This is a genomic window from Bacteroides sp. 41_26 (genome assembly GCF_949740115.1).
In the GTDB taxonomy this organism is placed as follows: domain Bacteria; phylum Bacteroidota; class Bacteroidia; order Bacteroidales; family Bacteroidaceae; genus Bacteroides; species Bacteroides nordii.
Genome location: NZ_CATJGZ010000045.1, coordinates 1 through 57,671 on the forward strand (window position 1 = coordinate 1; position 57,671 = coordinate 57,671).

The window sequence follows — 57,671 nt, forward strand, 5'->3', positions numbered from 1 at the left end:
AGTTCTGATAGAACTTAGCATATGTATTAGAGGTAATAAAAAGTTGAGATCTTTAAATAAGAAATCTTGTCTGATAAAAAGAAGCCTTAAAGATGATATTTGTTAGACATTTTCCTTCTTGTAATTCTTGTTTGAAGACCCCAGTTTTATAACTAATTAAATCGTAGTCTTTTATAGAGTATAAAAGCATATATGATAAGGTAATGGGGTATCTGTTTCTGTAATCAGAAAAGAATGCTTTTTTTACTGATTTAAGTGAAAATTTATTCTAATGTTCAAATCCATATGCTTGCGTTGGATAGAGCTAAATAAAATTATTAATAGATTATATTATGAAAAAACAGTTATTAGTTCTACTCTTTTTCTTCTCTGCTGTGGCTGCATATTCACAGCATACGATTACTGGAGTGGTGACTTCCTCTGAAGATGGAATGCCGGTCATTGGGGCATCTGTTGTTGTTAAAGGGAATGCCAGTCTGGGTACAATTACTGATATTGATGGAAATTATTCAATTAAGGCACCTGACAATTCGACTTTGGTGTTTTCTTATGTTGGAATGGAAACACATGAAGTGAAGGCAGGTAAACAGTCTGTGATAAATGTTGTCATGAAACCTTCTTCAATAATGGTTGATGAAGTAGTCGTGACGGCAATGGGAGTAAAGGCGGAAAAAAAGAAATTAAATTTTGCGGTACAAAGCTTGGGTTCAGATGAAATTGTTGCTGGTCAATCTGCAAATTTTGTGAACTCATTACAAGGTAAAATAGCCGGTATCCAGACCAGTAGCACGGGAGGTTCTCCTAATGCAAGCTCTCCTATGATAATACGTGCCATATCTTCTATTAATCCGGGACAGAGTAATGAACCTTTATTTATAGTAGATGGAATGCCTGTTAGTGGTGGTGGTACGGCAGCCGGTGATATTAATCCGAATGATATTGAAAGTATGACTGTTTTAAAAGGAGCGGCTGCGGCTGCTCTATATGGTCAGGAAGCCTCTAATGGGGCTATCATGATTACAACAAAGAGTGGTAAAAGTGGAAAAATAACCGTGAATGCTAATGCCAGTGTACAAATTGATAATGCGGTGCGGGCTCCTGAAATACAATCATTGTATGGACCTGGTGCACAAGGGTTTTATAAAGATAATACTGTTACTGGTGGTTGGGGACCTTTGTTAAGCCCAGGGCAAAAAGTTTATGATAATGTGGGCTCTTTCCTTGGCACGGGATTCTATCAGAAATACGATGTGAGTGCGTCAGGGGGAACAGATAAGTTTTCTGCTTATGCTTCTGCCAATTACTCTAAGAGTGATGGAGTTGTACATGATGATTATAAGGATCGGATGGGATTTCTCATCAAGGCAAATTATGATGTATCTAAATGGGTTAAAATGTCGTTGTCGGCAAATATAATGGAGAGCAAGTCCAGAGGTTTTGGTAATTCTATGCTCTCTGTATACCGTTGGCCTATTAATGATCAAATGAGTTACTATAAAGATGCTAATGGTATACGTTGGCTTTTAGATAAATCTACATTAACTGATGATGAATTGAAAGATTTGGTCTTGAATCCAAATTGGAGTAGATACGAAGATTATGGAGTGACTGAGTCTACACGAAATATTCTTATGGGATCGATAGAATGGACTCCTGTGAAGGATTTGATGTTTTCGGGAAAAATTAGTTATGATAAGAAACATACCATGACTGATTCATATACGACCCCGCGCTTTGATAAATCAGATTTTACCAATCCGGATAAAATAGAACTGACAAATTTTGGGCAATATACTTTTTCTCCTAATAGAAATCAATTATTAACGGTGCAATTATTAGGTACTTATAAATTGACGGTTGCAAAGGATTATGATATTGATCTTTTGGCTGGATTTGAATATAAGGATACAAAAGGTATTGAAGCTCAGTTAGGAGGAGCAGATTTTGTGTTACCTGGTGAATTTTATAGTATGCAAAATGTAGGTACACTTACTACTGATGCTTCATTTGACTATAATACAAATTTGTATCATTATCGACAGAATAAGTTTGGTTACTTTGGAGAAGTTCGTTTGGGATACAAGGGACTTGTGCAGTTAAGTGCTACTGTTAGGCGTGATATGTCATCAACACTAACAACTAAATCCTACATTTATCCTTCAGTTACAGCTGGTATTGTATTTTCTGAATTACTGAATTTGTCTAGTTCAGTTTTCTCTTTTGGTAAAATCCGTGGTAATTGGGCTAAGGTTGGAAAGGATGGCCCTCGATATAAATTTGATAGAAATTTTAAGCAATGGAGTAGTTTTCCGGACGGAGGTTTTGGCCTGGATTCAACTGTTGGAGCAAGTAATGAACTACTCCCGGAAATGACTAAATCCTGGGAGATCGGTGCAGACCTTCGTTTCTTTGATAGTAGAACAAGACTGGATATAGCCTATTATTCAACTACGGTTGATAATCAGATTGTAACAGTACGTGTATCTCCGGCTTCAGGTATGATTCTACAAACCCGAAATGAAGGTGCTGTAAAAAATTATGGTGTGGAAGTACAATTTTCTCAAGACATATTGTCGAATAGGGATTTTAAATGGACTGCTGGGTTGAACTTCTCATTAAATAGAGGGAAAGTTACTAATCTGCCAGAAGGGATGACTGAATTGCAAGGAACTCAATTTGGAGATATTTTTCCAACTGCTTATCTGAATCATTCTACTACTTCCATTACCGGTAAAGATTATAAAAGAAATCCGGAAGGAAAGATTATCTGCAAAGAAGATGGTACACCAATTATTGATTCAGCTAAAGGAGTTTTGATAGGGGATCGTGCACCAGACTTTTTATTGGGCTTAGTAAGTTCTTTTAGCTGGAAAAACTTTTCAATGTCTTTTTTGCTCGATGGGCGTAAAGGAGGCGATGTTGTAAATGTAACAGGAAGAGGATTATTTTCAAATGGACAGCATAAATCATATGAAAAGTATCGCAATCGTGAAATAGTTGTTGATGGTGTAATTGAACAACCGGATGGAACTTATATACCAAATACGAAACCGATTATTTTTAATCAGACAAATATGAATACTTATTTTTATGGAGTTAGTTCTAACTTCATTGAAGATGGTTCTTATATACGGTTGAGTTATTTATCATTTGCATATAATTTTACTCCTTTCCTTAAAAAATCCCTTATTAAAGGGCTTAAATTAACTGTCACAGGTAATAACCTGTTCTTGTTAACTAAATATTCAGGGTCGGATCCACAAATCAGTGGGAATTCGTCTGCATCAGGAACAGGGTCTTTCGGAATTGATAATTATGCAGTTCCGAGTACGCGTAGTTTTAATTTTACCCTTAATGCAACATTCTAAAATTTGATGATTATTATGAAAATTGTAAAATATATAATAGGAACCTTATTGTTATGTGGCAGTCTTACTGGTTGTGAAGATATGCTTGACGATAATATAAATCCGGACAAATCGAATAAAGTAACTCCAGAACAAGCTTTGCCAGTAGTAATGTTCTACGCTTCTCAGGCGAATTATGATCATGCTGAATATGGGGCTTATCTCTCAATGGCGTTGACTACTGGAGGAAAAAGCCAGACTAATACATATGCTTATAAAGGTGGTTGGGAGTTTCTGACAATGAACCGGCATCCACAATGGCGTCGTCATTTTTATGATATTGGTGCAAATGTAAATGAGTTGATAAAAGCAGCAGAACGAATTAAATCTTTAAATTTTGTTTTAATAGCACGAACGATACGCTTAATGTCAACTCAGTTGACTACTGATATGTTTGGGGATATGCCACGTTCGGAAGCTTATCTGTCGAATTCTCCAAAATATGATTCACAAGAGAGTATTTATCAATGGATGTTACAAGAAGCTGATGAACTAATTGCACTATATGATAATCCCGAATGGACTCAAGCTCCTGGTAATATTAAAATTACCCAAAAAATGGATCGTGTTTTTGGGGGAGATTTGGGAAAATGGAGACAGTTTACTTGTGCATTGAAAGCGCGTATTTTATTGCGTAAGTTACCTAACTGGGATAATAATAGTAATAGTTGTGAGCAGATAATAAGTGCAGTTGATGCTGCCTTGGATAATTGGGAAGAACCACGTTATCAATATGATGGTGGGACAGGAGTCGCAAGTTCGCCTTGGGGACCTTCTCAGCCAATTATCAATGGATGGGAAAGCCGTGGTAATTTATTGGATAAAGCTATTGTTTCAAAATATTTCTGTGTAGATATTATGGGAGTTTTTGAAAAACCAACTTTAGTATCTGGTAAGGCAGAAGATCCTCGTTTGGAAAAAATGATGACTGCTCGCTCTGGGCCGGAAGGAGATACCGGAATTAAATTCCGATATCTGGAAAACAATATTGGTATGGGAGTCTCATATAAAGAGAGAAATTATCCGGATTTATTTGCTGGTATTTATACAAAGGATGACGGATATATTCCATTGTTTACTAAAGAAGAGTTATTACTGATAAAAGCTGAAGCATCTTACTGGAAAGGGGATAAAGCTGTAGCCCGAACATTAACGGTTGCTGCTGCTGATTATAATATGGATAGATATGGAGTTCCTAAAACAAGTTTACCAAGAAAGAACTATTTTGAAGGAACCTATAAAGAAAAGTACTTCCCGGAAGGTAATGCGTTTACTCTCCATCATTTGATGTTACAAAAATATGTTTGTATGTATTTACAGCCTGAGCAATGGACTGATATGAGAAGATACAATTATAGTAATAATGTAAATAAAAAGGTATATGATGGAATAACTGTATATCCTACTCTTAAACGTCCTTATAATCTGTATGAACCTTATTGGCTGAGTGATAAAAAACCTGATGGTACAGTCAAAGAAGTTTGGCTTCAAAGAATTAATTATGATCCGGAAACTGAAGAGAAATATAATAGGGCAGAATTAGAGCGCCTTGGAGCTTATAAAAATGCAGATTGGTTGAAAGTTCCAATGATTTGGGCTGTATATAAATAATAATCATTAACTGAGTATGAAAATGAAAAATATAACTAAGACTACATTACTTCTAATGAGTATAGCTGGTTTGGTATCCTGTGAAATTAATGATCCTGTGGATGATTGGGCAAGAATTGGTCAAGAGGTTCCACATACTGTCTGGGAGTTATCCAGTACTAAAGTAAAAGCAGGTGAGAATCTGGCTTTTAAAGCGCAATATTATACAAAAGGAGAAAAAATAGACAGGCTTGAGGTTTGGTATGATTTAACTGAAAATAAAGCAATGGAAGCTAAATGTCCATTTGTTAGTTTTAATTATTCATTATCAGTGAATGTTTCTTCTTCGGCTCGTGAGGAACAGTCTATTAGTCAATATGTCCATTCAGAAGAGAATTGGGATGTCGATAAGAGAGCTTATATTATAAATGAAACTTTTCCGGTGAGTAATACTTTACGTCCGGTGGAATGGAAAGATGTGGTGGATTTTGATCCTGAAAAATTTTCAACTTTGTTTCCTGATACTTTTGCTACTGCATTTAAAAAAGGATTATATGAGAAACTTGAACAGAGTACTTATTTGACAGACTATCGGGCTGTTTTGGTTACAACAGGCGAAATTACTGTAGAAGACTTTAATGCCTGTCTTGATTCTACCTTTAATGAAAACCGTCAGGACTATGATAAGTTTGTAAAGGAAGAGAGAAAAGCTGAACTCAAGGATAAGTATAATAACATTCCTTTTGAAGAACTGATCTATAAATCATCTGAGTCTAAGTTTCAGATTTCTTATTTGAAATCTTATAGTATCGGTGCAACTTTCCGGGTATATGATGAAAAAAAGAATCAGGGAGTTTCTGAGAAATTTACAATTGAAATAATCTAACATCGTGGAACTATGAATCTATTAAGAAGTATATTAAGTAGTACAATATTTATCCTTTTGTTGGTAGGATGTATAGAAAATGATCCTGTTTACGAAAATTTTCCAGGTGATAAGATTGCTTTTTCGTATGCGGTGGATGGCGAATATGCGATTGATTATTTAGTTGGATCAAAAATTCAATTCAAAAATAATTCAGTAGCAGAAGGAGAGTGCATATGGGATTTTGGTGATGGCTCGGAGAAGGTTAGAGAGTCAGAACCGATTCATAAATATGAAGTAGCCGGAACATATGATGTTGTTTTGGAAATTATGGGCATAGGAAAACTGAAAAAGAAAATTCTTATTAGTGATATTTTTCCAACAGTTAGTATAGAGCCGATTGAAGGAGGAGTTTGCGAAGTAGACAAAACGACAATTGAACTTTCTGTATACTTACCTAATCCGGAAGCACTTGAAGTTGAATATACTTGGATATTCCCGCAAGGTACAATGGACCAGAATGGAAATGAAGTTTTAGAATATAAAGGAGAAAATCCTGGATTGTTGAAGTTTAAAAATATAGGTTCTCAGAAGATCGTGCTGAAAACCAAGCTGGGAGGTCGTTCTTTGGAAGAAGGCGTACTTAATGTACCAGTTGCTTATAATAAACCGGCTAAAACCCTTTATTACGCAGTAAAGGGGGGCAATTTGATGGCATTGAAATTAATTACAGATTTACCAGAGGGTATGAATAATAATCCATTTGATTTGGGTATAAAATCTGGGCAGCATCCAATGAATTTGGTGTTTAATGATTCTTGTCTGTATATATTTGATCCAGGGAAGCAGTTTACTTATATATCGGATGAAGATGGTGTTCTCGGAGATGGATCTATCTCTGCAGTTGCTTATGACGGTAGTAAGGTGGAAACTGTATTGACAAATACTAATGCTGCATTTGATGATCCATTCTATGGATTTATAGAGGGAGATAACCTTTATTTCTCTGATAGAAATAAAGGAATCACAAAAGTTAATAAAACGTCTAGAAACATGGCTCTGGATCGTAATGATTCTCGTTTTGGCTATTTTGTTCAAAATGAACGATTACTCTATTATAATGCGGGATATCAATATGGGGCGATGAATGCTTGTATGACGAAATTGAGTGATGGTACCTGGTGGTGGTCTAAAACCTATAACGGACTTGGCATCTTCCGTTTCAAAGAATCAGATATCCTACCGTCTACTATAAGTATTGGTGAAGCCGGTAAACCTTATCCTGTTTTAGCGAATGGCTTCTTTATTAAATCGTTTGTTGTTGACGAAGTTCGCAAAATGGTATATTATGCAATCCGAGATAAAGGCGTCTATAAAGCTACTTTATCCGATTTTACAGATCCGACAAAAATTACAGCTTCTAATCCCGGAACATTGATTCAAGCTCTTATTTCTGATAGTGAGGGAGCTTCAGGTGAATATGTAGACATTTGCCAGATGGCTCTTGATCCGGATGATGGTTCAGTTTATTTTGGCTATAGAAAAGATCCGGCTTCGACCGTTGTATCAGGATTGAAAAGGTATAATCCAGCTGGTAATGGAGGTGAAGGTGCGATAGAATCGGTAATAGATAATGTGGAAATTTATGGGGTAGCAATAAATCATACTAAAGCTAAATTATTCTAATATGATTTCTCTAAACAAGAATATGAAGAAAAAAAGTCTTACTATCCTGATCTGCATGTTTGCATTCTCTTTATGGGCCCAGTCGCCCAAAAGAGAGATGCGGGCTAGCTGGCTTGCTACTGTATATCAGTTGGATTGGCCCAAATCTGTAGTGTCTCAAACAGGTAATGAGGTTGAGATAAATACACAGAAAAGATTGATGACCAGAATTCTTGATTCATTGGTGTCTGCGAACATGAATGCTGTTTGTTTTCAGGTTCGTAGCAGATGTGATGCTATGTATCGTTCCAGCTATGAACCGTGGGCTTCTGATTTGGTAAAAAAACGTGGGTTAGATCCTGGATATGATCCGCTTGCTTTTGTTGTGGAAGAAGGGCATAAACGTGGCTTGGAAGTACATGCCTGGGTAAATCCTTACCGTTATGAATCTTCTGTTTCAGATGCAACCTGGAATGAATTACCCAATGATTATAGAGTTTCTAATCCTGAATGGATTTTGCAAGTTGGCAATGCAAGTATCTTAGATCCTGGTTTACCTGCTGTAAAACAGCGTATTACAGATGTTATTCAGGAGGTTGTAGAAAACTATGATATTGATGGAGTTTTGTTTGATGACTATTTCTATTTGCAAGGAATTTCAACTCAAGATGCAAAAACTTATGCAGAGAATAATCCAAACGGATTGGAGTTGGCGGATTGGAGAAGAAGAAATGTGAACGATTTGATTGCCAATGTATATAATATGATCCAAGAGAAGAAGCCTTATGTAAAGTTTGGTGTTTCTCCGGCAGGTGTATGGGATGTTTCGGCAGATGTGGCTGCTTCTTACGGTATAACACTTTCTAATATAACGGCTGGTTATGCTTATAATGGAATATATTGTGATCCGGTAGCGTGGTTGTATGAGGGTACGGTAGACTATATTTCTCCTCAGATCTATTGGACTATAGGATCCTCTAATGATTATAGTGTTTTGGCTCCTTGGTGGGCAAAAACAGCTTTACATTTTGGTAAAAATTTCTATTCAAGTCATTCTATAAGTGGTTTGAGTGCTGCGTTGAAAGCCACACGAACAACAGAGGCTACTTCTCAAGGTTTGTCATCATTAGAACAAGCTATTACAGCAGAGAATAATGCGGTTTCAACCAGGGCATTCGGAGCTTCGGAAGTAGCAGCACAAATTCAAATAAACAGAGATGCAGATAAAAGTGGAGCTCCGGGGAGTATTTTTTATGCGACAACTAAGATATATTCAACAAAGGGCTTTATTGATTATTTGAAATCAGAGAAGTATGCGAACAAGGCACTTACTCCAGCTATCCATTGGAAGAACAGTTCTGATCCGGGAGTTGTAAATAATATTGATTTGATTGATAATACACTAAGATGGAACTCTGCCGGAGAGAATATGCGTTATGCGATATATGCTTTACCAAAATCGGAAATATTAAATTCTGCAGATATTATTACTTTACTTAATACCTCTAAATATTATTTAGGCTTATCATATGTTTCTACATTTACATTGCCCAAAAACGTAGATTTGTCTTCTTCTGTTTTTGCGGTGGCTATAGTTGACCGTTATGGTAATGAGTATGCTCCTGTAGTCATGGGACAGGAATCATTACCTGGAACTTCTCCTCAATTGGTATATCCGGATAATGGAATAGATGTTTTAGCACCGTTCTCATTTAAGTGGAAAGCTGTAGAAAATGCTATCTCATATATAATTGAAATTTCTTTAACTCAGGATTTTACATCAGTGATTTGTGCAAGAGAAGTGACTGAGAACTTGTTCTCAACGCATAATCTACCTCCACTTGTTAAAGAACAAAACTATTATTGGAGAGTTAAAACGAAGACAATTGGAAATATAAGTGAACCCTCTGAAATAAGGAACTTTACCTGTTCTCCATTTGCAATAATCACACCTGAGAATAAGAGTACTGATGTTTCTTTATCTCCTACTATTGTATGGAGTGATGCCGGACGGGAGGCTACTTATTTATTAGAAGTATCATCTAATCTGAATTTTTCTTCCAGTCAAATTGTTTTTTCTCAAACGTACAATACAAATACTTGTCAATTGACGAATGTACTGGTAGGAGGAAAAACTTACTACTTGCGTGTGAAAGCTCAGATAGAAGGAGAAGAAACTATCACAGATATTAGTAGCTTTACGACAATAGAACAAATTCCGGAAATACCGGTTGTGATTTCTCCTGTTAATAATTCTCATGTTTCCAGTGAACAAATACTTGTAAAATGGAGTGAGGAGCCCAGAGCTAAAAGCTTTAGAGTTGAACTTAGTTCTCAAGATAATTTTCCTCCAAGACAAGTTAAGGTGAAACAAATAGAGCCTTATACTTATGAAACTTTTTTTGAAGATATATCTGCCGGTACTTATTATTTACGAATGCGCAGTGAATATTTTTCAGAGTCTGCAATTCTATATACAGATTGGTGTCCTACTGTGACTTTCTATTATTCAGGGGCCACGGGTATAAAAGAAAATATGGATGGGAAAGATATTGCTTTTATTCGTACCGAGAACGATCAAAAACAATTGGTTCTGAAACTTGATGGAATGTCTTGGGTTAATGCTGATCTTTTGTCTGTATCAGGTATGGTAATATCACATATTTATGACGGAGAAGTTAATGGAGAAGCCAATGTTGATATTCCTGTAGATAACTTATCCCAAGGAATCTATTTGATTAAGATAGATACAGGGCGTAGAATCATGTTGTTGAAATTTGCAAAATAGAATGTATTGCTTTTCAATATAGAAATAACTTTTAATGTTTAATTAAAAAAACAAGTATTATGAAAAAAGTCTTACTTACTGCTGCAGCTCTTATCTTTAGTATGGCTGCAATGAATGCTCAAACGGAGGTTAAAGATCCTGTTGTTTATGAGCCTGTAGATGGTTATGTTTTGAAAAATCTTTGGATAAAATCAGTTAAAACACTAAATGATCCATCAGCTGCCTTAGGTGAAGCTCGTGGTATGGCGGCTTTAAATGGTGAACTTTTGTTTTGTAGACGGGATGGAGATCCTTCCGTATCAAGTATTGATGTATATGATGGTATGACAGGTACATTTAAAAAAAATGTGGCTTTAGCTTCAGATATATTTATGGGGGCGGGAATTCCGTGTAATGATATTCAGGTAGATGATGCTGGAAATGTTTTAGTTGCCAATTTGGCTACTGATGTTGTTAAAGGAGGTTTCCAGGTTTGGAAGATTGATATAGCAACCGGAATTGGTACTAAAATTATTCAATGTAATTTACCATTATTGGAGAATGGAGAAGCTACTCCAGTAATCCGTATTGATGCATTCGGTGTATATGGTGATGTGAATGGTGATGGGTATGTGATGGCTGCAGTTGCAGGTGCTGAAGCTGGTATTGGTGATCAGATTCTTCGTTGGGATATTAAAGGAGGGAAAGTTGTGGTTTCGTTAACAGGTGGACCGGAAACAGCTGAGAATCCAGCAGATTATCCAGAGATGATTACTATTCAGGAATATTACCCATCTACTACTCCTTCAAATGGGACTGCACCTCGTGTATGTCCTATCGATAATGATCTTTTCTATCTGGATGGATTTAATACTGCAGCAGCCATTTATGATATGAGTGGTATTTTAATTGATAGTTTTGAAAAAGCTCCGGACTTGGCTCCTAAACAGGTTGGTAACAATGGTGTTGATGAATTTTCTTTGGATGGCCGGAATTTCATTATCTATAGTTATACTAACACTGTTGATGGTACCTGTCCTCAGGCATGGGCATTATGTGATGTTGGCGAAAATATGACTTTCGAAGGTATGAAAAAGCAAGCTATATTCCCTGGCAATGGTTTGGGTAATGTGTCTAATCCGGTTCGTACAGCATTGCCTCGTATTGATGTGAAGCAAGATGCAAAAGTTGCAGTTATTTATGTCTATGCATATAAGAGTGGTTTTGGTGCTTATGTGTTCGGTGAAGAAAGTGCTGTTGATAAATTTATTAATCTTAAACCAGATGGTATATCTGATATTAATACTGCTAATTTGAAAATATCTGCAACAGAAAATGGAGTAACTATCAGTGAAGCTGCTGAAGTAACAGTCTATGATTTTACAGGTCAGCAGATTACTGCTCAATCAAATGCTACTCATGTAACATTATTGCCAGGTAATTACATTGTTAAAGCTGTGTCTATAGACGGTAAGACTGTCGCTACTTCTAAAGTTCTTATTAAATGATAATTCATTTTATAAGAGATGAATATTTAGATAATTTGCATTGACATTTTGAGTGAAAAGGGTGTACTTGATAAGTCACCCTTTTCTTGCAAGTGAGTGAGTACTTTTGATTTATTGCTTTCTTTTTTTCCCAATGACATTTATGAAGAAGATATACATATTATTTTTATTATCAGTTTTTGTTGTAATTTTTTCATATGCACAAAATGATAATGAGGTCTTGATTGGAGGAGTTACATACAAAGTTGATACTCTTTCTACCATGAAAGTAGGACCTGGATCTTTTTATACAGCTTTGAAATACTCTAATGGTTCCAAACATATTCGTGCTTTTCTACTGGAAATAGATGCTCAGAATCAGTATATAAAATTTGAATCAGTTTTAGGAAAAGATTCTCTTGTGACTTGTGAGTTGACTTCCGGGATGGCAAAACGGAAAAGTCGGGAAGGAGCTGTTTATTTTGCCGGAACAAATGCCGATTTCTTTGCAACAACCGGTAGTGTAGGATATCCTATTCATGGATGCGTTATGGAAAATCAGATAGGACGTACTCCTGCCAATTCACCTCATATGGCTTTTTCGGGTAACATTCCTGTGTTGGATAATCTTGTTTTTGAAGGTAGTACATGTAAAATAGGTGAAAACGTGTTGAATATTAACGATATGAACACAGCAAGAGGTGAAAACCAATTGATCTTGTACAATACACTGAATGGAAATTATACTCATACTAATAATAGTGGTACTGAAGTTCTGATAGAGTTGTCAGAAGATACAGACTGGAATGTAAACACTACATTGAAAGCAAAAGTCATAGCTAAAATTCAAAATAAGGGAAATATACATATGTCTCCGGGACAAGCTGTTTTATCTGGTCATGGTTCTGCTGCTGAATTCTTGAACAAAGCAAATGAGAATGAAGAAATTGAACTTTATTTAGGTATTCGATTTATTTCGTTAGATAAAAAAATTAAAGTAGATGCTGCTGTAGGTGGAGATCGAATGATCTTACATAATGGAGTGATTACTGATAATGATTGGGCTGAACTCCATCCAAGAACAGCTATAGGATATTCTGAAGATGGTAATAAAGTTTATTTCTGTGTAGTAGATGGTCGTTCTTCTGTATCAGCTGGGGTACGAACCAAGGAATTAGGAGATATTATAAAAAGTGCGGGAGCTTTCCAGGCTATGAATCTTGATGGCGGAGGTTCGAGTGCTATGTATATTAAAGAGTTAGGAATAATGAACAGGCCAAGTGATGGAAATGAGCGTGCTGTTTGTAATGGTATTTATGCTGTAAATACTGCTCCGGAAGATGACCAAATTACAGAAATTAGAAGTACTAATTATTCTATTAACTTGCCTCGATATGGAATGTATACTCCGGTATTTTATGGTTATAATCAATATGGGACATTAATTAACACTGATTTGAAAGGAGTGAAACTGTCTTGTGAGAAAGAGATGGGGACTATTGAGGGTAACACATTTATTGCTTCAGGGACAGCAGGAGGAAAGTTAACAGCAGAATATAATGGAGCAAAGACTACAATGAAAGTAAATCTTACATCCGATATAACTCCGGTTCTGAAGCAAGAAAATGTACTGACAGATAATAATCCGTATCTAATAGAAGTTCAGGCTATGGCAGGTGAAACATTGGTACCTTTATTACCGGATGCTCTTGATTGGACGGTGGATGATTCTGCTATTTGCTCTATTAATAAAGGTGTTTTGACGGGACTTACCAATGGAGTAACCAATGTACATGGGAAATTTGGAGAGATCGGAGTAACTTTAAAGGTAACTGTGGAAATTCCTTCTGAAAAGACAATGACGATAGATAAATTAATTGATTTTTCTAATTGGGAAATAAAGAGTTCATCTAATATAAGTAATATTTCTCTTAGTTCTGCTAAGTTGCCCTTGGATATTAACTATACCTATAGTAGTGGACGTGCTCCTTATATTCAATTGTTAAAAGAGTGCCCTTTGTATAGCTTACCAACTTCATTAAAAATAATATTAAATACAGGAAATGCTGTAGTGTCGAGTGCGATTGCTGGGATAAAAGCCAATAATACCATGACATATACTCCATGGCAATATGTGAATATTCCAGTTGGAGAAGATTATGTGATTGATTTGAAAATGGGGGAAATATTAGCTGATGCATCTGATCGGGCTTCCTATCCTGTTTATATAAATGGATTAAAATTGATGTTGGATAATTCAAAGCATCCTACTGGAAATACCAAAGTTACAATTAAAGAATTTTCTATGAATTATGGGAATCTTGTAGTTGGTATTAATCAGTTGGAACTGATATCTCGTATTCATGTTTATCCGAATCCTGTTAAAAATGGAGAAGCTTATCTCTCTTTGGATTGTGATGCTACTCATTCTTTACGTATGGAACTTTATACCATGTTTGGTACCCTTGTTCGTGTATCTGATTTGGGTAACCAGTCAGGACAGGTGAAACTACCACTTGAAGGATTGCAGCCCGCAATTTATTTTATGAAAATACTGGATGGAAATAAACAGTATTCTGCTAAAATAATTATAAAATAAGTAAGTATGAAAAAATATTTGATTCAAGTAATAAAAACATTTATCCCTGTGATGGTATTGGTGATGTGTTTTGTTATTGATGCCTCAGGAAATGAAAATCAAATTGATACACTCGTCCATAGGCAAGTGGCTCCTGGAATAACATATACTAAAACGTATTTTCCAATGTATCCGTTGAATGTCTATATGTTGACTGTTGATTTGAATAATGAATACAATACGGTTGAAACTTTTCAAGCTGGTAATCAAGCTGGTAAAACAGAAGCTATGACAGATGCTTTTAAGCGTTTAACAACAGCTTCTCATATTCCTATCGGGAGTGTAAATGGAAATTTTTGGATCGTATCAGGACAAGGATGCCCTAATGAATTATTAGGAGTACCTCATAGTGGAAGTATTCGTAATGGTGAAATAGTAACAGAACCTAATGATTGGAATCGTGGTCACGGAAATATTGGGTTTGCCGCTTTAGATAAGAATAAAAAGCTCTGGATCGATGATATGAACTTCGATGGAAAAGTGATTGTGGAGGGTCAGGATAATTATTCAATATCTCAAGTGAATCGTGTACGTGGAGCCGACGAACTTGTCTTTTTTAATAATTATGTTGGTAAAACTCGTACGGATGATAGCGGAACTGAAGTTTTTATCAAACCTGTTGAAGGACAAATATGGGGAATAAATGAGGATGTGAGTTGTGAAGTAATACGGATTATCAAAGGAAAAGGTAGTAATGATATTTTGCCCGGAGAATCTGTACTCTCCGGTAGTGGGATAGCTCAGACTTTCTTGGATAAATTACAGGTTGGGCAGTTGCTGAAAGTGAATATGGGAGTTTGTACACTTGTAGATAACTTTAAACCGATGGTTCAGCAAATGGTAACGGGAAATGCATTGGTTATGAAGAATGGTGAATTGACAGACAGGAATACGAATGAAAGTTACAATTCGCAGCTATATCCTCGTACTGGAATTGGTATGTCTGAAGATGGAAAGAAACTTTTTCTGGTTGTAATTGATAAACAGAGTGGTTCTATCGGAGCCACTACAGCTACAATGTGTGAAATTTTGAAATCTGTCGGAGCCTATAATGTTGCTTCTATGGATGGTGGAGGTTCTGCCCAAATGATGTTACAGGGCTCTATTGTGAATAAACCGGCTGATGGAAAAGAACGTCCTGTAGCAAATGGTTGGATGCTTTTCTCTACTGCTCCTCTTGATGAAAGTATTTCTACCATAGATTTTTCAGACTACACTGTTGTTATACCAGCAAACGCTTCTTATAAGCCGGATTTTTTGGGATATAATAAATATGGAATGTTGGTTACTGAACATTTGGAGGGAGTTACACTAACATGTGATTCAGAGTTGGGAAGAATCGTGGATGGAAATCTTTTTGTGGCTTCTTCTGTGCCGCAGCGAGGAGAATTGATAGCACATTATAATGGAAAAGTATTACATAAGAAAGTAGTAATAGAGAAGTCTGATATTTCTTTTAGGTTGGATTCTGTGATCTTGGATAATAAGATGAAATATCCGATTGAGATAGAGGCACAATCTAATAAAACAATCTTCCCGATTGAACCAAGTCTTCTGAACTGGCAAGTAGAAGATAAAAATATATGTAAAATAGAAAACGGAGTTTTGGAAGGATTAAAGAATGGGGTTACGTGGATAACAGGTACTTATGGTGATTTTATAGGACGTATGAAAGTTATTGTTGAGATTCCGGAGAATACAACTTATTCATTTGGCAACTTTGCAGCTCCAGATTGGAAGATAACAACCAATATCTCAAATGCTAATCAACTGATGACAGGTACTGAAGAAGATGCAAAAATAGAATTTACTTATCAATCAGCTCGTTCTCCTTATATTCTGATGGCAAAAGACATACGTCTCTATAGTCTGCCGAAAGCGATTAAGTTTACTATTGATCCTCATAATACTACTATAAAAAGTATGATACTTGGATTGAAAGTAAATGGAGAGTTAAAGAGTAGAAGTATTGAATTGGGAGGACTTGAAAAGAATACAGACAATGAAGTTATCCTTCCGGTTTCTTCATTATTAGATAATGTGAATGACTTAGCATATTATCCTCTGATTTTTAATTCATTAAAATTTATGCTGGAAGTAAAGGATATGATGGCAAATGAAAAATATACTATAGAGCTTAAAGAGTTTCAGATACAATATGGAAATAGTGTTGGGCTTGTAGGTTCTAATAGGTCTTCTGAAGTCATTGTATACCCAAATCCTATTGTAGATGGGAAATTGTATTTATCAATGATTCTTGATAAGGAGGAAAAGCTTTATGCTGATGTTTATTCTATTTCCGGGCAATGTATAAAAAAGATTACTCCTGTTGTTTGCCAATCAGGTATAAATGAGTTAGATATGAGTGGGTTATCTACAGGTGAATATATACTTCGTATAGTATATGGAAATAATACAAGTGTTCATAAAATAATAGTGCGTTAATCATACAAAAATAATTTATGAGAATATTAGTAATTTTATTGTTGAATTTGTTTGTCGCATCAGTCGGTGGACAGATTGTGAATGTGAAAAAACATTATCAACTTAAAGAGGTTGAAGGCAAAAATGTTTTTCATCCGATATTTGACCCTCAAGGGAGCCAACTATTAGTTACTTCTGAAAATTATGTAGGATTAGATTTGTTGAATATTCATACAGGCGATATGGTTTCGATAACAAAAGAGGAAGGCGCAGGATTTAATCCGGTATTTAGTGGGGATGGGCAAACAATTCTCTATCAAGCAGCTATTTCGAAAGAGAAACGTCAGTACCGGACATTAATGAACTTTGATTTAAGTACAAAGAAAGCAATTCGCTTAAGCGAAATGACGCGTTCACAGAATGATTTGAATAAAATTCAGAGTACATTAGTACAAAAAGAGAAAAGGTCATTCGGTGGTATATCAGTGATAACTGAAGACCTTAAAATCGTTCTTTATCAGAATGGTAATAGAAAAGAGCTGATGCCTGTAGGAACAGTACCTGGTTATATTTGGGTGTCTTTATCTCCTAATGGCGAAATGATTTTATTTACGGCTGTTTCAAAAGGGACTTTTGTCTGTGATTTATCAGGTAAAGTAATATCTTTTTTGGGAAATCTGAATGCTCCGGTATGGTATGGAAACGATTATGTTGTTGGTATGAAAGATAAAGATGATGGTAATGTTATTACTTCATCTCAGGTGATAATAGCTACTATAGATGGGAAAACGTGTCAGGAATTAACACCGAAAGAAAGAATCGCATTATACCCAGCTACATCTTCAGTCTCTAAACAAATAGCTTATTGTACGGATAAGGGAGAACTGTTTATAATGGAAATAGATAAATAACCCTAAATTTGATTGAATATGAAATACATATATGTAATTTGTTGCTTATTTCTAATCACGATAAAAGTGAGCGCTCAGGATTTATCAGGAGTTACTATATTAGTAAATCCAGGGCATGGGGGATTTGATAGTGATGATAGGAACATAACTATTGCTCCTTTTGCATCTGGCGATCCTAAAGGTTTTTGGGAATCTCAAAGTAATTTCGATAAAGGTATCCAATTGCGTGATTTACTTGAAAGAGCAGGGGCGAAAGTAGTGATGTCACGTTTATCCAATAATCCTACAACTTATCAACTTGATGAAAATGGACAAATAGTAAAAGATAAGGATGGAGATCCGATTATTACCTATACAGATGATACTCCATTGACTCAAATAGTACGGATGGCTAATGAAGCAAATGCTGATTATATGCTTTCAATTCACAGCAATGCGGGGGTTACTAATTATATACTTCAACTTTATGCCGGAGTTGATTTAGATGATACTTATACATATCCTACTCCAACACCTTGTTCTGACGAAAGTAGGGAAATTAGTACAATTATTGCTAAGAATCTTTATACTAATCAGGTGAATACCTGGGCTTCAGGAACTACAGTTCGTGGTGATAAAACCTTTGGTAGAACGGCTATGAAATGGTCAGATGGTTATGGGGTATTACGAGGGTTGAAAGTTCCGGGATGTATTTCAGAGGGTTCAATGCATGATTATATTCCTGAAACATACCGACTGATGAATATGGAGTATAAATGGTTGGAAGCATGGCATTTTTATAAATCTTTCTGTGAATATTTTAAAGCTGGAGAAATCACAAGTGGAAATATAGCTGGGACTGTACATGACAGTCGTAATTTGAATCCGGGAAATTATCTGAAGATTAAAAACAGTAAAGATGAATTATTACCTTTACATAAAGCTAAAATTACAGTTAATCCCGGAGGATTGGTATATACTACAGATGAGTTGTATAACGGAGTTTTTGTTTTTAAGGAACTAACTCCTGGAATTTATACTGTAACAGCTGAGGCTGAAGGTTATACATCTCATACGGAAACATTGGAAGTGAAAAAGAATGAAACTACTTATTTTAACTTCATGTTGAATATGATACGAAATACCCCTCCGGAGGTTATTAATTATTCTCCGGTTGCAGAGTTAACAGAGCCTGTAAAGTGTGCTACTCCCATTGTGTTTGAATTTAATTGGGATGTCGATGTTGAGTCGGCTAAAAAAGCGTTTTCTATTCTTCCTGAAACAGAAGGAACAATTTCATTTGAAGATAGTCAACATCGGATGATTTTTACCCCCGATCAACCTTATCAGGTTTCTACAGTATATACAGTAAAATTGGATAAAAGTTTGCAACATCCGGCTGGGTTGAGTATGCTTAATGATTTCTCATTTCAGTTTATGACTGATAATCGTAATCTGTTGAAACTTTTGGCATGTTATCCTACTCCAGGTGTAGAGTATGTTAATTATGGTAAGAATGCTCCTTTTGAATTTAGATTTGATAATAGATTAAATTCGGCTATGGCGAGAGATGCTGTTAAAATATATAATTCAAAAGGTGAAGAGTTATCTAAAGTTCCTCGTTCTATAAAAGTAAATTCTGTCAGTGCACCTTATGGTTCTTTGGCGTTTACTCTTTCCGAAGGATTAACAGAAAATGAAACGTATCGTGTTGTTGTTGACAGAAATATGATTGATGTTGATGGTATTGATATTGTTGAACCGATAGACTATACTTTTAAAGCTGTAGATGTGAAAGTAACAGACAGAACGGTTGGCTTGGATATGGAAACTGCCGGAACATTTACTTATTTCGCAGATGGCAGTACAGGCATTACGTCGGCCAGTACTTCCCGGAATACCTCTAAAGTATTGTTTGGCTCTTCTTCTGGTGCGTTTACATATAATTTTGCAGTAGATGCAGCAGACGGTATAGCATGTTATCAAACAACTTCAGGATTTCAGGTTGATGCTACTAAAGCAATTGGTATGCATGTTTTGGGTGATCTGACCGGTAATGAGGTTTGGTTACAACTGTCTTCTTCCGATGGAGATGTTCAGGAGATCAAGCTTGCCGATCTTACATTCTGTGATTGGGCATTTGTAGAAGTTTCTTTGGGAACCCTTCCTGCAAAGAAAACTTATGAACTTACCGGACTGAAAATAAAGCAGAAAGCACAACCTCTGACAAAAACAGGAACAATTTATGTGGATAATGTTTTAGTATATGATAATACTTTGACATCTATAGAGGCTGAAATCGTTTCAGGATTCTCTTTCCGCTATATTGCCGGAACTAATGAAATTGTGGCAAACAGTGACAAGGTTGTATCTATGGAGCTTTATTCATTGTCGGGAGAACTATTATCGAAAGTGGCTTCATCCCGGATGGATGTTGGTGGATTGACCAAAGGTATTTATGTGATAAAGGCTAATTTGGAATCAGGAAGTAGCGTTTCGCAGAAAATAGTTTTGAGAGATTGATACTGATTTTTTAATAACGGCTGGCAAATAGGCCGGCCGTTACTTAATTTGATAAAAAATCATTAAGTATGAAGAGAAAGATTCTTTTATATATACTACTATTGGCATTCTGTAATACCTTGGAAGCACAAGAACCGGTATGGGGAACTCCGGATACACTGGAGCATTATAGCTTGGGAGCGGGAGTGCAATATACCAAAATAGCCTATCGGGATAAACCTATACTAATGTGGGTCACAACCATAGATCTGACGAATCCTTATACGAAGATTGAGCAGGTACAATCGAACAATAAGGTTCCGGATGTACCCAGAGAGACTGTTATGAGTATGTCTAAAGCCCACACTTATCCTGGACATCGCGTTTGTGCTGCATTCAACCATGATTTCTTCGTTTATGAAGCAGGTGTATGTATCGGAGTTAATGTTAGTAATGGTGAGATACCTTATGGAGCAGGCTGGGGACGCTCTATCTTTGCTGTTTCGGAAGATAAAACAGCGGCAGTATTTTACCCGTCTCTGAACTCAAATGTTATTTTGAAAGATGGCAGTATTGTGAAAATTGATTATTATAACTCTGCTGCTACATTTATTTCAGGAAACTGTGTGTTACTTAATCACTTGAATAGTAGAACGCTGACAGAACCTGGAAAATATATCAAGGTCAAACCATTGGGTGGGTGGACGGTAAATGGTGATGATATAAAGTGTGAAGTCTTAGAAGTATCAGATGCTCCATTGCAAACGTCACAAACGGAATGTGTGATTTATGCACGGAACGAAAGTATTCAGAGCTTCGAGGGAAAAGTCACTCCGGGTGATATAATCTTTATTTCACAGAAATTTGTGAAAGGTAAGTTTGGCGAACCAATAAAAAATATTGTAGCTGGTTTTCATGGTTATCCCAGTATTGCTTATGAAGGAAAATTACATGAAGGTGAATATAATGATTTCGAAAACGGGCGCGAATATGAGGTCTCTGCCCGGGTGATGGCCGGAATGTCAAAAGACGGCAAAACAGTTTATGTTGTAACGGTTGAAGGAGGAACTTCTGCCAGTCCGGGAGTAAATTGTATTGATATTGCTAACTGGATGTTGGCCCATGGTTCGTGGAATGTAGTAAACTTCGATAGTGGAGGTTCTGCAACGATAGCTGTTGATCATGAAATGCTGAATTATCCGATGCGTGGTAGCATTCGTCCGGTATCCGATGCTTTGCTGGTTGTATCAACTGCACCTGAGGAAGAGGTTGTTGCTTCTTATGCGTTCATAACCCCCAGTCTTTATACTACGGCAGTCTCGTTGAATCCACTTACACTTCTGTCTTTTAATGAACATGATAAAATGTTGGAAAAGAGAGTTCAAGGATTTACTTATCAATGTGTACCTGAGGACTTGGGATATGTAGACGCAGATGATGTATTCCATGCGAGCCTGAATGCGACAAAAGGTCAGATTATAGCCACCAAGGATGGTAAAAAAGCGGTTTTGAATGTTTTTGTATCTCCAGTCTCGGATGTTCAGGCCTATCCGCAGAATATTTTGATAGATGGGATACGTGAATTCCCTATCAGGATTGATGCAAAATCAGGGAAACAGGTTTATCAATTAGATCCGGGAGCATTTACCTGGAGTTCCTCTAATCCTGATTGCTGTCTGGTACAGGATGGAGTGATAAAGGGTATAGCTAATGGCGAGACAGAACTTCACGGAACTTTAGATGAGTTGAGTGTACATGTAAATGTGAAAGTTGAGATAGCTGGTAAGGAAAGAATACATGAGACCTTTGCTGACTTAGCATCGTGGCCAATAAAAACTTCTGGAACCTTTTCCAATTTGAGGTATGAAAATACCGCATTACCAAATGGCTGGGAAGATGGTATCAATATGATATTTGATGTCAAAACCGGACGTTCTGCTTCTATTGAGTTTAATAAGCCTGTAACTTTTTATAGTTTACCTGACTCGGTCTCTTTCCGGATGTTCGTGAGAGATGATTTGATTAAAGAACTCTACCTTGATTTTGCATCAAATACAAAAACTGGTTTTTTGAAAACAAAGTTGATACCTGTTGCCAGGAAAGATTCTACCTATTACGTATCTTTTATGGATGGTAATATACCACTTGATCTGATTGAATATCCTTTGGCCCTAACCGGTATGAAATTTTATTTAAAGCCAGGTATAACTCTCAGTGATACAAAGATTTCTTTCAAAGATTTGAAAGCCTATTATCCATCTTCCTCAGAGGTTGGAATTTCCGGAACTACTGTTGATAAATCTTTTTCGAAGTTACTAAATTGGGGGGATGAGGCTGTTTTACACTATTCTTTATCTAAAGTTGGAACTGCTTCTATTGCTTTGTGGACTGTCGATGGAAAGAATATTATGAACTATCTTACGAATCGCCAGCTTGCCGGAGAATATACGTATAATATTCCTTTGTATTCTTTGAATGATGGAATCTATTGTTTGTCGGTGACTATTGATGGAAAAAGAGAGGTGCACAAATTTATTGTAAAGAAGTGACAAAAGAAAAAATATATAGGTGTTAGATTAAATATGTGTAAATGAAAAAGCCGTCTCAGAAATAGTTCTCAGACGGCTTTGTTTATTCCTATTGTAAATTATCCAATATTCTTTTCTTTGATCAGATATTCTGCAATTTGTACAGCATTCAGTGCCGCACCTTTTTTTATCTGATCGCCTACAATCCAGAATGTCAATCCGCAATCATTGGTTAAATCTTTACGGATACGGCCTACATATACAGGGTCTTTACCAGCAAGGAATAGCGGCATCGGGTATTCTTTTTCTGCTGGATTATCCTGAAGGACAAGCCCTTCACCTTTAGCAAAAGCCTCGCGTGCTTCTTCTACAGATACAGGACGTTCTGTTTCTATCCAGATACTTTCAGAGTGAGCTCTCAATGCCGGAACACGTACACAAGTTGCACTAACCTTTATGTCCGAGTGCATGATTTTACGTGTTTCATTATACATTTTCATCTCTTCTTTTGTATATCCATTCTCAGTAAATACGTCAACCTGAGGAATTAGATTAAACGCCAGTTGATAAGCAAACTTTTCTACGGTGACAGGTTCATTTGCAAGGATCTGACGGTATTGTTCGTAAAGTTCGTCCATGGCTGCTGCACCGGCTCCACTGGCTGCCTGATAAGTAGACACATGTACAGTTTTTATATGTGAAAGCTGTTCGATGGCTTTCAGTGCAACTACCATCTGGATCGTTGTACAGTTAGGGTTAGCTATAATGCCCCGTGGACGGTCTTTGGCATCAGCTCCGTTTACTTCAGGAACTACCAAAGGCACATCATTGTCCATACGGAAAGCACTGGAATTGTCAATCATCACAGCACCATATTTAGTAATAGTTTCTGCAAATTCTTTGGACGTACCTGCGCCAGCCGATGTGAAAGCGATATCTACCCCTTTAAAGTCATCGTTGTGTTGCAAGAGTTTGACCTCGATCTGTTTACCGCGGAAGGTGTATTTGCTGCCGGCACTACGTTTAGAACCGAATAAAACCAACTCGTCCAACGGGAAATTTCTCTCATCAAGCACGCGCAGGAACTCTTGTCCTACGGCTCCGCTTACGCCAACAATAGCTACTTTCATCTTTTTCTTTTGTTTTAATTGAATATTGTATTTCGCTTACTATTCTTCCGAATAGCAAATAATTGACTGCAAAATTATAACATTCTGGCATATAATTGATAACTTTTTTGTTATTTTGCAGAGAAAACGTAAAACTTAGATATATGCAGTGGCCCGATTTTAATTTAAACCTACCTATAACAGATCCTACATGGATATTTCTCCTTGTACTTCTTATCATATTGTTTGCTCCTATGGTGTTGGGCCGGCTTCGTATTCCACATATAATCGGAATGATTCTGGCTGGTGTGGTGATTGGTGAACATGGATTCAATATTCTGGCACGCGATAGTAGTTTTGAACTTTTTGGAAAAGTAGGTCTCTATTACATAATGTTTCTGGCCGGGCTCGAAATGAACATGGGGGACTTTAAACAGAATCGTGGTAAAGCTGTGGTATTAGGGCTGTTGGCATTTGTCATTCCTATGGCACTGGGGTTTATCACTAACATGACGGTATTGAAATATGGGTTCATTACCTCTGTGTTACTCGCCAGTATGTATGCTTCCCATACGCTTGTGGCTTATCCTATTGTGATTCGTTACGGAGTATCACGTCATCGAAGTGTAAGTATTGCCGTTGGAGGAACAGCGGTTACCGATACATTGACTTTGTTGGTGCTGGCGGTTATTGGTGGATTGTTTAAAGGTGAGTCTTCGGAGATGTTCTGGTTGTGGCTGGTAGTTAAAGTTATTTTCCTGGGTTTTCTTATTATCTTCTTTTTTCCTCGTATCGGACGTTGGTTCTTTCGAAAGTACGACGACAATGTGATGCAGTTTATTTTTGTTCTGGCAATGGTTTTCCTGGGAGCCGGATTGATGGAGTTTGTAGGAATGGAAGGTATTTTGGGAGCATTTCTTGCCGGATTGGTCTTAAATCGTCTTATTCCCCATGTATCTCCGTTAATGAATCATCTGGAGTTTGTGGGTAATGCTTTGTTTATTCCATACTTCCTGATTGGAGTGGGAATGTTGATTGATATTAAAATTCTCTTTGGACATGGTGACGCTTTAAAAGTGGCAGTAGTAATGACTACTGTTGCATTGGCGAGTAAGTGGATTGCTTCGTGGCTTACTCAGAAAATCTATAAGATGAAAGCTATCGAGAGAGAGTTGATGTTTGGGCTTAGCAATGCACAGGCGGCAGCTACGCTGGCAGCCGTACTTGTGGGCTATAATATTATTTTGCCCAGTGGCGAGCGATTATTGAATGAGGATGTGTTGAATGGTACTATTGTATTAATTCTGTTCACTTGCATCATCAGCTCGTTTGCTACTGAACGGGCTGCTCGTAAGCTCGCTATGCATGAAGCACAGTTGGATACGGAAAATAGTAAAAAGGAGACACCTGAGAAGATTCTGATTCCGGTGGCAAATCCGGATACTATTGATGATTTGATAAACTTGTCTTTGCTGATCCGCGATTCTAAACAAAAAAATAATTTGCTGGCGTTGAATGTGATTAATGATAACAGTAGTTCGGAACGTTTGGAGTTGTGTGGTAAAAGAAATTTGGAACGTGCTGCTATGATAGCTGCATCAGCGGATGTGCCTTTGTCACAGGTGAGCCGGTATGATCTTAATATTGCCTCCGGTATTATCCATACAGCAAAAGAATATGAAGTGACTGATGTGGTAATCGGATTACATCGTAAGGTCAATATTGTAGACTCTTTCTTTGGTAATCTGGCAGATAGTTTGTTGAAGGGGTTACATAGGGAAGTAATGATAGCCAAGTTCCTTATGCCGGTTAATACGCTTCGGCGTATTATTATTGCTGTCCCTCCGAAGGCGGAGTACGAAGCCGGATTTCAGAAGTGGGTGGAACATTTTTGTCGCATGGCAAACATCCTGGGATGTCGTGCGCACTTCTTTGCGAATGAACAGACGTTGAGATACTTACAGCAATTGGTGAAAAAGAAATATGGATTGACCATGACAGATTTCTCCCGTCTGGACGATTGGGGAGACTTGCTATTGCTTACCGGTCAAGTGAATTATGATCATTTACTGGTTGTAGTCAGTGCTCGCCGGGGATCTATCTCTTATGATCCGGCTTTTGAAAAACTACCGGCCCAACTCGGGAAGTATTTCTCAAATAATAGCCTTATTATTTTATATCCGGATCAGTTGGGAGAACCTCAGGAAGCTATTTCTTTCTCAAATCCACGTGGTAGTAATGAGTCGCAGCATTATGAAAAGGTAGGTAAGTGGTTTTATAAATGGTTTAAGAAAAATTGATGGAAAACTGGAAGCAAAGAACAGCACTCTTGTTAGGTGAAGAGAAGATGGAGCGGTTGCGTAATGCCCATGTACTTGTAGTCGGTTTGGGTGGAGTAGGTGCTTATGCAGCAGAAATGATTTGCCGTGCCGGAGTGGGGCGAATGACGATTGTAGATGCTGATACGGTTCAGCCTACCAATCTAAATCGTCAGTTACCGGCTTTGCATTCTACCCTGGGAATGCCTAAAGCCAATATATTGGAAGCCAGATTTAAAGATATTAATCCGGAACTGGATTTAAAAGTGTTACCCGTTTTTCTGAAAGATGAAAATATCCCGGAACTGCTGGATGCTGCCCAATATGATTTTATTGTTGATGCCATAGATACGTTGAGCCCTAAATGCTATCTCATTTATCATGCTTTGCAACGCCGTATTAAGATTGTATCCAGTATGGGAGCCGGGGCAAAAAGTGATATAACTCAAGTTCGTTTTGCCGACCTTTGGGATACCTATCATTGCGGATTGAGTAAAGCTGTCCGGAAACGTTTGCAGAAGATGGGAGTTAAACGAAAAGTGCCGGTAGTATTTAGTACGGAACAAGCGGATCCTAACGCTGTGTTGCTGACTGATGATGAAATGAATAAGAAGTCAACTTGTGGTACGGTGAGTTATATGCCTGCCGTTTTTGGTTGCTATCTGGCAGAGTATGTTATAAAACGATTATGAATAATTATTCAATGTGCTGATATGCCAATGTGCCAATTGGCTGCACTATAGCAACATACCAATTGGCACATTGGCATATTGCCACATTAGCACATTATTATATGATAAAATTAGAAGGAATTACTAAAAGCTTCGGCTCTTTACAGGTTCTTAAAGGTATTGATCTGGAGATAAATAAAGGAGAAGTTGTGAGTATTGTCGGACCAAGTGGTGCTGGTAAAACTACTCTGTTGCAGATTATGGGTACGCTTGATGAACCGGATGCCGGTCATATCTATATCGATGGTACGAATGTCAGTAAAATGAAGGAAAAAGAGCTTTCTGCTTTTCGTAATAAGCATATCGGCTTTGTTTTTCAGTTTCATCAGTTGCTTCCTGAGTTTACGGCATTAGAAAATATTATGATTCCCGCGTTGATAGCCGGGGTATCTTCCAAGGAAGCCACAGCGCATGCATTAGAGATATTAAACTTTATGGGATTGGCAGAGCGTGCTTCCCATAAACCCAATGAACTCTCCGGTGGAGAAAAACAACGGGTCGCTGTAGCCCGTGCTCTTATCAATAATCCGGCAGTAATATTAGCTGATGAGCCTTCAGGTAGCCTGGATACGCATAATAAGGAAGAATTACATCAATTGTTCTTTGAACTTCGTGATCGTCTGGAGCAGACATTTGTGATCGTAACACATGATGAAGGGTTAGCTCAGATTACAGACCGTACTGTTCATATGATAGACGGTATAATTAATAAGTGTTAATACGAAGGAGGAAAATCTAAAAAATGATACCATATGGCTGATTGGTTATTAATATTAATCAATTAGCCGTATCTTTATATCGCTTCTCTACAGAAGTCTGTGAAGATGGTAGGTAGAGTGTTTGTTTTGTTTGTGTGTGATGCATTCTTATCTAGTGTGATAAGGATGCATCTTTTTTATTTTAATGAAAGCTGACATAGGGTGATATTCGTTCAAAATCTTTTTCAGAAAATTCATCATAGAGCTTTAATTGGCTCAGACTCTCTATTTCTCCTTTTTTCTTGCGATACTCAACAATAACCTTTGCTTGATAAAAATTAATGTAGGGATGTGCTTTAAGTCTTTCAATACCTGCTTTATTCAGGTTTATCTGTTGGGTCTCATTCTTGTTGACAAACAACCATTCATGTAGTTTATCCGTATCCAGATGAATATCTTGCAACTGCTCTATTTGGTAGAATCCTCCCAGCTTTTTCCTATATCCTACAATCATACGGGCAATGGCGCTTCCTATACCCGGGATTTTTTTAAATTCAGTGGTGTCAGCCTGGTTTAAGCTGATTGTTGTTCCACTTGGATATTTGTAATATTGTAGAGTATCCCGTGGTTCCTGTTGACTAAACAGTCGAATTGTATCCTGCTCTTTCGGTATATCTGCTATGGATATATAAGGTTCGAGAGTTGTGTATTGCTTTTCTGTCAATCCATATACTTTTTGGAAGTCACTCTGTTTACGGAAGCGTCCTCCTTTGGTACGGTATTTCAGAATATTCTTTGCCATCCATGGCGGAAGTCCCAGGTTAAGAAAAGTAATAGAGTCTGCCGTATTAGGATCGAAAGAAGCGAGTATTACTTCTCGTTTTTTGTACTGGTGGCTTTTGTAACTTGTTTCTCTTTGTTGTTCTCTTTCTTTCAGCGATGCCATAAAATGGGCATACTCTTTTTCGAACTTTTGGTTATCTTCAATTTTCGAGATTTCTCTTGGTGGTATAAACCATGAAACTATACCGACCATAATAATCAAAACGGCAAGGATTATAATACCCTGCCGTTCTGTACGTGAAAAGTAGAAAAAGTCTTTCCACATATCATATTATTTAAGTAATCCTAACTCATTGATAAAGATACAGGAAATTGCTATTGGTGCAATATATTTCAAAATGAAAATGATAAGTTTATAAACGGGAACTTTTAGTGTACCGTTGTTTGTAATCTCGCTCCAGACAATTTTCTTGTCCAGGTACCATCCGGTAAATATTGAAATACACAATCCGCCCAGCGGTAACATGATTTTTGCGGTTACAAAATCAAACAGGTCGAACATTCCTAATCCGAAAACTGTGATACCCTTTGTTACTCCAAGTGACAGGGAGCAGAGTATACCGAGGAAGATACACCCTCCTGTAACAAATAATGCTGCCCGGTGGCGAGTAAACTTAAACTCTTCGTGCAAGTAAGCTGTAACAACTTCATGCAAAGAGATAGTAGAAGTAAGAGCAGCCACTGCCAGCAGTACATAAAACATCACAGAGAATATATACGCCAATAACGGTACTCCACTGAATGCCTGCTGGAACACATTAGGCAGGGTAATAAAGATGAGGCTTGGACCTGCATCCGGCTGAATACCCACAGAGAAAGCAGCCGGGAAGATGATGAATCCTGCAAGTACCGCTACAATTGTATCAATAATCCCTACGCTGAAGGCTGTCTTAGTTAAATTGGTCTTTTTACTGAAATAGGAAGCATAAGTACAAAGACATCCCATCCCTAGGCTAAGTGAGAAAAAGGCTTGTCCCATTGCGCTTAAGAATACATTTCCGTCTACCTTGCTGAAATCTGGTTTAAGTAGAAACTCAATACCTCTGCTTGCGCCTGGCAAAGATACAGAACATACTACTAATATGAGGATGATAATAAACAGCATAGGCATCATTATCTTAGAAGATTTCTCTATCCCCTTCTCTACACCTTTCACGATAATAAAATGAGTACCGAGTAGAAATAGGATCAGCCAAATCGCCGGTCGCCATGGATTGCTTGAGAATGTCTGAAATGAAGAAATAAATTCGTCCGGAGTCTTACCTGAGAAGCCATTGGCTAATGCTTCGAAAATATATTCGAGGGTCCATCCGGCTACTACCGAATAATAACTGAGAATAAGGAAACCGGCAAGTACTCCCATACGTCCTACCCAACGCCAATGCGTACCGGGAGCCAGCTTTTGATAAGCTCTGGCGGTGTTTGAACGAGAATGGCGTCCAATAAGGAATTCGGATACCATGATCGGAAGTCCCAGAAGAAAAATACAACCCAGATAAATAATGATAAAAGCGGCACCGCCATGATTACCGGTTTCGTATGGAAACCTCCATATATTACCCAGTCCTACGGCTGATCCTGCAGAGGCAAGAATCACCCCTAACTTACTGCCAAAGTTCGCTCTGTCATTTTTAGTCATAAAAGCTTTATTTATCTTACAATTCGATATATTTATCTTACTTAAACATGCAAATATAAGAAATGTTCCTTATATTTGCCCAACATCTGTAATTTATTTAGATATGCTTTATTATATTAAGAAATACCCGGTTTCTCTGTTAATAATTCTGGTAGTTATCTATCTGTCGTTTTTCAGACCACCTTCAACAGAGTTAAGTAAAATACCTAATATAGATAAAATTGTTCATTTTTGTATGTATTTCGGTATGTCCGGCATGTTGTGGCTGGAGTTTTTGCGTACTCACAGAAAAGGAGATTCTCCAATGTGGCATGCATGGGTAGGTGCTTTCGTTTGCCCGGTATTGTTTAGCGGTTGTATAGAGTTGTTACAAGAGTATTGTACAACCTATCGTGGAGGAGATTGGTTAGACTTTACAGCCAATTCTTTGGGGGCAATTTTTGCCAGTCTTATCGGTTACTATTGGGTACGCCCCCGGATGTTGAAACAAACAATAAGAGGAAAACAGTAGCAGATTATAAATAATCTACTACTGAACTAAGTTTTATTCCGTTAGACCCCTTTATTAAGATAGTATAATCTTTAGGTTTATCGGCTTGTAATGCCTGTATGAGTTCTTGGGCATTGGAGTATGTCTGGTATGAATGTTCGGCTGCAGCAAACAGGCTTCCAACAAATATGACTTTCTCAAACTCGCATGCTTTAATGAAGTCTACTATCTTTTGGTGCTCAGCTGCACTTTCAGCTCCCAGTTCGCGCATATCTCCCAGTATTAACATCTTATGCGCAACCGTCATTTTATTAAAGTTCTCCAGTGCTGCCATCATACTTGTAGGATTGGCATTATAAGCATCGATAATCAGCGTGTTCTCGGCTGTTTTTTTCAACTGCGAACGATTGTTTTGCGGAGCATATTCAGTGAGTGCTTTATTTATTTTTTGCGGTTCAACTTCAAAGAAGCGTCCGATAGTAACAGCAGCCAAAGCGTTAGGGAAATTATATTCTCCTATCAGCTGGGTTTCTACTTCATAATTTTCACCGCTCTTTCCTGCTTTCCATTCAAAGGTAAGGTAAGGCGAGTTCCCTGTCACATGACCATTGACATAGAGTGATTCATCACTTCCGTAAGGTATTTGATTCAGTCCGGAAGAAATATTCATAAGATATGGATTGTCGTGGTGAATAAAGATAGTTGAACCCTCTTTTTTACGTAGAAAATCATACAGTTCTCCTTTGGTTTTTATAACTCCTTCAAATGAGCCGAAACCCTCGAGGTGTGCTTTAGCCACGTTAGTAATGATGCCGTAATCCGGCTCGACTATTTCTGCTAAGAATTTAATTTCTCCCGGATGACTGGCGCCCATTTCGATGACCGCAAGATCATGTTCTGCTTTCAGGCGAAGAAGGGTAACAGGTACTCCGATGTGGTTGTTTAAATTGCCTTGCGTATAAAGAACATTATAGGATTGTGACAACACGGCTGAGATTAATTCTTTCGTGGTTGTTTTTCCGTTAGTTCCGGTGATACCGATAATTCGGGTACCCAATTGTTTGCGGTGATAGTTGGCCAGCTGTTGTAACGTTTCGATGCAGCTGTTTACAAGGATGTAGCGTTTATCACCTTTCACTACATGAGCTGCTTCGTCAACAATCGCATATGCGCACCCATCGTTAATAGCTTGTGTGGCGAAAGCATTCCCATTGAATGAATCACCTTTGAGGGCAATGAACATAGAGCCTTTAGGGCAATTGCGGCTATCCGTAGTTACTGTATTACATTCCAGAAATATCTGGTAGAGAGCAGAGAGTTCCATATTCTTTCTATAGTTATAAAGACGGCAGCAAAGATAGAGTATAATCTTGAATCGTGTGAAAAGAATAACTGGAAATCTCTTCCCTTTCTCTTTATTTGATAAGATTCTTTCTTAATGAGCGCTAAGAGAATACCGTATCCGGTACAATTTCTTATGATAATAAGCGGTTACTTGCTTTTTTTCTCTACATTTGCAATAATCTAACCGAAAAACGAGATTAATGAACTCATTAGCGCATAGATATTTGAATGTCAACGGGCAACTGCTCGATCTCTCTGTCCCACAAGTGATGGGTATTCTGAATGTTACTCCTGATTCTTTTTATGCCGGAAGCCGGATGCAAACTGAGGCAGATATTGCCGGACGTGCACAACAAATATTGGCCGAAGGTGCTTCTATAATTGATATTGGTGCTTACTCTTCCCGCCCTAACGCGGAAAACATCTCTGCCGAAGAAGAGATGCGTCGTTTACGGACAGGACTGGAAATTGTGGTTCGTAATCATCCGGACGCTGTAGTTTCTGTAGATACGTTTCGGGCTGATGTGGCAGAACAATGTGTAAAGGAATATGGTGTTGCTATCATCAATGACATTGCAGCCGGAGAGATGGACCCGAAAATGTTTGAAACTGTTGCCCGGTTGGGAGTGCCTTATATCATGATGCATATGCAAGGTACGCCTCAAAATATGCAATCTGAGCCACATTATGACGATTTACTTAAAGAGGTGTTTATGTATTTCGCCATGAAGGTGCAACAGTTGCGTGACTTGGGTGTGAAGGACATCATTCTTGATCCGGGATTTGGCTTTGGTAAGACGCTGGAGCATAATTATGAACTGATGGCACATCTTGAAGAGTTCAGTGTTTTCGAACTGCCTTTATTAGTGGGTGTTTCAAGAAAGTCAATGATTTATCGTTTGCTTGGAGGCACACCGCAAGACGCTCTGAACGGAACGGCTGTATTGGATACGGTTGCCTTAATGAAAGGAGCCAATATCCTACGGGTACATGATGTGCGTGAAGCAGTGGAAGCGGTAAGGATGGTGGAGAAAATTGTTAGTTATAAATTGTAAATGTTTATATGGGTGAATATCAAATAATAGCCATGGCTGCCGGTATGTTCTTTGAGTTTGGTATCAAAGATTTTATTGACATTCTGTTGGTGGCTTTCCTTTTGTACTATGTCTACAAATTGATGAAAGCTTCGGGTTCTATCAAAGTGTTCACAGGTATTCTTGTGCTGATCCTGATGTGGCTGGTAGTAACTCAGGTGCTTGAAATGAAACTGCTGGGTTCTATTTTTAATACTTTGATGAATGTCGGTGTACTGGCTCTGATTATACTTTTTCAGGATGAGATACGCCGTTTCCTGCTTACGCTTGGTTCACATCAGCATGTCAATGCTCTGGCACGTTTTTTTACCGGGAATAAAAAAGAGTCATTAGAACATGAAGATATCATGCCGGTAGTAATGGCATGTATCAGTATGGGTAAACAAAAGGTAGGCGCCCTGATTGTGATTGAACACAATGTTCCTTTGGATGGGGTAGTACGTACCGGAGAAATTATTAATGCGGATGTAAATCAGCGTTTGATAGAAAATATTTTTTTCAAAAACAGTCCTTTGCATGATGGTGCGATGGTAATAAGTAAAAAGCGCATTAAAGCTGCCGGATGCATTCTGCCGGTATCTCACAATCTGGATATACCCAAAGAACTGGGGCTTCGTCATCGTGCTGCAATGGGGATATCGCAGGAGTCGGATGCGCATGCTATTATCGTATCAGAGGAGACCGGGTCGATTTCTGTTGCTTATCGCGGGCAGTTCTACCTTCGTTTGAGTGCAGAAGAACTGGAAAGTTTATTAACGAAGAAATCCTAAAAATAATAGATATATTATGGACAGACGAAATTTTATAAGAACAGGAGGCATGGCATTATTAGGTTCGTTGGCTGCAGGCTCGGCGTTGGCTATCCCTTCGGTGAAGGGAGCTTTGGGAGGAGCTGACCAGAAGGCAGCGCTTTCGCAGGCAATGAACCATTTTGGTGTGAGCGAAGAAGATATGAAGAAAGTATTGGCAGCAGCCCTTGAAAAAGGAGGAGATTATGCTGATCTCTTTTTTGAACATACCTTCACCAATGTAATCAGTTTGAAAGACGGGGCGGTGAATAGCTGTAACTCCTATATAGACTTTGGTATGGGAGTGCGTGTGCTTGCAGGTGATCAAACCGGTTATGCCTATGTGGAAAATGTGACGCTTGACGATATGTTGAATGCTGCACGTACGGCTGCACGTATTGCATCCGGCAAGAAGAAATCCGGTCCTGTACGTCTGGCAGAAAAAACATTGAAGAAAAACTACTATCCGATTACTACTCCTTGGGAGGAAATCAGTTTGAAAGATAAGATGCCTTATCTTCAAAAGCTGAATGACAAGATATTCGCATTGGATAAGCGTGTGTCCAAAGTAATGGCCAATCAAAGTGATTCAACATCACATATTCTTTTCTGTAATAGTGAAGGCGTGATGTATTATGATTATCGGCCTATGGTGACGCTTGGTGCAGTCTGTATTATGGAGGAAAACGGAAAGATGGAAAACAGTTATGCTGCCCGAGCCTATCGTAAAGGGTTTGAGTTTCTGTCTGATGACTTGGTTGATATTCTGGCACGCGAAGCTGTGGACAATACAGCCATTCTTTTTAGAGCTATCAAGCCTAAAGGAGGAGAGATGCCTGTGGTGATGGGTGCGGGAGGTTCCGGTATCCTGTTACACGAGGCTATCGGACATGCATTTGAAGCAGATTTCAATCGTAAGAATGTCTCTATTTTCTCCGATCAGTTGAATAAGAAAGTGTGCAATGAACATATTTCTGTAATAGATGACGGTACTATTCCTTTCAACCGTGGATCTGTGAACTTTGATGACGAGGGAGTGGAAGGACAGAAAACATATCTCGTTAAAGAGGGAGTTTTAACCAGTTATATGCACGACCGTATCAGTGCCAAACATTATGGTATTGCTCCAACCGGAAACGGACGACGCGAAACCTTCCGGAATATGCCGATTCCCCGTATGCGTGCTACGTATATGGAACCCGGCAATATGAAAGAGGAAGATATTATAGCTTCCGTAAAACAGGGTATTTTTGTCGATCAGTTTACAAACGGACAGGTGCAGATTGGGGCAGGTGATTTTACTTTCTTTGTGAAATCGGGTTATCTGATTGAGGATGGTAAACTGACACAACCCATTAAAGATATCAATATCATCGGTAATGGTCCGAAAGCATTGGCAGATATTACTATGGTGGCTAATAATGACAAGATTGATAATGGTACCTGGACTTGCGGAAAGGATGGACAATCTTGTCCGGTGACTTGTGGTATGCCTTCGGCGTTGGTTAGTAAACTGACCGTTGGAGGAGAAAACTGAGGAAACAGTGAGAACTAAAAATTAGAAATTAAAAATTAAAGTTGAAACTTCGGGGAATGTGGTAAGGTATATGTTTGATTCCCGGTTTTCGACTCTCAACTTTCAACTCTTATGATTTCAGATAGCAATAAAAAACTGGCACAATGGGCAATGGATTATGCCTTGAAGAATGGTTGCCAGCAAGCAAAAGTGAATCTTTATGCCGGATCAAACTCTTCTTTTGAGTTGCGTGATGCCAAAATGGACCGTTTACAGCAGGCTTCGGAAAATGGCCTGACCATTTTCTTATATGTAGACGGACGCTATGGAACCTATTCTACCAATCGGCTGGATAAGAAAGAACTTGAAACATTTATAAAGAATGGCATTGACTCTACCCGTTATCTGGCAAAGGATGAGGCACGTGTATTGCCGGATGCTTCCCGCTATTATAAAGGAGGAAGTCCGGATTTGAAGTTGTTGGATGCAAAATTCTCTTCCATTCGCCCCGATGATAAAGTAGCATTGGCAAAAGCTGTTGCCGAAGAGGCACTGGGCAAAGATGACCGCATTATTTCTGTCAGTTCTTCTTATAGCGATGGAGATAATTTTGGATACCGGATCACCAGTAATGGTTTTGAAGGAGAAACAAAGTCAAGCTGGTATTCTCTTTATGCCGAGGTTGCAATAAAGGGTGAAGGAGAGGCGCGCCCTTCGGCTGGCTGGTATGAATCATCACTCTATTTTGATAAACTGGTAAAAGCAGGCATCGGGCAGAAAGCCCTGGAACGTGTATTGCGTAAGGTCGGGCAAAGAAAGGCGAAATCCGGTAAATATACGATGGTGGTAGATCCAATGAATGTCAGTCAGCTACTTAGTCCTTTGGTGGATGCTCTTTATGGATCTTCTCTTCAGCAGAAAAATTCTTTCTTGCTGGATAAACTGAATGAAAAAGTACTGGCCGATAAGATGACATTAATAGACGAACCTCATCTGCTGCAAGCATCCGGTGCCCGCTATTTTGATAGTGAAGGTGTAGCAACAGAGCGACGTCCGGTTTTTGAGAATGGAGTGTTGAAAACTTATTTTATTGATACCTATAATGCCAGAAAGATGGGAGTTTCTCCAACTATTAACTCACCCTCTATTCTGGTCATGCAAACGGGCTTAAAGGATCTCGACGGGCTGGTAGCCGGAGTAGATCATGGAATTCTTGTGACAGGTTTTAATGGTGGTAACTGTAACAGTTCTACAGGAGACTTTTCGTATGGTATCGAAGGGTTCCTTATTGAAAATGGGAAACTGACACAGCCTGTATCCGAAATGAATGTGACTGGTAATATGTTGACTCTCTGGTCGTCGTTGTCCGAAACAGGAAACGATCCGCGATTGTCTTCATCCTGGCGTATTCCGTCGCTGGTTTTTGAAGGTGTAGACTTTAGCGGACTCTAAATTAATCTTATACAAATCTTTCCGAAACACACCTGCATCCTGTACACTATTTCTTGGCGTTTTAATGACAAAAGCTGGGAGGTGTGCAGGATGCTCTCTTTTATATACTCACTACTATGTTCACTACTTTAAGTGTGTAAGTCAATACTTATCATGCAATCAGACTACCCTATTTCTGCTTGTCATAAATCAAATGGAAAGAATCAACAACATCCGGGTGTTGTCAGTGAAAACATCCCCATGTTGTAAATTAAAACATTCGGGTGTTTTGTATAATAACATCCGGATGTTTTGTGTTCTTAAATCTAAAGAAGAGTACTAAAGGATTAGTAAATAACGCTTTGCATAATAGCTGTTAATTCAACATTAAACTCATATAAGGTTGCAATGGAGAGAAGAGCTTTTCGCATAGTTCTCCGATGGTCAATTGTCGGTGGCTACCCAACAACCGTTCTTTACTGAATTTACATTTTCCTTTGTAAAGGTAGTAGTAGCCATTATTTATAGCCAATTGTTCGTCTGTTAGCTTTATGTTCATTTCAATTTCCGGATGCAAGGCCGCATGGAACTGTAAAATAGTTCTGGCATCAATGATACGTGCCATGCCGAGGGGATATTGTTCTTCGGCAGCCATAGGGGGAGTAATCATTGTAATAGCGTCGGTGCCTGCTTCCTGCCGGATATGATAGAGCAATGCTTTTTCAATTTCGCCGTTTTCTGTCAGCAATTCATTTATTTGTAATCCATTACCATTCGGATAAACAACGGCTATGCCTGCTATCTGTTCCTGAACGGTAGCTATATAGAATGTGCCTTTACTGATAAGCAAATCTGCGATAATTACTTTAAAGTCACTAAAAGTATGCTGAATACAGCAAGAGCGCTCAGACATTTTTTTGTCGAGATATTGATATGCTTCTTCATTGGCATCTGCTAATTTCGTTATGAAGATATCCGGCACAGGACTTATGTCCCATTGTGATATTTTTTTTTCCGAATAACGAAATACAGGCATATACCCCATACGCGCATAATAATCAAACAACCAGGGCTCTGCAGGGATCAGTGTACTAAGAACAACGCGATTATACCTCATGCGTGCAAATGCCTGTGAAAGTAACTCACGCATGACTCCGTTTCCCCGGAAATCGGGATGGGTACAAGCACCGGAGATATATGAGGTCTGGATTTGTTCGCCACAAAAAGTCATAGGATAGGGTATCATCTGAAGTGCAGAGACTACTTCTTTGCCACTTTCTATAGCGATATTTACTTCGTCATTATAACGTAGGCGAAAATACATATCGATGAACGCATCGCTATCGTCAAAACAAAGCTTCCATAAAGCTTTTATCTGTTGTTTGGTCATCTCTTTATCTTACCATTTAATCATTTCCAGGGGATGTTCTTTAAAGCATGCCATATACTTCTCCAGAATAGTAACGGGCTGGTAGGATAGTTTGGCTTTTCGCAGGCCTTCAATACCCAGATCCTCTTCGCGGTTAATGTAGATATATTGTTCGGGGATGTGATTGGCAAATTCATAGTTGATCATGGCATAAGCCCCGTCAATTGTTGTATCAGCTTTTTCTACATGTATACCGAAAGTCTCTTTGTTGATAGGCATCCCGAAAGTAAATGCAACAATCTTGCCATCGACGTGAAGTATTCCACCTGTTAGCCCCAGGTCTTCGAAATGATTTAATGCATAAATCAGGGCACGGCGTTCATTGCCGGTACCTTCCTGTTGGTCACAGTTATTCACTTTACACCATTCGGCTTCCAGATCTAAACATTCCTGAATACGATCGGAGGTGATAGGGGTATATTCATAGTTACCGTATGTATTCCGGAATTTATTGATGTGGTTTCGCTTAGACTGGAATTTTTTTCCTTTTAGCGTAGCCAGATCGGTGTGCAGGTAGATATAATCTGCATAGTCCCTGTCAGCAGTAAATGTAAACTGTCCCGGCATGATCTCCTCAAGTTCTTCTCTCATACATGCACACACACCCAGCATGCAGAACGGTTGTCCTTCCTGATTTGCGTCTTCAATGAGCAGGTCCAGTACCTTTTTCAGATTTCCTTTTCCGACAGGCATCATATAGGCCAGTTCGTCTCCAACCCAGAATTTGAATGCCAGGAAATCGTCAATGATGGCGAACTGTGTGTTATACAGAAATCTCCAACTGCAAAGGTTGGAAAAAGAAAGGTCGCAATTACGGCGACTACTGTTCATCGTGTAAGATGTAATGGTATCCTTATCCTGGATAGTAATATCCTTAAAATCTATCATATAAAATTTATTTTGCTTTTCGCTTAATAATATAACAAATAGAGGACGTTTTTGTTAGAGAAGACCTAATAATCGGAGAATTGTTGGAGTTAATAATGCAGTGAATATTCCGTTTAATGTCAATCCCAGACTGGCATATGCTCCATATTTACTGCTGATATCCATCGCAGTGGAGGTTCCTACCGCATGAGCGGCGGTTCCCATGGATAATCCCTGGGCTATCGGACTACCTACATGCATCAGTTTCATTGTTTTGAATCCGAGTATGGCCCCCAGTAATCCGACACAGACTACTACTGCTGCTGTCAGCGAAGGAATACCTCCTAAGGTTTTAGTTACTTCCATGGCAATAGGAGTAGTTACGGATTTCGGAGCCAGAGAGAGAATAACTTCTTGTGAAGCTCCCATTAGTTTGGCTATCAGTACAACGGAAACAACTCCGACAAAACAGCCAGCCAACTGTGATAATAATATGGGTAGCAATTGTTTTTTGATTGTTTCCAACTGTAAATACAGAGGTACCCCCAGCGCTACTACTGCCGGTTTAAGCCAGAATTCAATCAGATGGCCGCCTTCATTGTAAGTTTCATAACTGATATGGGCTATTTTCAGAAAAATGATAAGGACGGCTATAGTGAGTAGAATAGGATTCAGCAAAAGAAATCCCGTCTTCTTCTGCAGTAACTTGGCAAAGAAGTAAATCCCGAAGGTGATAGCCAACAGGAAGAATTCATTTTCTAAATAATTCATTTGATTTTACGTGTTAATTGGTGAACCCATCCGGTGACAACAAGCACCAGAATGGTACTGATAAGGGTTGCAACTACTATCGGCCAGAATTGTGCCTCAATGATGTCAAAATAGAGCATAAGGGCAACTCCTGGTGGAATAAAGAAGAATCCCAGATTAGCAACTAAGAAGTCGGACATACCTTGCACCCAATGCAACTTGATCCAACCTAATTTCAGAAATAGGGTGAGCAACAACATTCCTATGATGCTGGACGGGAGCTTAATTCCCGTGAGAAAAACAATCAATTCACCCAAAGCCAAACAGCCAAATAAAATGGCACACTGACGTATCATATTTTATACCTATTGAATTTGAAAACGGTGCAAAGTTATGAAATAAGTAGGAGAGTTGTCACTGTTTTCCGTGAAGAAATTATTTTAACCATTCAATTGTATGAAAAAAAACAATGAAAAAAGGAATAGAAAAGAAAATATATATATTTTTGCAAATATCAATGTCCGATTTAAAAAACGAATATTAACTACTAAAACAAGACGAATATGAAGAAGAACTTGCTAATCAGCGTTTTCACGGTTTTTGCTCTGATGTTATCTGTAAATACCTTTGCACAAGAAAAGGCTACCAAGAAAGACTACAAAACAATGGCAAAACAAGAGAAAGTTTTAAACAATGAACTGAAAAAAAAGGCACTTAAAGATGCACGTAAAGAAGCTAAGAAATTAACAAAAGAAGGGTTTAAAACTCCAATTGGGAAATTGCCATTAGATAAGCAGATAGAGGATGCATGGCAGAAGCAGGCAGAAATGACTCCGGACGGAACTCCGTTCTGGTATGTTGCTTCTTCAAGAGCTATTGGTGGTAATCAGTCTTCTGCTGTTTTGCAGGCAACCAATGCTGCCAAAATAGAACTTGCGGGGCAGATTCAAACAAAAGTGTCTCAGCTGATTGAGGCAAAAGTGGCCAATGATGATATGGGACAGGAAGAAGCTGCCAGTCTTTCAAGTGTAGTTGCTGCCAGTAAAAGTGTGATTTCGGCTACTTTGGGACGTATCACGCCATTGGTAGAAGTGTATAGAACGCTTGAAAACAAAAATGTAGAGGTGATGGTAACACTTGGGTATAGCCTGGAATCTGCGAATAAGGCTGCGATTAGTGCAGTACGTGCCGAATTGGCAAAGAAGTCGGAAGACCTGGCCAAAGAACTGGATAAGTTAGGGTATTAAGGATCGATTATTAAAAAGGGAAAGATTTGAATGAGAATAAATAGGCTACTCGGAGTTATAGCTATTTTATTGTTGATATCTGCCGGAAGCCTTTGTGCCCAGGACATTGTTAAGGTGAAAGGGGTACAGGGGCGTTGGCAGGTCAGTGAAGAGATCACTTTGAAGCAAGCTGAGGAGCGCGCTTTTATGGAAGCCAAGAAAGCTGCTTTACAGAAAGCTGGGGTGATGGAAAACGTCTGGTCGGTTTTCGGGCAGATAACTCAGAATGACGGGCAAGAGTTTCATGAGGCATACTCGCAGATGAGTGTGCTTTCTATGAGATGATGTTGATTAAGTAGGATAATAATGAGTCGCTGGTTACTAAAAATAATACGCAGATGAATAAGATGAAGTGTATTTTTCCTTTTGTGATTGAGCTATTGGCTGTTCCGGTGGCAATGGCGCAAGATGTTGACTTTGAAAAGGAATTTGAAAGTTTTCAAAAGCAGCAACAGAAAGAGTTTAATGATTTTAAAAATAAGGCGGATGCCGACTTTGATACTTTTCTTAGAGAAGCGTGGACTAAATTTGAGGCATTTGATGCTGTAGAAGCGCCGGTACGTCCTGAACCTGTCAAACAACCGGTATTTGATGGTAAACGGTCACAAGCACCTATTGAAATTAAACCGGCTCCTCCAAGAATACCGGGAATGGAAAGGCCTACTCTTGAAGGGAGACCGGTTGAGATAAAGAAACCCGCTTTACCATCTATTACGGATAAACCTGTACCAGGAGTGTATATTCCGGGACGGCCCTATCTTCCCGTGAAAATAGATATTCCGGTGGTACCGGAATCAGAGACTCCTGTACGTCGTACGCCTGTTGATTTTTATGGTTCTTTCTTTAATGTGGCAACTGGTGCAATTGAAAATCTTGCATTGGCAGGGAATCGGGAAGCAGATGTTGCCGATGCTTGGAGCCAGCTTTGTAAAGCGGATCATGAACAATTGATAAAGGATTGCATGACTCTGCGTGAAGAGAAGAAGATGAGTGACTGGGGGTATTTGTTGTTTACTAAGAAGCTTGGCGAACAGCTTTATGGTGAACAGCAGAAAGATGATATTGCTTTTTTGCAAATGTTTATTCTGAATAAATCGGGATATAAAGTACGCCTTTCCAAAATTAACGAAAAACTGAAACTGATGGTAGCACCTGCCGCAGCATTATATGGTATACCTTATATAATATTGGAGGGTACCAAGTATTATGTCTTTGATGCGGAAAAGCAGAATGGCCCGATGGGAGTTTATACCTATAAGCAGGATTTTGCGAATGCAAAGAATTATGTTTCTCTTTCTATCGATGCGGCGCCTGAGTTTAATATGGTTGAATATGCAGAAGCCATATCTCCTAAATCCGGTTCGGTAAAAGTGGAGACGGTGGTTAATAAGAACCTGATAGAATTTTATAAGAGCTATCCGCAGTGTGATGTGTCGGTATATTATCACACTCCCATGAGTGAAGAGTTAAAAGCAACTCTGTATCCTCCTCTGAAAGAAGCTATCAAAGGTAAATCTCAGCGAGAGGCTGCTAATATACTCATAGAGTTTGTGCAGACAGGTTTTGAATATCAGACCGATGGGGCACAGTTTGGTTATGAGAAACCTTTCTTCCTGGACGAAAACTTTTTTTATCCGGCTTGTGACTGTGAAGACCGTGCTATCTTGTATTCTACTTTAGTGAAAGATTTGTTAGGCTTAGATGCTATTTTACTCGATTATCCCAATCATATTGCTTCAGCAGTCCGTTTTACAGAGGAGATTCCCGGTGATTATGTGGTGCTGGACGATGGTGCCAAATATTTGATTTGTGATCCTACTTATATTGGTGCTTCTATCGGAATGTGTATGGAACAGTTTAAGGAAGTATCTCCGCAAATCATTCGTTAGTGTTAAATATTATAATAATTGTATCTTCGGGGCGTAAAAACGCCCCGTTTTGCAATGTAGATATTGCAAAATTGTGTACTTTTGCGGCGTGAATAACACCTACTACCAGAATTATACATAAAATTAAATATCTATGCTCAATTTAATTAACTCTATTGTTGCACGTGCGAAAGCGGATCGTCAACGCATTGTTCTTCCTGAAGGTACAGAAGAACGTACTCTGAAAGCTGCCAATCAGATTTTGACAGATGAAGTTGCTGACCTTATTCTTCTGGGTAATCCGGATGAAATTCATGAGGCTGCTGCTAAGTGGGGATTGGGAAATATCAGTAAGGCAACCATTATTGACCCGGAAAATCATGCGAAACAAGAAGAATATGCACAATTGTTGTGTGAGCTTCGGAAGAAAAAAGGCATGACTATTGAAGAAGCCCGTAAATTGGTACTCAACCCATTGTATTTGGGATGTCTTATCATTAAAAACGGAGATGCTGATGGTCAGTTGGCCGGTGCACGTAATACAACAGGTGATGTGCTTCGTCCTGCTCTTCAGATTATTAAAACAAGCCCGGGCATCACTACTGTGTCTGGTGCAATGTTGATGTTGACACATGCACCTGAGTGTGGACAGAATGGTCTGCTTGTAATGGGAGACGTTGCTGTAACTCCGGTTCCCGATGCTGCTCAGCTGGCTCAGATTGCAGTTTGTACAGCTCGTACAGCACAGGCTGTTGCCGGAATTGAAGATCCGAAGGTAGCTATGTTAAGCTTTTCAACCAAAGGTTCTGCAAAGCATGAGGTAGTAGACAAAGTGGTAGAAGCAACAAGATTGGCTAAAGAAATGGCGCCAGAGCTAAATATTGATGGTGAAATGCAGGCGGATGCCGCTCTGGTTCCTTCAGTGGGTGCAAGTAAAGCACCGGGATCTCCGGTTGCAGGTGAAGCTAATGTGCTGATAGTACCAAGCCTCGAAGTGGGTAATATTTCTTATAAACTGGTTCAGCGTTTGGGACATGCCGATGCAGTAGGACCGATTCTTCAGGGTATTGCTCGTCCGGTGAATGATCTTTCACGCGGTTGTTCTATTGAAGATGTTTACAGAATGATTGCTATTACTGCTAATCAGGCTATTGCTGCCAAGAAGGCGAAATAATTTAAAATCGAAATCAAAAATGAAAATATTAGTATTGAACTGTGGTAGTTCATCCATTAAATACAAGCTGTTCGACATGGACAGCAAGGAAGTGATTGCACAAGGTGGTATCGAAAAGATAGGTTTGAAAGGTTCATTCCTGAAACTTACTTTACCGAACGGAGAGAAGAAAGTACTTGAAAAAGATATTCCCGAACATACAGTAGGTGTAGAATTCATTCTTAATACTTTGGTTAGCCCGGAGTATGGTGCGATTAAGTCTCTGGATGAAATTAATGCGGTAGGTCATCGTATGGTACACGGAGGCGAACGTTTTAGCAAGTCTGTATTGCTGGACAAAGACGTATTGGAAGCTTTTGTTGCTTGTAATGATTTGGCTCCGCTTCACAATCCTGCTAATCTGAAAGGTGTAAATGCTGTCTCAGCTATCCTTCCTAATATTCCTCAGGTAGGTGTATTTGATACGGCTTTCCATCAGACAATGCCGGATTACGCATATCTTTATGCTGTACCCTACGAACTGTACGAGAAATATGGTGTACGCCGTTATGGCTTCCACGGAACTTCTCATCGTTATGTTTCACAGCGTGTATGTGAATACTTAGGTATTAAAGCAGAGGGCTTGAAACTCATTACCTGCCATATCGGTAATGGTGGTTCTATTGCTGCTATCAAGGATGGCAAATGTATCGATACTACGATGGGACTTACTCCATTGGAAGGTTTGATGATGGGCACACGTAGCGGTGATATTGATGCCGGTGCAGTGGCTTTCATTATGGACAAAGAAGGTTTGACTACGACAGGTGTTTCTAATCTGCTCAACAAGAAGAGCGGAGTACTCGGTATCTCTGGCGTATCAAGTGATATGCGTGAACTGGAAGCTGCCGTAGCTGAAGGAAATCCGAAAGCAATTCTGGCGGAGAATATGTATTTCTATCGCATTAAGAAATATATTGGTGCTTATGCTGCAGCTTTGGGTGGTGTAGATGTTATTCTTTTCACAGGTGGTGTCGGTGAAAACCAGGCAAGTTGTCGTGCCGGTGTATGTGAAGGGCTCGAATTCATGGGTGTGAAGATAGATGCCGAAAAGAACAAAGTACGTGGTGAAGAAGCTATCATTTCTACAGATGATTCAAAGGTAAAGATAGTAGTTATTCCTACGGATGAAGAGTTGCTGATTGCGTCTGACACAATGACTGTTGTGGGTAAATAATCTGTAAAACAGATAATATACAGAGCGGGGCTATCCTAATTAGGAGTAGCCCCGTTTTTATTAAAATAATGATGTATCTTTGCAATATAGATAAAACAATAACTATGAGATACTCCGTTATTATACCCGTATACAATCGTCCCGATGAGGTCGATGAACTGTTGCAAAGTCTTGCGGATCAAAGTTTCAAAGATTTTGAGGTGATAGTAGTAGAAGATGGGTCTACCATACCATGTCTGGAAGTGGCTGAGAAATATAAGGCTGTCCTTGATTTGAAATATTACCAAAAAACGAATTCCGGTCCGGGGCAAACCCGCAACTATGGGGCAGAACGAAGTCGGGGTGAGTATCTGATAATATTAGATTCTGATTGTATTCTTCCTGAAGGGTACCTGGATGCAATAGACGCGGAATTAAAGACAGCTCCGGCAGATGCTTTCGGAGGTCCCGATCGTGCTCATGACTCCTTTACGGATATTCAGAAAGCGATTAACTATTCTATGACCTCTTTCTTTACTACCGGAGGTATTCGCGGCGGGAAAAAGAAGATGGACAAGTTCTATCCGCGCAGCTTTAATATGGGAGTGAGACGGGAGGTATACCAGGCCTTAGGTGGCTTTTCTAAAATGCGGTTTGGTGAGGATATTGATTTTAGTATCCGTATCTTTAAAGAAGGATACCGTTGCAGACTCTTTCCGGGTGCCTGGGTATATCATAAGCGGCGTACGGATTTGAGGAAATTCTTCAAGCAAGTACATAATTCGGGTATTGCCCGTATCAATCTTTATAAAAAATATCCGGAATCATTGAAACTGGTACATTTACTTCCTGCTGTGTTTACGTTGGGAGTAGTAATACTGCTTATTGGTACTCCGTTTTGCCTATTTAGTCTGCTACCTATTGTTCTTTATGCTTTATTGGTCTGTATGGATTCTACTGTTCAGAACCGTAGTTTCCGTATTGGCATTTATTCGGTTGCCGCCTCCTTTATACAACTCATTGGCTATGGGACCGGCTTTTGGAGAGCCTGGTGGCAGCGTTGTATCTTGAAACGTGGTGAGTTCGAAGCATTTCGGAAAAACTTCTATAAATGAAAGAGCCGCAAAAACTTACTATTTGTCAGTGGGCCAAAGAAGACCGTCCACGTGAAAAGATGATGGCAAAGGGAGCTGATGCACTGAGTGATGCAGAGTTATTGGCTATCCTTATCGGATCGGGAAATACAGAAGAGAGTGCTGTTGAATTGATGCGGCGGATACTTGCTTCCTGCCACAACGATTTGAATGAACTTGCTCGTTGGGAAGTGCGTGATTATTCTCGTTTTAAAGGATTTGGACCGGCCAAAAGTATTACTGTTATGGCTGCTCTGGAGCTTGGCAAACGGCGCAGGTTACAGGAAATAAAAGAACGGGCCGTGATTCGTTGTTCTAAAGATATCTATGAGGTATTTCATCCGTTGATGTGCGATCTTGCGCTCGAGGAGTTCTGGGTATTGCTGATAAATCAGGGAAACAAAGTAATTGGTTCTGTCCGGATTAGTACAGGAGGTATCGCCGGAACGTTTGTGGATGTACGTTCTATTCTTCGGGAAGCATTGTTGCAACGTGCTACCCAGATTGCCGTTGTTCATAACCATCCATCGGGCAATATTCATCCCAGTCAGGAAGACCAGGTGCTGACACAGCGAATATTCAATGCTGCCAAATCTATAGATATTAAATTGATAGACCATGTGATTGTTTGTGATGGCAAATACTATAGTTTCGCAGATGAGGGGATGATATAAAGAATAGGATGACTTTATAATTAATGTGAATCAATGGTTGAGCCAAACACATCTTCGAGTGTCGGAAGTACTTCCAAGCAATATGGTTACCCTTGCCCGGTGTCGTACTTTGTCTTTCTCAGAAAGGGACACTCTTTTTTCCGGTATGCAGTATTGTTTTACATGTACATGTTTTTACTGCTTTACATGTACATGTAAAACAATCTCACGCACCGAGACTCTATACCTTGCTCTACGAGTTTGGGGGCTCAATACCGGGAAAAGAGATAGATGGTAATGCAGACTCATTTGGAAAGAGACTGATTAGGTTAAAATAGAAATTCAACTGTTGATTCGTATAATTAACAAAAGTACATAAAAAGAGGGACGCTATAAACCTTTCTATATAGAAAAGCATTATTTTTGTGTAAGTAATCAATAAAACTCTCAACTATGACAAAGTTTGAAATAGAAGAAAAAATAGTAGACATGCTCAAGACTGTATTTGATCCGGAAATTCCGGTCAATATATATGATTTGGGACTTATTTATAAAATAGATGTATCTGAAACAGGTGAGGTGGCTATTGATATGACACTGACTGCACCTAACTGTCCGGCAGCCGATTTTATTATGGAAGATGTCCGGCAACGGGTAGAATCGATAGAAGGAGTGACCTCAACTATCATCAATCTGGTTTTTGAGCCGGAATGGGATAAGGATATGATGAGTGAAGAAGCAAAACTGGAGTTGGGATTTCTTTAGTATAAAAACACTGAATATAAAAACATCTACTTTATGAAAAACGTTTATTTCCTTTCTGATGCTCATTTGGGCTCTCGTGCTATTGAGCACGGTCGTACACAGGAGCGACGGTTAGTGAATTTCCTGGATAGTATCAAGCATAAGGCTGCTGCTATCTATTTGTTGGGAGATATGTTTGACTTCTGGTATGAGTTTAAACTGGTTGTTCCCAAAGGATATACTCGTTTTTTGGGAAAGCTCTCAGAGTTGACAGATATGGGAGTGGAAGTGCATTTCTTTACTGGTAATCACGATATCTGGTGTGGGGATTATCTGACTAAGGAGTGTGGGGCTATTATTCATCGAAAACCACTGACCACTGAAATCTATGGAAAGGAGTTTTATCTTGCTCATGGAGATGGCTTGGGAGATCCGGATAAAAAGTTCAAGTTCTTGCGTGCAATGTTTCATAATGAGACATTACAGTTCCTTTTCTCGATGATTCATCCGAGATGGAGTATCGACTTGGGGCTAACTTGGGCAAAACATAGCCGAATGAAGCGTGAGGATGGGAAAGAGCCAGATTATATGGGTGAAGATAAAGAACATTTGGTACTTTATACAAAAGAATATCTCAAAAGTCATCCCAATATAAATTATTTTCTTTATGGACATCGGCATATAGAACTTGACCTGATGCTTAGTGCTACCGCTCGTATACTGATTTTAGGGGATTGGATTAATTACTTCTCGTATGCTGTATTTGATGGTGAGAACTTGTTTTTGGAAAATTATATTGAGGGGGAGACACAATTATAATGCTTCGTTTATTTTTCTTTTAGTTACGTTTTTAGAGATAAGGGAATGTGGCATTTGTTAATGAAAAGCTTTTTTTACTTATGGATTGTGTGAAAATAAGGCGTAAAAGTTTTATTTTTTAATTTAAAATGCTATATTTGTTTTTAATAAGGGAGGTTCTGTTCAAATAAATCGAAGAAGATTTATTTGTTATTTATAGATTCTGCGATAGAATAATATATTGTTTAACTTAAAAACGGAGAACTATGAACGAGCAAGATTTTAATAGTGCGTTGACTAAGATTGGACGCATATTGAGGGAAACCCGTGAGATTAATACTAAAGAGTTGTTTGGTAAGTTGTCTTCCGCTCACATGAGAATTGATCGGGAAAGTTTCGCGTTTATTTTAGGATGGCTGGCAAGAGATAAAAAGATAAGCGTTGAACTAAGGGGAGACAATATGGTCATATCTGAACAAAGTAGTAGATATGAATTTTCTTTTGGATAATATAGTGTGTTATACCTTATCAGTGTATAAAAAACAAAAGTCCTCTGTTCGATTGAAGTGCACCCCAAAAGTTAGACACAAAACTTTCGGGGTGCATTTCAGTTTTTTTGATATAATTGAAACACTGTAAGTGTTTGTTATTCCCCACTTGTAAGCGGAGTTTTTTCAACTATCAGATACTTAGTATTGGTTGGGGTGCTTATTTGTACCAGGCTATTTTTGCAATTTATAGTAGCGTTTGTGACTTTATTGTTGGAAAAGTATTTGACTATAATATTATTTGACTACTTTTGTAAATAGATTAAAACTTCATATATTGAGGCTATCCTTCTTGTGCTTTGGTTTACTGTGATATACAGAAGAAGAAGGGCTTTTTATGAATAGAGCGTTTGCTTGCGGAATTGTTACACACAAACTAAAAAAAGAAGAAATGAAGAAAGTATTACTCCTTTTGTCTTGCATTATAGTGGGTTATTTTTCAGTGTTTGCACAAGAACAATATACTCAGTTACCTACTTTTTATATCAAAACTGATAACCCGACAGAAACGATCGGTAAGTCTGACTATGTTTCCGGTAAATTATCAATAGTAAGTAGTAATCTGACCGAATGTACGGAGGATGTTGCATTGGGTATTCGAGGACGCGGAAATTCAACCTGGGGACTGGCAAAGAAACCATATCGGATCAAGTTCGATAAGAAAACTCATTTGTTGAATTTGGATGCCAAGGCTAAGAGTTGGGTATTGCTTGCCAATCATGCGGATAAAACTTTGATGCGAAATGCGGTAGCTTTTGAAATCAGCCATTATATGGGAATGGAATTTACTCCATCAGCTCGTTTTGTTGATGTTGTACTTAACGATGAATTTTTGGGTAGCTATATGGTATCCGATCAGATTGAAGTAGGAAAAGCACGTGTACCTGTCGAAGAACAGGAAACGACGGATATCGAAGAACCGGCGATTACCGGAGGTTATTTGATTGAAATGGATGGATTTGCCGACTCAGAGCCAGTCTGGTTTCAAACTCCTCAGAAATTGAAGGTTACAGTGAAGTATCCGAAAGACGATGAAATTAATAGCAGCCAGCGAAAGTACATCACGGATTATATTTGTAATTTTGAGAATGCTCTTTTCGCGGATAACTTTGCCGATCCTACTACCGGATATCGGGTGTTGGTAGATAAAAGGTCATTGATTAATTGGTATATAGCATGTGAATTGGTTGGTAACTCCGATTCTTTTTGGAGTACTTATATTTATAAGAAACGCGAAGATCCGCATTTATATTGGGGACCTTTGTGGGATTATGATATTGCTTTTAATAATGATAATCGCTTTGGTGATGTTATTTATGAGGTGATGCGTGAATCTGCCTGCATCCCCAAAGACTGGATTCAGCGGATGTGGAAAGATCCCTGGTTCCGTAGTGCTGTTAATGCGCGATGGAAAGAGTTGGTGGCTTCTGGTATCGAGAAACATCTGTCGGATTATATATCGGAGACTGCCTCTTTGATAGATCGCTCTCAAGAATTAAACTTCGACCGCTGGCAGGTGCTTAGTGAACGTGTTTATCTGGAAACTTTCCTTTTTGATACTTATGGTGAAGGGGTAGAATATTTGAAGATGTATCTAAAGAAACGTATTGCTTTTCTGACCGAAAATTTCGGTGAAGCGGATCCAGGCGTAGATCCGGATCTTCCTCCTTTTTCCGGTCTGACCTCTTCCTCTCTCAATAACGAAGTGCGGTGTTTTTCTGATGGTGAAGGGTATATCCGGTTTGTATTACCTGCTTGTCAAACGGATGTGCATGTGGATATCTGTTCTATATCAGGCACTTTACTTTATAGCAAAATTCTTTCTGACGACAGAATGATGGATGTGTCTGCTTTGTCTTCTGGCGTGTATATAGCTAAAGTTATTATGTCTACGCATACTTATCATTTGAAATTCTTTGTATAAAAGCAATCGGGTATAAAACGCAGAGGCAGTGCCGTTTGCGTTTTATACCCGATTGTTTCATTCATAGCCATATAAGGGCGAATTTGATTCCACCGGCAGGCAGTTACATTAATATCTTCCGGCTTTTGCTATCCGTTTTGGAATTTCAATATTATCTATTTTCCCTCCGAAAAGTTGTGAACCTGCTCCAATGGCGAATACCGGAACATAACCGGCTGAGTGGCTACCGCTGGCCCAGTTGATCATTGCGATTTCATCCATCACTTCCTTGGCGCGTGCAGCCATTGGTTCGCTCTTCGAATATAAACTTTCTTCGAACACCACCTTGTTCTTTACAAATGACTTTTCGTATTCGTCACGCAATTTCTTTTCTTGTTCCCAGGAAATAGGTATTTCTTTCCAGAATCCCATGTTTTCTGCCAGGAACGATTTCATATCTTCCCAAGATACTTTGTTGTTTTTAGCTTTTCTTAGTTTGCTAATTTGTGTAGAAAGTACATCTGCTGAGTTTTTCTGATATTGAAGCGCTTGCAGGTTTAGTGCGTATTTACCGGTACCAAGAGCTATACCACCTGTCTCATGATCCGCTGTTACTACGATAAGTGTTTCTTTGGGATGTTTTTTGTAGAACTCGTAAGCTACTTTGATTGCTTCGTCCATATCAATCACTTCATTGAATGTGGTAGCAGCATCGTTGGCGTGGCAACTCCAGTCTATTTTTCCACCTTCGACCATCAAGAAAAAGCCTTTATTTTTCTCTTTGGTAAGAAACTCAATTGCGCTCTCTGTAATTTGAGCCAGCGTAAGATCTCCTTCTTTACGATCGATGGCATAGGGCAGAGATGAAACATCAGCACCTTCCTCCTGAATTAAGATCATTTTTTTTGCTTGAGGAGCTTTTGCTTTAAAGTCATTGTAGCCACGTGCCAGTGTGTAACCTGCTTCTTCGAACATAGGGAAAATACTGGGTGCCTCTTTCTTATCAGCAGTTGTAGTTGGTTTTAGGAACCCCGATCCTGCATAAAAGTCAAAATCAGCTTTGGGCAGATCTGTTGCAATTTCATAGTACATACTGCGGTTGGGTTGATGTGCATAGAAAGCAGCCGGAGTGGCATGGTCTACGCTTACACTGGTAGCAACTCCTACTCTTTTACCAGCCTTCTTGGCCTTCTCTGCTACGGTTTGTAGAGGATTCTTTTGATCATCCATTCCGATAGCACCGTTGTAGGTCTTAGAACCTGTAGCCAGAGCTGTACCGGCGGCTGATGAGTCGGTTACTGAATTCGTAGCGGAAAAAGTACTGGCCATAGTACCTACCGGGAATTGTGTAAAAAGTAATGGCTCTACACCGATGCGTCCGTTTTGTAATTCTGCACGATACATTTCCGTACCGTTTACCTGATTTACGCCCATTCCATCTCCTATGAAATAGAACACATACTTTGCTTGCCCGTGTGCAACGACGGATATCAGGACAAAGCATAATACATACATTAATCGCTTCATTTTGTTATAAATTAAAAAGGTTTTTATTTGATAGGCAAATATAATGATTAAGCAGGGGATAAACATAACAAACGGTAAACTAATTGCGGTTATCTTGCAATTGGTTTACCGTTTGTTGTGTAAATGAAATATTTTTGTTATGCTTTCACGCGTCCTACATAAGAACCGTCACGTGTGTCGATTTCAATTGTTTCACCTTCGTTGATAAACAATGGAACACGTACTGTAGCACCTGATTCTACTGTAGCAGGTTTCAGTGTGTTAGTGGCTGTATCACCTTTCATGCCCGGTTCTGTATAAGTAACTTTCATCTGAACTTTAATGGGCATATCTGCGTAAAGTACGGTTTCTGTAGAGGCGTCAGATACAACATCTAATACGGCTCCTTCAAGCAGAAAATCAACACCGTTGATCAAATCGTGAGCGATAGGGTGCTGGTCAAAAGTTTCCTGATTCATGAAGATATAATCTTCCCCTTCTTTATATAAAAACTGGTAAGGGCGACGTTCTACACGTACATCTTCCAGCTTTTCACCGATGTTGAAACGGCGTTCGAGAACATAACCGCTTACTACATCTTTCAGCTTGGTACGCATAAAAGTGTTACCTTTTCCAGGCTTTACATGAAGAAATTCAATGCAGAAATAGAGTTTTCCGTCCATACGGATGCAGGTTCCGTTCTTGATGTCTTGAGCATTAATCATACTTGATATCCTTTATTATTATAATGTTATTGAGTTATCGACTGATATTTCCGAGTGCAAAAGTAATCTAAATCGGCAAAAAACACAAAATCTTTTGACTAAAAATGAGTTATCTCTTGGTTTATTTAAAAAAAGTGCCTATTTTTGCAGCCCGATTACGTAGAATAATAACAATAAAACAAGATATAATAATGAAAAGAACATTTCAACCCTCTAACAGAAAGAGAAAAAACAAACACGGTTTCCGTGAGAGAATGGCATCAGCTAACGGTCGTAGAGTATTGGCTGCCCGTCGTGCAAAAGGTCGTAAGAAACTGACTGTTTCTGACGAATACAACGGAGTAAAAGCATAAGGCTCTTTAGCCACATAGCTGTACAAAAAGAAATTGGGGAAGTAAAGGCATTGTCTTTACTTCTTTTTTTTGTCCCCTAATGGGAGCTCACTTTCTTCTACGGGGAAGTCCCCTTTGTTCGGTGGGATACAATGTACGACATGTGCATCTCGTACATTACCAGATGTACATGTGGAGCAGCACGAGATGTGCATGTCGTGCAGTACGAGATGTGCATCTCGTACATCGTTCCGTTATGGCTTTCTATGTATCTGTGTATGTCAAGCTATACGAAAGAATCTATGTAGTAATGAGTTGCAAATGTTATTATGTGGTTTAATTGCATCCTATTGGCATCAGAAAACTAAAAACTCTGTAAAACTCTGTGCTACTATGTACTTAAAATTGTATCTTTGACCCGGATTAACGGCTAAGATTTATGACGATAAAGGAATTTTTTTCATTCAAGACCAATAAGTACTTTTGGTTAAACCTGATAGCTATGATGGCAGTGGTCATTCTGCTGTTATTTGGAGTGTTGAAATGGCTGGATGTTTATACTCGTCATGGTGAAGCTGTCGTGGTGCCGGATGTCAAAGGCATGACAGTAGGAGAGGCAGAAATGCTTTTTCGTAATCATGGTTTGGTATGCGTGGTCTCGGATTCCAGCTATGTGAAAAACAAACCTGCCGGGAGTATTCTGGAATTAAACCCATCTGCCGGGCAGAAGGTGAAGGAAGGAAGAACTGTTTATTTGACTATAAATACATTGGACGTTCCTTTACGTCTTGTTCCGGATGTTGCTGATAATAGCTCTGTGCGTCAGGCGCAGGCCAAGATATTGGCTGCCGGATTTAAACTATCCGAGAGTGAATTGATTTCAGGAGAAAAAGACTGGGTGTATGGTGTGAAGTATAAAGGGCGTCAATTGAACATGGGCGATAAAGTTCCGGTGGGAGCTATATTGACATTATTGGTGGGCGATGGAGAGACGCTGGTTCAGGATAGTGATTCTCTTGAGATAGTAGAGGATGCTGCAGGAACTACGGATGTGTCGGCAGATGACTCCTGGTTTTAAGTAAATTTACCTACTTGTTATAGAAAAGAGAGCGAACTGTATGATAGAGGAATTGCCGGACGATATTGAAACTGATATTGATGATATAGAACCTGTTGGCGAGGAAGCCGATGCCCAGCTTTATGAACACTTTAGGGTTGTAGTAGACAAGGGACAGGCTTTGATGAGAGTCGATAAGTATCTGTTTGAGCGTATTGTTAATGCTTCGCGTAACCGTATTCAGAAAGCTGCTGCTGACGGATTTGTGATGGTCAACGGCAAACCGGTAAAGAGCAGTTATAAGGTGAAGCCGCTTGACGTGATAACGGTCATGATGGATCGTCCGCGTTATGAGAATGAGATAATTCCCGAAGATATTCCTCTTAATATTGTCTATGAAGATAAATACCTGATGGTGGTAAATAAACCTCCTGGCCTGGTGGTGCATCCGGGGCATGGGAACTATCATGGAACATTGGTGAATGCTTTGGCATGGCATATGAAAGATAATCCGGACTATGATGCCAATGACCCGCATGTAGGTCTTGTACATCGTATAGATAAAGATACTTCCGGATTATTGGTTATAGCTAAAACACCGGATGCAAAAACCAATTTGGGAATACAATTCTTTAATAAAACAACCAAACGTAAATATCGTGCACTGGTATGGGGAATTGTAGAACAAGACGAGGGTACTATTATTGGTAACCTTGCCCGTAATCCGAAAGATAGAATGCAGATGGCTGTAATGTCTGATCCAACGGTTGGAAAACATGCCGTAACTCATTACAAGGTGCTTGAACGTTTGGGGTATGTCACTCTGGTGGAGTGTGTACTCGAAACCGGACGAACCCATCAGATCAGAGTCCACATGAAGCATATCGGTCATATATTGTTTAATGACGAGCGTTATGGGGGGCATGAGATTCTGAAGGGTACTCATTTTAGTAAATACAAACAATTTGTAAACAACTGCTTTGACACTTGTCCGCGGCAGGCTTTGCATGCCATGACACTGGGGTTTGTTCATCCTGTCACAGGGGAGGAGATGAACTTTACCTCAGAGTTGCCTGACGACATGGCCCAACTGATAGAGAAGTGGAGAGGCTATATAAGTAATAGAGAATTAGAATGAAACGCACAATTGCTATCATAGCAGGAGGGTATACCTCCGAATTTTATGTATCTCTGCGTAGTGCACAGGGAATATATTCCTTTATAGATAAGGAGAAGTACAATTTGTATATCGTTGAGATAGAAGGACTCCGTTGGGAAGTACAATTGCCCGACGGAAAGAAAGCACCTGTAGATCGCAATGATTTTAGTTTTGTAAATGGTACGGAGAAAGTGAAGTTTGACTTTGCCTACATCACCATTCACGGTACTCCGGGGGAAGACGGTCGTCTGCAGGGATATTTCGATATGCTGCGTATTCCATACTCTTGTTGTGGAGTATTGGCGGCTGCTATCACCTATGACAAATTCACTTGTAACCAATATCTCAAGGCTTTTGGGGTTCGTATTTCAGAATCTCTGCTGCTCCGTCAGGGGCAGTCTGTCTCGGATGAAGATGTTGTTGAGAAAATTGGGTTACCTTGTTTCATCAAGCCCAGTCTGGGTGGTTCCAGTTTTGGAGTAACAAAGGTTAAAACGCGTGAACAGATACAGCCGGCTATTGCTAAAGCATTCAATGAAGCGCAGGAAGTACTTGTTGAGGCCTTTATGGATGGTACGGAGATTACTTGCGGTTGCTATAAAACAAAAGAGAAATCAGTGGTGTTCCCTATAACGGAAGTAGTTACCGACAATGAGTTCTTTGACTACGATGCTAAATACAACGGTCAGGTAGATGAAATTACTCCTGCCCGTATTTCTGATGATCTCACGCGTCGCGTACAAACTCTGACTTCGGCTATCTACGATATTCTGGGTTGTTCCGGCATTATTCGTGTAGATTATATCATAACAGCAGGTGATAAGATAAACCTGCTGGAGGTTAACACGACTCCGGGTATGACGACTACCAGCTTTATTCCTCAGCAAGTACGTGCTGCCGGACTGGATATAAAAGAAGTAATGACTGATATAATAGAGAATAAGTTTTCTCATAACTTATAGCTGCTTATGGATACAATAGAGTTTGATGAAATACGTCCTTACAATGACGATGAACTTCCTCAAATATTTGAGGAACTAATTGCTGATCCGGCATTTCAAAAAGCTGCTTGTGATGCCATTCCGAATGTGCCTTTTGAAATACTGGCACAGAAGATGCGTGCCTGTAAAACAAAACTGGATTTTCAGAAAACTTTCTGCTATGGTATTTTATGGAAGATAGCAAAAGACTTTACCGATGGTCTGAGTTTGGATCATACGGCATTGCCGGATAAAAATAAAGCTTATACTTATATATCCAATCACCGGGATATTATACTTGATTCGGGTTTTCTTTCTATCTTGCTGGTAGATCAAGGTATGGATACCGTAGAGATAGCTATCGGGGATAATCTGTTGATTTATCCGTGGATTAAGAAACTGGTTCGTGTTAATAAGTCGTTTATAGTACAGCGTGCATTGACTATGCGGCAAATGTTAGAATCATCTGCCCGCATGTCACGCTATATGCACTATACGATTATGGAGAAGGATCAGTCCATCTGGATTGCTCAACGTGAAGGACGTGCCAAAGATTCTAATGACCGTACACAGGATAGTGTATTGAAAATGTTGGCTATGGGAGGCGAAGGAGATACCATTGACCGGCTGATGGAAATAAATATCGCTCCGATTGCCATTTCGTATGAGTATGATCCCTGTGATTTTCTTAAGGCTCAGGAATTTCAGTTGAAGAGAGATATTGAGGGATATAAGAAAACAACGCAGGATGATTTAAGAAATATGCAGACCGGGTTGTTTGGTTATAAAGGGAAAGTACA

Annotated in this window: 44 protein-coding genes and 1 pseudogene (1 of these 45 running past the window's edge); 35 read left to right on the forward strand and 10 right to left on the reverse strand. The window is 39.0% G+C overall.

The genetic code is table 11. The annotated features are described in order from the left end of the window. Positions 1-332 precede the first annotated feature (332 nt). The 11 genes from QX565_RS01955 to QX565_RS02005 all read left to right on the forward strand — a co-directional run bounded on the left by QX565_RS01955 (position 333) and on the right by QX565_RS02005 (position 22,784). Positions 333-3,368, forward strand: coding sequence for a SusC/RagA family TonB-linked outer membrane protein (locus QX565_RS01955; protein ID WP_289290975.1), 3,036 nt, complete (start codon positions 333-335; stop codon positions 3,366-3,368). 15 nt (positions 3,369-3,383) lie between these two features. Continuing rightward, positions 3,384-5,018, forward strand: a complete 1,635-nt coding sequence (locus QX565_RS01960; RefSeq protein WP_289290977.1) for a SusD/RagB family nutrient-binding outer membrane lipoprotein — start codon at positions 3,384-3,386, stop codon at positions 5,016-5,018. A 22-nt stretch (positions 5,019-5,040) separates the two neighbouring features. Continuing rightward, the gene (locus QX565_RS01965; RefSeq protein WP_289290978.1) at positions 5,041-5,883 is read left to right on the forward strand and encodes a hypothetical protein; all 843 of its coding nucleotides are present in this window, start codon (positions 5,041-5,043) and stop codon (positions 5,881-5,883) included. Positions 5,884-5,895: 12 nt separating this feature from the next. Beyond that, positions 5,896-7,548: a PKD domain-containing protein gene (locus tag QX565_RS01970; protein WP_289290980.1), complete on the forward strand. Its 1,653-nt coding sequence runs from the start codon at positions 5,896-5,898 to the stop codon at positions 7,546-7,548. Between the two features lie 22 nt (positions 7,549-7,570). Continuing rightward, a complete protein-coding gene (locus tag QX565_RS01975; protein ID WP_289290981.1) occupies positions 7,571-10,315 on the forward strand; it encodes a family 10 glycosylhydrolase in 2,745 nt (914 codons plus the stop codon). A gap of 59 nt (positions 10,316-10,374) precedes the next feature. Continuing rightward, the gene (locus QX565_RS01980) at positions 10,375-11,802 is read left to right on the forward strand and encodes a T9SS type A sorting domain-containing protein (protein ID WP_289290983.1); all 1,428 of its coding nucleotides are present in this window, start codon (positions 10,375-10,377) and stop codon (positions 11,800-11,802) included. A 262-nt stretch (positions 11,803-12,064) separates the two neighbouring features. After that, positions 12,065-14,380, forward strand: a complete 2,316-nt coding sequence (locus QX565_RS01985; protein ID WP_289290985.1) for a phosphodiester glycosidase family protein — start codon at positions 12,065-12,067, stop codon at positions 14,378-14,380. A gap of 6 nt (positions 14,381-14,386) precedes the next feature. Then, complete coding sequence (locus tag QX565_RS01990) at positions 14,387-16,864, forward strand: phosphodiester glycosidase family protein (protein WP_289290986.1); 2,478 nt, start codon at positions 14,387-14,389, stop codon at positions 16,862-16,864. Between the two features lie 17 nt (positions 16,865-16,881). After that, positions 16,882-17,754 carry a TolB-like translocation protein gene (locus tag QX565_RS01995; RefSeq protein ID WP_289290988.1) on the forward strand — a complete coding sequence of 291 codons (873 nt, stop codon included), beginning with the start codon at positions 16,882-16,884 and terminating at the stop codon, positions 17,752-17,754. Positions 17,755-17,772: 18 nt separating this feature from the next. Continuing rightward, positions 17,773-20,256 carry an Ig-like domain-containing protein gene (locus QX565_RS02000; RefSeq protein WP_289290989.1) on the forward strand — a complete coding sequence of 828 codons (2,484 nt, stop codon included), beginning with the start codon at positions 17,773-17,775 and terminating at the stop codon, positions 20,254-20,256. 68 nt (positions 20,257-20,324) lie between these two features. Further along, positions 20,325-22,784 carry a phosphodiester glycosidase family protein gene (locus QX565_RS02005; protein WP_289290991.1) on the forward strand — a complete coding sequence of 820 codons (2,460 nt, stop codon included), beginning with the start codon at positions 20,325-20,327 and terminating at the stop codon, positions 22,782-22,784. A gap of 98 nt (positions 22,785-22,882) precedes the next feature. Here the strand turns inward: QX565_RS02005 and QX565_RS02010 are convergent, their stop codons facing one another. Next, the gene (locus tag QX565_RS02010; RefSeq protein ID WP_221650235.1) at positions 22,883-23,893 is read right to left on the reverse strand and encodes an aspartate-semialdehyde dehydrogenase; all 1,011 of its coding nucleotides are present in this window, start codon (positions 23,891-23,893) and stop codon (positions 22,883-22,885) included. A gap of 143 nt (positions 23,894-24,036) precedes the next feature. Between QX565_RS02010 and QX565_RS02015 the strand changes: the two genes are divergently transcribed. The 3 genes from QX565_RS02015 to QX565_RS02025 all read left to right on the forward strand — a co-directional run bounded on the left by QX565_RS02015 (position 24,037) and on the right by QX565_RS02025 (position 27,640). After that, entirely contained in the window at positions 24,037-26,172 is a 2,136-nt protein-coding gene (locus QX565_RS02015; RefSeq protein ID WP_289290994.1) for a cation:proton antiporter domain-containing protein, read from the forward strand. Next, positions 26,172-26,882 carry a tRNA threonylcarbamoyladenosine dehydratase gene (locus QX565_RS02020; protein WP_289290996.1) on the forward strand — a complete coding sequence of 237 codons (711 nt, stop codon included), beginning with the start codon at positions 26,172-26,174 and terminating at the stop codon, positions 26,880-26,882. Before QX565_RS02015 ends, QX565_RS02020 begins: the two co-directional genes overlap by 1 nt. A 101-nt stretch (positions 26,883-26,983) precedes the next feature. Beyond that, complete coding sequence (locus tag QX565_RS02025) at positions 26,984-27,640, forward strand: ABC transporter ATP-binding protein (RefSeq protein WP_289290998.1); 657 nt, start codon at positions 26,984-26,986, stop codon at positions 27,638-27,640. Between the two features lie 181 nt (positions 27,641-27,821). Here the strand turns inward: QX565_RS02025 and QX565_RS02030 are convergent, their stop codons facing one another. Together QX565_RS02030 and QX565_RS02035 are read right to left on the reverse strand one after the other, a co-directional pair. Continuing rightward, positions 27,822-28,727 carry a ComEA family DNA-binding protein gene (locus tag QX565_RS02030; RefSeq protein WP_289291000.1) on the reverse strand — a complete coding sequence of 302 codons (906 nt, stop codon included), beginning with the start codon at positions 28,725-28,727 and terminating at the stop codon, positions 27,822-27,824. Between the two features lie 6 nt (positions 28,728-28,733). Next, positions 28,734-30,101, reverse strand: coding sequence for a sodium-dependent transporter (locus QX565_RS02035; RefSeq protein ID WP_289291002.1), 1,368 nt, complete (start codon positions 30,099-30,101; stop codon positions 28,734-28,736). A gap of 103 nt (positions 30,102-30,204) precedes the next feature. Between QX565_RS02035 and QX565_RS02040 the strand changes: the two genes are divergently transcribed. After that, positions 30,205-30,612: a VanZ family protein gene (locus QX565_RS02040; RefSeq protein WP_289291003.1), complete on the forward strand. Its 408-nt coding sequence runs from the start codon at positions 30,205-30,207 to the stop codon at positions 30,610-30,612. Between the two features lie 4 nt (positions 30,613-30,616). Here QX565_RS02040 and QX565_RS02045 read toward each other — a convergent pair whose 3' ends face one another. Continuing rightward, the gene (locus QX565_RS02045) at positions 30,617-31,915 is read right to left on the reverse strand and encodes a UDP-N-acetylmuramoyl-tripeptide--D-alanyl-D-alanine ligase (protein ID WP_289291005.1); all 1,299 of its coding nucleotides are present in this window, start codon (positions 31,913-31,915) and stop codon (positions 30,617-30,619) included. A gap of 220 nt (positions 31,916-32,135) precedes the next feature. Between QX565_RS02045 and folP the strand changes: the two genes are divergently transcribed. The 4 genes from folP (at position 32,136) to QX565_RS02065 (ending at position 36,785) form a co-directional block, all read left to right on the forward strand. After that, positions 32,136-32,990 (forward strand): dihydropteroate synthase, encoded by an 855-nt coding sequence (gene folP / locus QX565_RS02050; RefSeq protein WP_289291007.1) that lies wholly within the window; start codon positions 32,136-32,138, stop codon positions 32,988-32,990. 44 nt (positions 32,991-33,034) lie between these two features. Next, positions 33,035-33,799: a diadenylate cyclase CdaA gene (gene cdaA, locus QX565_RS02055; protein WP_289291059.1), complete on the forward strand. Its 765-nt coding sequence runs from the start codon at positions 33,035-33,037 to the stop codon at positions 33,797-33,799. 16 nt (positions 33,800-33,815) lie between these two features. Beyond that, positions 33,816-35,354: a TldD/PmbA family protein gene (locus QX565_RS02060; protein ID WP_289291009.1), complete on the forward strand. Its 1,539-nt coding sequence runs from the start codon at positions 33,816-33,818 to the stop codon at positions 35,352-35,354. Between the two features lie 111 nt (positions 35,355-35,465). Continuing rightward, positions 35,466-36,785 carry a TldD/PmbA family protein gene (locus tag QX565_RS02065; protein ID WP_289291011.1) on the forward strand — a complete coding sequence of 440 codons (1,320 nt, stop codon included), beginning with the start codon at positions 35,466-35,468 and terminating at the stop codon, positions 36,783-36,785. A gap of 355 nt (positions 36,786-37,140) precedes the next feature. Here the strand turns inward: QX565_RS02065 and QX565_RS02070 are convergent, their stop codons facing one another. From QX565_RS02070 to QX565_RS02085, 4 genes are read right to left on the reverse strand one after another with little or no spacing between them, the layout of a single operon-like run. Beyond that, positions 37,141-38,154: a GNAT family N-acetyltransferase gene (locus tag QX565_RS02070; RefSeq protein ID WP_289291013.1), complete on the reverse strand. Its 1,014-nt coding sequence runs from the start codon at positions 38,152-38,154 to the stop codon at positions 37,141-37,143. Positions 38,155-38,163: 9 nt separating this feature from the next. Further along, positions 38,164-39,081 carry a DUF2156 domain-containing protein gene (locus QX565_RS02075; RefSeq protein WP_289291015.1) on the reverse strand — a complete coding sequence of 306 codons (918 nt, stop codon included), beginning with the start codon at positions 39,079-39,081 and terminating at the stop codon, positions 38,164-38,166. A gap of 54 nt (positions 39,082-39,135) precedes the next feature. After that, entirely contained in the window at positions 39,136-39,831 is a 696-nt protein-coding gene (locus QX565_RS02080; RefSeq protein ID WP_289291017.1) for an LrgB family protein, read from the reverse strand. Then, positions 39,828-40,166, reverse strand: a complete 339-nt coding sequence (locus QX565_RS02085) for a CidA/LrgA family protein (RefSeq protein ID WP_002558953.1) — start codon at positions 40,164-40,166, stop codon at positions 39,828-39,830. Before QX565_RS02085 ends, QX565_RS02080 begins: the two co-directional genes overlap by 4 nt. 207 nt (positions 40,167-40,373) lie before the next feature. Between QX565_RS02085 and QX565_RS02090 the strand changes: the two genes are divergently transcribed. From QX565_RS02090 to QX565_RS02140, 11 genes and pseudogenes are all read left to right on the forward strand, one after another. Continuing rightward, the gene (locus QX565_RS02090) at positions 40,374-41,057 is read left to right on the forward strand and encodes a hypothetical protein (RefSeq protein WP_289291020.1); all 684 of its coding nucleotides are present in this window, start codon (positions 40,374-40,376) and stop codon (positions 41,055-41,057) included. Positions 41,058-41,087: 30 nt separating this feature from the next. Further along, positions 41,088-41,375 (forward strand): annotated as a pseudogene (locus QX565_RS02095) (DUF4384 domain-containing protein); the annotation flags it as partial. 59 nt (positions 41,376-41,434) lie between these two features. Beyond that, positions 41,435-42,985 (forward strand): hypothetical protein, encoded by a 1,551-nt coding sequence (locus tag QX565_RS02100; protein WP_289291021.1) that lies wholly within the window; start codon positions 41,435-41,437, stop codon positions 42,983-42,985. 133 nt (positions 42,986-43,118) lie between these two features. Next, a complete protein-coding gene (pta, locus tag QX565_RS02105) occupies positions 43,119-44,138 on the forward strand; it encodes a phosphate acetyltransferase (RefSeq protein ID WP_002558957.1) in 1,020 nt (339 codons plus the stop codon). A gap of 19 nt (positions 44,139-44,157) precedes the next feature. Then, positions 44,158-45,354 carry an acetate kinase gene (locus QX565_RS02110; protein WP_289291024.1) on the forward strand — a complete coding sequence of 399 codons (1,197 nt, stop codon included), beginning with the start codon at positions 44,158-44,160 and terminating at the stop codon, positions 45,352-45,354. A 104-nt stretch (positions 45,355-45,458) separates the two neighbouring features. Beyond that, positions 45,459-46,448, forward strand: a complete 990-nt coding sequence (locus QX565_RS02115; protein ID WP_289291026.1) for a glycosyltransferase family 2 protein — start codon at positions 45,459-45,461, stop codon at positions 46,446-46,448. Further along, positions 46,445-47,140 carry a RadC family protein gene (gene radC, locus QX565_RS02120; RefSeq protein WP_289291028.1) on the forward strand — a complete coding sequence of 232 codons (696 nt, stop codon included), beginning with the start codon at positions 46,445-46,447 and terminating at the stop codon, positions 47,138-47,140. Before QX565_RS02115 ends, radC begins: the two co-directional genes overlap by 4 nt. A gap of 432 nt (positions 47,141-47,572) precedes the next feature. Further along, the gene (locus QX565_RS02125; RefSeq protein WP_221650241.1) at positions 47,573-47,884 is read left to right on the forward strand and encodes an iron-sulfur cluster assembly protein; all 312 of its coding nucleotides are present in this window, start codon (positions 47,573-47,575) and stop codon (positions 47,882-47,884) included. Between the two features lie 33 nt (positions 47,885-47,917). After that, the gene (locus QX565_RS02130) at positions 47,918-48,682 is read left to right on the forward strand and encodes a UDP-2,3-diacylglucosamine diphosphatase (protein ID WP_221650242.1); all 765 of its coding nucleotides are present in this window, start codon (positions 47,918-47,920) and stop codon (positions 48,680-48,682) included. A gap of 245 nt (positions 48,683-48,927) precedes the next feature. Next, the gene (locus tag QX565_RS02135; RefSeq protein WP_221650243.1) at positions 48,928-49,170 is read left to right on the forward strand and encodes a winged helix-turn-helix domain-containing protein; all 243 of its coding nucleotides are present in this window, start codon (positions 48,928-48,930) and stop codon (positions 49,168-49,170) included. Between the two features lie 430 nt (positions 49,171-49,600). Further along, a complete protein-coding gene (locus QX565_RS02140) occupies positions 49,601-51,133 on the forward strand; it encodes a CotH kinase family protein (protein ID WP_289291035.1) in 1,533 nt (510 codons plus the stop codon). Between the two features lie 108 nt (positions 51,134-51,241). Here QX565_RS02140 and QX565_RS02145 read toward each other — a convergent pair whose 3' ends face one another. Together QX565_RS02145 and efp are read right to left on the reverse strand one after the other, a co-directional pair. Beyond that, entirely contained in the window at positions 51,242-52,639 is a 1,398-nt protein-coding gene (locus tag QX565_RS02145) for an alkaline phosphatase (RefSeq protein ID WP_221650244.1), read from the reverse strand. A 137-nt stretch (positions 52,640-52,776) separates the two neighbouring features. Then, entirely contained in the window at positions 52,777-53,343 is a 567-nt protein-coding gene (efp, locus tag QX565_RS02150; RefSeq protein WP_002558969.1) for an elongation factor P, read from the reverse strand. 191 nt (positions 53,344-53,534) lie between these two features. Between efp and rpmH the strand changes: the two genes are divergently transcribed. From rpmH to QX565_RS02175, 5 genes are all read left to right on the forward strand, one after another. Next, positions 53,535-53,696: a 50S ribosomal protein L34 gene (gene rpmH / locus QX565_RS02155; RefSeq protein ID WP_002558970.1), complete on the forward strand. Its 162-nt coding sequence runs from the start codon at positions 53,535-53,537 to the stop codon at positions 53,694-53,696. A 418-nt stretch (positions 53,697-54,114) separates the two neighbouring features. Then, positions 54,115-54,753 carry a PASTA domain-containing protein gene (locus tag QX565_RS02160; protein WP_221650245.1) on the forward strand — a complete coding sequence of 213 codons (639 nt, stop codon included), beginning with the start codon at positions 54,115-54,117 and terminating at the stop codon, positions 54,751-54,753. 40 nt (positions 54,754-54,793) lie between these two features. Next, positions 54,794-55,870 (forward strand): RluA family pseudouridine synthase, encoded by a 1,077-nt coding sequence (locus QX565_RS02165; protein WP_221650246.1) that lies wholly within the window; start codon positions 54,794-54,796, stop codon positions 55,868-55,870. Continuing rightward, entirely contained in the window at positions 55,867-56,853 is a 987-nt protein-coding gene (locus QX565_RS02170; protein WP_221650247.1) for a D-alanine--D-alanine ligase, read from the forward strand. Before QX565_RS02165 ends, QX565_RS02170 begins: the two co-directional genes overlap by 4 nt. A gap of 6 nt (positions 56,854-56,859) precedes the next feature. Then, a protein-coding gene (locus tag QX565_RS02175; protein ID WP_289291040.1) for a 1-acyl-sn-glycerol-3-phosphate acyltransferase crosses the window boundary here: on the forward strand, positions 56,860-57,671 show its 5' portion. The gene runs 334 nt beyond the window's last position; 812 of the gene's 1,146 nt are visible here — the first part of the coding sequence; the start codon lies at positions 56,860-56,862; its stop codon lies beyond the right edge, outside the window.

Coding starts and splice junctions, on each gene's coding strand:
- QX565_RS01955 (WP_289290975.1), top strand. CDS start 333: ATGAAAAAACAGTTATTAGTTCTACTCTTTTTCTTCTCTGCTGTGGCT.
- QX565_RS01960 (WP_289290977.1), top strand. CDS start 3,384: ATGAAAATTGTAAAATATATAATAGGAACCTTATTGTTATGTGGCAGT.
- QX565_RS01965 (WP_289290978.1), top strand. CDS start 5,041: ATGAAAAATATAACTAAGACTACATTACTTCTAATGAGTATAGCTGGT.
- QX565_RS01970 (WP_289290980.1), top strand. CDS start 5,896: ATGAATCTATTAAGAAGTATATTAAGTAGTACAATATTTATCCTTTTG.
- QX565_RS01975 (WP_289290981.1), top strand. CDS start 7,571: ATGAAGAAAAAAAGTCTTACTATCCTGATCTGCATGTTTGCATTCTCT.
- QX565_RS01980 (WP_289290983.1), top strand. CDS start 10,375: ATGAAAAAAGTCTTACTTACTGCTGCAGCTCTTATCTTTAGTATGGCT.
- QX565_RS01985 (WP_289290985.1), top strand. CDS start 12,065: ATGAAAGTAGGACCTGGATCTTTTTATACAGCTTTGAAATACTCTAAT.
- QX565_RS01990 (WP_289290986.1), top strand. CDS start 14,387: ATGAAAAAATATTTGATTCAAGTAATAAAAACATTTATCCCTGTGATG.
- QX565_RS01995 (WP_289290988.1), top strand. CDS start 16,882: ATGAGAATATTAGTAATTTTATTGTTGAATTTGTTTGTCGCATCAGTC.
- QX565_RS02000 (WP_289290989.1), top strand. CDS start 17,773: ATGAAATACATATATGTAATTTGTTGCTTATTTCTAATCACGATAAAA.
- QX565_RS02005 (WP_289290991.1), top strand. CDS start 20,325: ATGAAGAGAAAGATTCTTTTATATATACTACTATTGGCATTCTGTAAT.
- QX565_RS02010 (WP_221650235.1), bottom strand. CDS start 23,893: ATGAAAGTAGCTATTGTTGGCGTAAGCGGAGCCGTAGGACAAGAGTTC.
- QX565_RS02015 (WP_289290994.1), top strand. CDS start 24,037: ATGCAGTGGCCCGATTTTAATTTAAACCTACCTATAACAGATCCTACA.
- QX565_RS02020 (WP_289290996.1), top strand. CDS start 26,172: ATGGAAAACTGGAAGCAAAGAACAGCACTCTTGTTAGGTGAAGAGAAG.
- QX565_RS02025 (WP_289290998.1), top strand. CDS start 26,984: ATGATAAAATTAGAAGGAATTACTAAAAGCTTCGGCTCTTTACAGGTT.
- QX565_RS02030 (WP_289291000.1), bottom strand. CDS start 28,727: ATGTGGAAAGACTTTTTCTACTTTTCACGTACAGAACGGCAGGGTATT.
- QX565_RS02035 (WP_289291002.1), bottom strand. CDS start 30,101: ATGACTAAAAATGACAGAGCGAACTTTGGCAGTAAGTTAGGGGTGATT.
- QX565_RS02040 (WP_289291003.1), top strand. CDS start 30,205: ATGCTTTATTATATTAAGAAATACCCGGTTTCTCTGTTAATAATTCTG.
- QX565_RS02045 (WP_289291005.1), bottom strand. CDS start 31,915: ATGGAACTCTCTGCTCTCTACCAGATATTTCTGGAATGTAATACAGTA.
- folP (WP_289291007.1), top strand. CDS start 32,136: ATGAACTCATTAGCGCATAGATATTTGAATGTCAACGGGCAACTGCTC.
- cdaA (WP_289291059.1), top strand. CDS start 33,035: ATGTTCTTTGAGTTTGGTATCAAAGATTTTATTGACATTCTGTTGGTG.
- QX565_RS02060 (WP_289291009.1), top strand. CDS start 33,816: ATGGACAGACGAAATTTTATAAGAACAGGAGGCATGGCATTATTAGGT.
- QX565_RS02065 (WP_289291011.1), top strand. CDS start 35,466: ATGATTTCAGATAGCAATAAAAAACTGGCACAATGGGCAATGGATTAT.
- QX565_RS02070 (WP_289291013.1), bottom strand. CDS start 38,154: ATGACCAAACAACAGATAAAAGCTTTATGGAAGCTTTGTTTTGACGAT.
- QX565_RS02075 (WP_289291015.1), bottom strand. CDS start 39,081: ATGATAGATTTTAAGGATATTACTATCCAGGATAAGGATACCATTACA.
- QX565_RS02080 (WP_289291017.1), bottom strand. CDS start 39,831: ATGAATTATTTAGAAAATGAATTCTTCCTGTTGGCTATCACCTTCGGG.
- QX565_RS02085 (WP_002558953.1), bottom strand. CDS start 40,166: ATGATACGTCAGTGTGCCATTTTATTTGGCTGTTTGGCTTTGGGTGAA.
- QX565_RS02090 (WP_289291020.1), top strand. CDS start 40,374: ATGAAGAAGAACTTGCTAATCAGCGTTTTCACGGTTTTTGCTCTGATG.
- QX565_RS02100 (WP_289291021.1), top strand. CDS start 41,435: ATGAATAAGATGAAGTGTATTTTTCCTTTTGTGATTGAGCTATTGGCT.
- pta (WP_002558957.1), top strand. CDS start 43,119: ATGCTCAATTTAATTAACTCTATTGTTGCACGTGCGAAAGCGGATCGT.
- QX565_RS02110 (WP_289291024.1), top strand. CDS start 44,158: ATGAAAATATTAGTATTGAACTGTGGTAGTTCATCCATTAAATACAAG.
- QX565_RS02115 (WP_289291026.1), top strand. CDS start 45,459: ATGAGATACTCCGTTATTATACCCGTATACAATCGTCCCGATGAGGTC.
- radC (WP_289291028.1), top strand. CDS start 46,445: ATGAAAGAGCCGCAAAAACTTACTATTTGTCAGTGGGCCAAAGAAGAC.
- QX565_RS02125 (WP_221650241.1), top strand. CDS start 47,573: ATGACAAAGTTTGAAATAGAAGAAAAAATAGTAGACATGCTCAAGACT.
- QX565_RS02130 (WP_221650242.1), top strand. CDS start 47,918: ATGAAAAACGTTTATTTCCTTTCTGATGCTCATTTGGGCTCTCGTGCT.
- QX565_RS02135 (WP_221650243.1), top strand. CDS start 48,928: ATGAACGAGCAAGATTTTAATAGTGCGTTGACTAAGATTGGACGCATA.
- QX565_RS02140 (WP_289291035.1), top strand. CDS start 49,601: ATGAAGAAAGTATTACTCCTTTTGTCTTGCATTATAGTGGGTTATTTT.
- QX565_RS02145 (WP_221650244.1), bottom strand. CDS start 52,639: ATGAAGCGATTAATGTATGTATTATGCTTTGTCCTGATATCCGTCGTT.
- efp (WP_002558969.1), bottom strand. CDS start 53,343: ATGATTAATGCTCAAGACATCAAGAACGGAACCTGCATCCGTATGGAC.
- rpmH (WP_002558970.1), top strand. CDS start 53,535: ATGAAAAGAACATTTCAACCCTCTAACAGAAAGAGAAAAAACAAACAC.
- QX565_RS02160 (WP_221650245.1), top strand. CDS start 54,115: ATGACGATAAAGGAATTTTTTTCATTCAAGACCAATAAGTACTTTTGG.
- QX565_RS02165 (WP_221650246.1), top strand. CDS start 54,794: ATGATAGAGGAATTGCCGGACGATATTGAAACTGATATTGATGATATA.
- QX565_RS02170 (WP_221650247.1), top strand. CDS start 55,867: ATGAAACGCACAATTGCTATCATAGCAGGAGGGTATACCTCCGAATTT.